This is a genomic window from Chryseobacterium sp. OV279 (genome assembly GCF_900128945.1).
Classification (GTDB): domain Bacteria; phylum Bacteroidota; class Bacteroidia; order Flavobacteriales; family Weeksellaceae; genus Chryseobacterium.
The window spans coordinates 1,584,136-1,641,806 of record NZ_FQUD01000001.1 but is presented as its reverse complement, the minus strand read 5'-3'; the positions used below and the strand labels follow the sequence as shown (position 1 = coordinate 1,641,806).

The 57,671-nt window shown below is 37.9% G+C and carries 52 protein-coding genes (2 of these 52 only partly in view); 14 read left to right on the top strand and 38 right to left on the bottom strand.

Annotated elements, in window-relative coordinates:
• The 5 genes from BUA72_RS07275 to BUA72_RS07255 form a co-directional block, all read right to left on the bottom strand.
• On the bottom strand, window positions 1–1,432 hold the 5' portion of the coding sequence (locus BUA72_RS07275; RefSeq protein WP_072922358.1) for a urocanate hydratase. 554 nt of this gene lie to the left of the window's left edge; only the first 1,432 of its 1,986 coding nucleotides appear in the window; its start codon is at window positions 1,430–1,432; its stop codon lies off the left edge, out of view.
• A gap of 182 nt (window positions 1,433–1,614) precedes the next feature.
• Window positions 1,615–5,814, bottom strand: a complete 4,200-nt coding sequence (locus BUA72_RS07270) for a T9SS type B sorting domain-containing protein (protein WP_083544135.1) — start codon at window positions 5,812–5,814, stop codon at window positions 1,615–1,617.
• A gap of 191 nt (window positions 5,815–6,005) precedes the next feature.
• A complete protein-coding gene (locus BUA72_RS07265) occupies window positions 6,006–6,296 on the bottom strand; it encodes a hypothetical protein (RefSeq protein WP_047451641.1) in 291 nt (96 codons plus the stop codon).
• An 86-nt stretch (window positions 6,297–6,382) separates the two neighbouring features.
• Window positions 6,383–8,746 carry an outer membrane beta-barrel protein gene (locus BUA72_RS07260; protein ID WP_072922356.1) on the bottom strand — a complete coding sequence of 788 codons (2,364 nt, stop codon included), beginning with the start codon at window positions 8,744–8,746 and terminating at the stop codon, window positions 6,383–6,385.
• Between the two features lie 94 nt (window positions 8,747–8,840).
• Entirely contained in the window at window positions 8,841–9,173 is a 333-nt protein-coding gene (locus tag BUA72_RS07255) for a DUF6249 domain-containing protein (protein WP_072922355.1), read from the bottom strand.
• Between the two features lie 107 nt (window positions 9,174–9,280).
• On the opposite strand from BUA72_RS07255, the gene BUA72_RS07250 reads away from it, so the two are divergent.
• Window positions 9,281–9,826, top strand: coding sequence for an RNA polymerase sigma factor (locus BUA72_RS07250; RefSeq protein ID WP_047451648.1), 546 nt, complete (start codon window positions 9,281–9,283; stop codon window positions 9,824–9,826).
• Complete coding sequence (locus BUA72_RS07245) at window positions 9,813–10,208, top strand: hypothetical protein (protein WP_072922354.1); 396 nt, start codon at window positions 9,813–9,815, stop codon at window positions 10,206–10,208. Before BUA72_RS07250 ends, BUA72_RS07245 begins: the two co-directional genes overlap by 14 nt.
• 72 nt (window positions 10,209–10,280) lie before the next feature.
• Here BUA72_RS07245 and BUA72_RS07240 read toward each other — a convergent pair whose 3' ends face one another.
• The 3 genes from BUA72_RS07240 to BUA72_RS07230 form a co-directional block, all read right to left on the bottom strand.
• The gene (locus BUA72_RS07240; RefSeq protein WP_072922353.1) at window positions 10,281–11,258 is read right to left on the bottom strand and encodes a 2-hydroxyacid dehydrogenase; all 978 of its coding nucleotides are present in this window, start codon (window positions 11,256–11,258) and stop codon (window positions 10,281–10,283) included.
• 86 nt (window positions 11,259–11,344) lie between these two features.
• Window positions 11,345–11,599 (bottom strand): prevent-host-death protein, encoded by a 255-nt coding sequence (locus BUA72_RS07235; RefSeq protein ID WP_072922352.1) that lies wholly within the window; start codon window positions 11,597–11,599, stop codon window positions 11,345–11,347.
• 409 nt (window positions 11,600–12,008) lie between these two features.
• Window positions 12,009–12,659 (bottom strand): protein-L-isoaspartate(D-aspartate) O-methyltransferase, encoded by a 651-nt coding sequence (locus BUA72_RS07230; protein ID WP_034725013.1) that lies wholly within the window; start codon window positions 12,657–12,659, stop codon window positions 12,009–12,011.
• A 137-nt stretch (window positions 12,660–12,796) separates the two neighbouring features.
• Here BUA72_RS07230 and BUA72_RS07225 point away from each other — a divergent pair, with 137 nt between their 5' ends.
• The 6 genes from BUA72_RS07225 (at window position 12,797) to BUA72_RS07200 (ending at window position 18,327) form a co-directional block, all read left to right on the top strand.
• Window positions 12,797–13,759: a Gfo/Idh/MocA family protein gene (locus BUA72_RS07225; RefSeq protein ID WP_047451657.1), complete on the top strand. Its 963-nt coding sequence runs from the start codon at window positions 12,797–12,799 to the stop codon at window positions 13,757–13,759.
• A gap of 219 nt (window positions 13,760–13,978) precedes the next feature.
• Window positions 13,979–15,709 carry a cellulase family glycosylhydrolase gene (locus BUA72_RS07220; RefSeq protein WP_072922351.1) on the top strand — a complete coding sequence of 577 codons (1,731 nt, stop codon included), beginning with the start codon at window positions 13,979–13,981 and terminating at the stop codon, window positions 15,707–15,709.
• A 64-nt stretch (window positions 15,710–15,773) separates the two neighbouring features.
• Window positions 15,774–16,652, top strand: coding sequence for a CGA/CIA family class A beta-lactamase (gene bla-A / locus BUA72_RS07215; protein WP_072922350.1), 879 nt, complete (start codon window positions 15,774–15,776; stop codon window positions 16,650–16,652).
• Window positions 16,653–16,722: 70 nt separating this feature from the next.
• Window positions 16,723–17,133, top strand: a complete 411-nt coding sequence (locus BUA72_RS07210) for a hypothetical protein (RefSeq protein ID WP_072922349.1) — start codon at window positions 16,723–16,725, stop codon at window positions 17,131–17,133.
• An 11-nt stretch (window positions 17,134–17,144) separates the two neighbouring features.
• Complete coding sequence (locus tag BUA72_RS07205; RefSeq protein WP_175548866.1) at window positions 17,145–18,035, top strand: 3-hydroxybutyryl-CoA dehydrogenase; 891 nt, start codon at window positions 17,145–17,147, stop codon at window positions 18,033–18,035.
• 52 nt (window positions 18,036–18,087) lie between these two features.
• On the top strand, window positions 18,088–18,327 hold the full coding sequence (locus tag BUA72_RS07200) for a hypothetical protein (RefSeq protein WP_007845674.1): 240 nt from the start codon (window positions 18,088–18,090) through the stop codon (window positions 18,325–18,327).
• Window positions 18,328–18,377: 50 nt separating this feature from the next.
• Here the strand turns inward: BUA72_RS07200 and BUA72_RS07195 are convergent, their stop codons facing one another.
• The 4 genes from BUA72_RS07195 to dnaN form a co-directional block, all read right to left on the bottom strand.
• Complete coding sequence (locus tag BUA72_RS07195; protein WP_047451672.1) at window positions 18,378–18,788, bottom strand: META domain-containing protein; 411 nt, start codon at window positions 18,786–18,788, stop codon at window positions 18,378–18,380.
• Between the two features lie 758 nt (window positions 18,789–19,546).
• The gene (gene pheT, locus BUA72_RS07190) at window positions 19,547–21,949 is read right to left on the bottom strand and encodes a phenylalanine--tRNA ligase subunit beta (RefSeq protein ID WP_072922347.1); all 2,403 of its coding nucleotides are present in this window, start codon (window positions 21,947–21,949) and stop codon (window positions 19,547–19,549) included.
• 312 nt (window positions 21,950–22,261) lie between these two features.
• Complete coding sequence (locus BUA72_RS07185; protein ID WP_072922518.1) at window positions 22,262–23,095, bottom strand: M23 family metallopeptidase; 834 nt, start codon at window positions 23,093–23,095, stop codon at window positions 22,262–22,264.
• Between the two features lie 67 nt (window positions 23,096–23,162).
• The gene (gene dnaN, locus BUA72_RS07180; protein ID WP_034725003.1) at window positions 23,163–24,293 is read right to left on the bottom strand and encodes a DNA polymerase III subunit beta; all 1,131 of its coding nucleotides are present in this window, start codon (window positions 24,291–24,293) and stop codon (window positions 23,163–23,165) included.
• A 246-nt stretch (window positions 24,294–24,539) separates the two neighbouring features.
• Here dnaN and BUA72_RS07175 point away from each other — a divergent pair, with 246 nt between their 5' ends.
• From BUA72_RS07175 to BUA72_RS07165, 3 genes are all read left to right on the top strand, one after another.
• Complete coding sequence (locus BUA72_RS07175) at window positions 24,540–24,890, top strand: diacylglycerol kinase (protein ID WP_072922346.1); 351 nt, start codon at window positions 24,540–24,542, stop codon at window positions 24,888–24,890.
• Between the two features lie 481 nt (window positions 24,891–25,371).
• Entirely contained in the window at window positions 25,372–25,749 is a 378-nt protein-coding gene (locus BUA72_RS07170) for a hypothetical protein (RefSeq protein WP_047451678.1), read from the top strand.
• Window positions 25,750–25,751: 2 nt separating this feature from the next.
• A complete protein-coding gene (locus BUA72_RS07165) occupies window positions 25,752–26,297 on the top strand; it encodes a hypothetical protein (protein WP_047451680.1) in 546 nt (181 codons plus the stop codon).
• A 68-nt stretch (window positions 26,298–26,365) separates the two neighbouring features.
• On the opposite strand, the gene BUA72_RS07160 is transcribed toward BUA72_RS07165, so the two are convergent.
• From BUA72_RS07160 to purB, 9 genes are all read right to left on the bottom strand, one after another.
• Window positions 26,366–26,698: a gamma-glutamylcyclotransferase family protein gene (locus tag BUA72_RS07160; RefSeq protein WP_072922345.1), complete on the bottom strand. Its 333-nt coding sequence runs from the start codon at window positions 26,696–26,698 to the stop codon at window positions 26,366–26,368.
• Window positions 26,698–27,324, bottom strand: a complete 627-nt coding sequence (locus BUA72_RS07155; protein WP_083544132.1) for an SGNH/GDSL hydrolase family protein — start codon at window positions 27,322–27,324, stop codon at window positions 26,698–26,700. The genes BUA72_RS07160 and BUA72_RS07155 overlap by 1 nt, the downstream gene beginning before the upstream one ends.
• A gap of 120 nt (window positions 27,325–27,444) precedes the next feature.
• Window positions 27,445–27,849: a barstar family protein gene (locus BUA72_RS07150; protein ID WP_072922344.1), complete on the bottom strand. Its 405-nt coding sequence runs from the start codon at window positions 27,847–27,849 to the stop codon at window positions 27,445–27,447.
• 583 nt (window positions 27,850–28,432) lie between these two features.
• Entirely contained in the window at window positions 28,433–32,128 is a 3,696-nt protein-coding gene (locus BUA72_RS07145; protein WP_072922343.1) for a phosphoribosylformylglycinamidine synthase, read from the bottom strand.
• 76 nt (window positions 32,129–32,204) lie between these two features.
• A complete protein-coding gene (locus BUA72_RS07140; RefSeq protein WP_072922342.1) occupies window positions 32,205–33,629 on the bottom strand; it encodes a serine hydrolase in 1,425 nt (474 codons plus the stop codon).
• A 9-nt stretch (window positions 33,630–33,638) separates the two neighbouring features.
• Complete coding sequence (locus BUA72_RS07135) at window positions 33,639–34,598, bottom strand: WG repeat-containing protein (protein ID WP_072922341.1); 960 nt, start codon at window positions 34,596–34,598, stop codon at window positions 33,639–33,641.
• A 29-nt stretch (window positions 34,599–34,627) separates the two neighbouring features.
• Entirely contained in the window at window positions 34,628–35,221 is a 594-nt protein-coding gene (locus tag BUA72_RS07130) for a hypothetical protein (RefSeq protein ID WP_072922340.1), read from the bottom strand.
• On the bottom strand, window positions 35,172–35,654 hold the full coding sequence (locus BUA72_RS07125; protein WP_139259565.1) for a hypothetical protein: 483 nt from the start codon (window positions 35,652–35,654) through the stop codon (window positions 35,172–35,174). Before BUA72_RS07125 ends, BUA72_RS07130 begins: the two co-directional genes overlap by 50 nt.
• Window positions 35,655–35,696: 42 nt before the next feature.
• The gene (purB, locus tag BUA72_RS07120) at window positions 35,697–37,124 is read right to left on the bottom strand and encodes an adenylosuccinate lyase (protein ID WP_072922338.1); all 1,428 of its coding nucleotides are present in this window, start codon (window positions 37,122–37,124) and stop codon (window positions 35,697–35,699) included.
• Between the two features lie 359 nt (window positions 37,125–37,483).
• On the opposite strand from purB, the gene BUA72_RS24405 reads away from it, so the two are divergent.
• Window positions 37,484–37,633: a hypothetical protein gene (locus BUA72_RS24405; protein WP_156122729.1), complete on the top strand. Its 150-nt coding sequence runs from the start codon at window positions 37,484–37,486 to the stop codon at window positions 37,631–37,633.
• Between the two features lie 105 nt (window positions 37,634–37,738).
• Here BUA72_RS24405 and BUA72_RS07115 read toward each other — a convergent pair whose 3' ends face one another.
• The 7 genes from BUA72_RS07115 to BUA72_RS07085 form a co-directional block, all read right to left on the bottom strand.
• Window positions 37,739–38,152: a hypothetical protein gene (locus BUA72_RS07115; RefSeq protein WP_034724987.1), complete on the bottom strand. Its 414-nt coding sequence runs from the start codon at window positions 38,150–38,152 to the stop codon at window positions 37,739–37,741.
• A gap of 377 nt (window positions 38,153–38,529) precedes the next feature.
• Window positions 38,530–38,916, bottom strand: coding sequence for a hypothetical protein (locus BUA72_RS07110; protein ID WP_047451694.1), 387 nt, complete (start codon window positions 38,914–38,916; stop codon window positions 38,530–38,532).
• An 85-nt stretch (window positions 38,917–39,001) separates the two neighbouring features.
• Complete coding sequence (bglX, locus tag BUA72_RS07105) at window positions 39,002–41,329, bottom strand: beta-glucosidase BglX (protein WP_072922337.1); 2,328 nt, start codon at window positions 41,327–41,329, stop codon at window positions 39,002–39,004.
• A gap of 347 nt (window positions 41,330–41,676) precedes the next feature.
• Window positions 41,677–42,384 carry a carboxylesterase family protein gene (locus BUA72_RS07100; RefSeq protein WP_083544131.1) on the bottom strand — a complete coding sequence of 236 codons (708 nt, stop codon included), beginning with the start codon at window positions 42,382–42,384 and terminating at the stop codon, window positions 41,677–41,679.
• A gap of 159 nt (window positions 42,385–42,543) precedes the next feature.
• On the bottom strand, window positions 42,544–43,929 hold the full coding sequence (locus tag BUA72_RS07095; protein ID WP_072922336.1) for a glucoamylase family protein: 1,386 nt from the start codon (window positions 43,927–43,929) through the stop codon (window positions 42,544–42,546).
• Between the two features lie 72 nt (window positions 43,930–44,001).
• On the bottom strand, window positions 44,002–45,420 hold the full coding sequence (locus BUA72_RS07090; RefSeq protein ID WP_072922335.1) for a RagB/SusD family nutrient uptake outer membrane protein: 1,419 nt from the start codon (window positions 45,418–45,420) through the stop codon (window positions 44,002–44,004).
• Between the two features lie 13 nt (window positions 45,421–45,433).
• Window positions 45,434–48,256 (bottom strand): SusC/RagA family TonB-linked outer membrane protein, encoded by a 2,823-nt coding sequence (locus BUA72_RS07085; RefSeq protein ID WP_072922334.1) that lies wholly within the window; start codon window positions 48,254–48,256, stop codon window positions 45,434–45,436.
• A gap of 349 nt (window positions 48,257–48,605) precedes the next feature.
• On the opposite strand from BUA72_RS07085, the gene BUA72_RS07080 reads away from it, so the two are divergent.
• Together BUA72_RS07080 and BUA72_RS07075 are read left to right on the top strand one after the other, a co-directional pair.
• Window positions 48,606–49,277: a DUF4197 family protein gene (locus BUA72_RS07080; RefSeq protein ID WP_047451703.1), complete on the top strand. Its 672-nt coding sequence runs from the start codon at window positions 48,606–48,608 to the stop codon at window positions 49,275–49,277.
• Between the two features lie 40 nt (window positions 49,278–49,317).
• Entirely contained in the window at window positions 49,318–49,623 is a 306-nt protein-coding gene (locus BUA72_RS07075; RefSeq protein ID WP_047451706.1) for a DUF493 family protein, read from the top strand.
• A gap of 41 nt (window positions 49,624–49,664) precedes the next feature.
• Here the strand turns inward: BUA72_RS07075 and BUA72_RS07070 are convergent, their stop codons facing one another.
• The 10 genes from BUA72_RS07070 to BUA72_RS07025 all read right to left on the bottom strand — a co-directional run.
• The gene (locus tag BUA72_RS07070; protein ID WP_034724977.1) at window positions 49,665–50,015 is read right to left on the bottom strand and encodes an ArsC/Spx/MgsR family protein; all 351 of its coding nucleotides are present in this window, start codon (window positions 50,013–50,015) and stop codon (window positions 49,665–49,667) included.
• Window positions 50,016–50,101: 86 nt separating this feature from the next.
• Window positions 50,102–50,716 carry a deoxynucleoside kinase gene (locus tag BUA72_RS07065; RefSeq protein WP_034724975.1) on the bottom strand — a complete coding sequence of 205 codons (615 nt, stop codon included), beginning with the start codon at window positions 50,714–50,716 and terminating at the stop codon, window positions 50,102–50,104.
• 29 nt (window positions 50,717–50,745) lie between these two features.
• On the bottom strand, window positions 50,746–51,708 hold the full coding sequence (locus BUA72_RS07060; RefSeq protein ID WP_072922333.1) for a hypothetical protein: 963 nt from the start codon (window positions 51,706–51,708) through the stop codon (window positions 50,746–50,748).
• Window positions 51,709–51,787: 79 nt separating this feature from the next.
• On the bottom strand, window positions 51,788–52,813 hold the full coding sequence (locus BUA72_RS07055; protein ID WP_072922515.1) for a glutaminyl-peptide cyclotransferase: 1,026 nt from the start codon (window positions 52,811–52,813) through the stop codon (window positions 51,788–51,790).
• A 99-nt stretch (window positions 52,814–52,912) separates the two neighbouring features.
• On the bottom strand, window positions 52,913–53,935 hold the full coding sequence (locus tag BUA72_RS07050) for a glutaminyl-peptide cyclotransferase (RefSeq protein ID WP_072922332.1): 1,023 nt from the start codon (window positions 53,933–53,935) through the stop codon (window positions 52,913–52,915).
• 35 nt (window positions 53,936–53,970) lie between these two features.
• Entirely contained in the window at window positions 53,971–54,348 is a 378-nt protein-coding gene (locus BUA72_RS07045) for a bleomycin resistance protein (protein ID WP_072922331.1), read from the bottom strand.
• Entirely contained in the window at window positions 54,345–54,854 is a 510-nt protein-coding gene (locus tag BUA72_RS07040; RefSeq protein ID WP_072922330.1) for a GNAT family N-acetyltransferase, read from the bottom strand. Before BUA72_RS07040 ends, BUA72_RS07045 begins: the two co-directional genes overlap by 4 nt.
• 5 nt (window positions 54,855–54,859) lie before the next feature.
• Complete coding sequence (locus tag BUA72_RS07035) at window positions 54,860–55,285, bottom strand: SRPBCC family protein (RefSeq protein WP_072922329.1); 426 nt, start codon at window positions 55,283–55,285, stop codon at window positions 54,860–54,862.
• A gap of 21 nt (window positions 55,286–55,306) precedes the next feature.
• The gene (locus BUA72_RS07030) at window positions 55,307–56,920 is read right to left on the bottom strand and encodes a Na+/H+ antiporter (protein ID WP_047451715.1); all 1,614 of its coding nucleotides are present in this window, start codon (window positions 56,918–56,920) and stop codon (window positions 55,307–55,309) included.
• Between the two features lie 284 nt (window positions 56,921–57,204).
• Window positions 57,205–57,671: the end of a bestrophin family protein gene (locus BUA72_RS07025; RefSeq protein ID WP_072922328.1), read on the bottom strand. Its footprint extends 538 nt past the window's final position; 467 of the gene's 1,005 nt are visible here — the last part of the coding sequence; its start codon lies beyond the right edge, outside the window; its stop codon occupies window positions 57,205–57,207.

Genomic DNA, 57,671 nt, shown 5'->3' with positions numbered 1-57,671 from the left:
GGATCTCTTCCGGAGAGTTTTTCACCATCTCTTCTAATACAGCACATGCAATATCATCGGTTTTCTGCAGGTCTTCCGGTTTTCCGCTCGCACATACCCAACGGAATGGCCCGAAACCATAATCGAAACACATAGGTCCCATAATATCCTGAACATAACTTGGATATTTAAATTCTCTTCCTAAGGTTGGATTTTCGGCCATTACATCTGCTCCGGCTCTGGAAGCTTCCAGTAAAAAGGCATTTCCATAGTCGAAGAAATAGGTTCCTTTCTGCGTATGTTTATTGATGGCTGCTGCGTGTCTTCGTAAGGTTTCCTGAACTTTTTCTTTGAACAATTCAGGTTCCTCAGCCATCATTCTGTTTGATTCCTCAAAACTTTGTCCGGCAGGATAATATCCACCCGCCCACGGATTGTGAAGCGACGTCTGATCTGATCCGATATCTATTATTAAATTCTTTTCGTCAAATTTCTCCCAAACCTCAACAATATTTCCAAGGTAAGCCAGAGAAACGGTTTCTTTATTTTCCTGAGCTTTTCTTACTCTATCGATCAGCTCCTCTATATTCTCATAAATCTCATTCACCCATTTCTGATCATGACGGATCTTGGTGATCTTAGGATTCACTTCAGCACATACCGTGATGCAGCCTGCAATATTTCCGGCTTTTGGCTGTGCCCCGCTCATTCCTCCCAATCCTGAAGTTACGAAAAGTCCTCCCTTTGACTCTTTTTTAATTTTTCTGAAGGCATTCAGCACAGTGATGGTTGTACCGTGAACAATTCCCTGCGGACCAATATACATATAGCTTCCCGCAGTCATCTGTCCGTATTGCGTAACGCCTAAGGCATTGAATTTCTCCCAATCATCCGGCTTGGAATAATTAGGAATCATCATTCCGTTGGTTACCACTACCCTCGGCGCATCTTTATGAGAAGGAAACAATCCCATCGGGTGCCCTGAATACATCGTTAAAGTCTGCTCATCCGTCATTTCAGACAGATATTTCATCGTTAACAGATACTGGGCCCAGTTTGAGAATACGGCTCCGTTCCCTCCATACGTAATCAGTTCGTGAGGGTGCTGCGCTACGGCATAATCCAGGTTGTTCTGGATCATCAGCATAATGGCTTTTGCCTGCTCAGACTTTCCGGGATATTCTTCAATTCCTCTGGCCTTCATTTCATAATCCGGACGGAAACGGTACATATAAATTCTCCCGTATTTCTCCAGCTCTTCCCTGAATTCAGGAAGCAGTTCCGCATGAAACTGAGGTTCGAAATAGCGCAATGCATTTTTCAGGGCAAGCTTTTTCTCTTCTTCTCCTAAAATTTCTTTACGCTTCGGGGCATGGTTGATATTGGTTTCGTAGGGTTTAGGCTGTGGCAGCTGATTGGGAATTCCCTGCTGTATCTGTTCTTGAAATGTCATATTGCTATTTAAGTTCAATGTTTAGAATAAAATGTTTGAGGTTTTAAAGATATTCAAATTACGAAATATAGGCAAGGGAATTTGATGCGGTGATGTGGGGTAATGTTGACTTATTTGTAGAGATCAAAAAACACCCTCATCTTTTCAGATTGAGGATGTTCAAAGTGCTAATAAAAAATCATTTAATCGTTATTCTTAACGAGAAGCCAGCCGGAGTATGTTTTGCCATTTGGAAGAGTAATGACGTACCAGTAGCTGGCAGTAGGAATGGCCCGTCCCGCTAAAGTGCCGTCCCATACGATTTGGGTATTTGTATTTTGTTCAAACAATAAGGTCTGATAGCGGTCAAAGATCTTCGCATTGGTCATTTTGCTCCCGAATATCTGAAGATTTCTCACCACCCATTTATCATTGCGGCCATCTCCGTTGGGTGTAATGGTATTGCTAATCTGTAAAATCAATTCCTGATGGGTTACAATACATTCTTCGTTTTCAAATTTCACATAAAAAGTAATAATCTCTCCCGGTAAACTATTGAATACATTGCTCGTCTGCCACGTTATTCCGTCTATAGAATACAGTATCGGCTTTGATCCCGTGGCAAAGACCGTACAGACTCCTCCATTGATCCCAATAGTCTGAATGACCGGAACTTCAAAATATTTCACTTCCATAGTTCCTGTATAGGAACAGCCATTGTCGGAAGTTACCGTAAGGCTGTAGATACCGGGTATTTTAATTCCTGTAACCGTTGCCGAAGTGGAGATGGTATTTCCACCAGGGTCTTTCCAAAGGTAGCTGATAATCGTGTACCCCTGAATATTTGCCGTGTAGGTAAGTGAGCCTTCAGGACAGATGTATTGCGTAGGTATGGTGAAAAACGGAGGCTTTTTTAAAGACAGCCGGATTTCAGCTTTTTCGGAACAAAATCCGGGAGCACTTACTTTTACATAGATGGTATTGGACCCTGTATTCTGATTAAATAAATAGGCGGAAGGATTCGAAATGGCATTGGTTCCTGCATTAAGATCAGCCAGAGAAGAATAGTAAGTAAACGTTACATTCGCACCGGTATACATCTGCTGTTCAAACTGGGTTAAATTGACATTCTCAATTCCATCATTTCCTGTATCACACACATTGTTCAGCTGGAACGGTCCCGGATTCTGAAGCGTCAGTTTGGTTCCGAATACAAAATTGATCACCGCAATATCATCACAGCCCGGTATATTCTGAATTTTCACCCAAATCTGAGTAGGAAAAGGCTGCGCAGAATAATTGGAAGGATTCGGAATTGGGCTCACTCCGTTTTGGGCGTTCTGCTGGGTCAGATAAAAGCTAAAAGTATTCAGTGGATTAGGAATATTAACCATCGAGCCGGTAAAATTCAATAAATTCACTTCATAACTTCCATCTAAATTTTCATCACAAACACTGATGGTGGTACTGATCGCTTTAGGAGGAAAATAAGTATTGAGCTGGATAGAGGCCACGGAATAACACCCGGTAGTATTGGATTGGAATCTCGCCCAGACCGTTAATGTAGAAACATTTGTAGTGATACTGTTTCCGATCTGCGTGGCCGGATTTCCTGCACTGGCATCCGCAGCAGTCAGATAGTACGATATGGTCATTGCTGAAAGCGGCTGTGTGTTTTGAGCTGGAATGAACATCTGACTGACAGCATTACCAAGCTGAAAGGTTTCATTTAAATCAAAATTATTGTCACAGGTATTCAGTACGGCATTATTCAACACGATGGGCGGCAGAAATGTCATTTGTATATTGACTTTTGCTACTGAAAAACATTCGCTGTTATTCAGTTCAATTTTAACATAGACTGTAGCATTTCCTGTCACCAGAAACTGTCCCGGGGTATTGATCTGATTGGAAAATGTGTTGGTCGCAATATCATAATCCAGATAATACGTGAAGGTGGCATTCGATCCGCTGTAAATCTGTGGCTCAACCAGAAGTAAATTGTAGATCTCCGACCCGTCATTGTTATTATCACAGATATTGGTAAGGGAAATATTCAGATTTGAATTGACGCCTGCATTGGCGCTGAGACTGAAATTCACAGGATAAATTTCATGACAGTTGTAAGAGCTTATTTTAACAAAAATCTGCTGGTTTCCTGTAACTGTGAGCGTAGTTATTTCATTCACTCCATTTTGTGCATCAGCCTGAGTAAGGTAAAATGCTGTGGTGGCATTCTGACTCCCTACAATGGCTGCGGAGTACTGAGACAGCTGTATATTTTCGGTACCATCCTGATTTGGATCACAAACCGGGAAATTAGATTTAATGATAACAGGATGCACCAGATTAACGTTAATTGCTCTGATCGTATAACAAAGATCGGACTGTTCAAAGCGGACAAAGTAGGTTTTTATAACGAGGCTTCCGTCTGTCGTAATGATTTGATTCGGGCTGATGGGATTCACTCCTGCAGTAGCAGCGGTATAATCATCGTAAAATTCAATCACCGGAACGGTAGGCGGCGCAACAAGCATTCCTGCCGACAGCGCAGTAAGATTGATGCTGATATCATCCGTTCCGTTAAAGCAAATGTATTCATTCTTTTCATTGGCCTCAATTTCTGTAAAAGTGACATTCATATTAACGGTAACAACGGCAAAACAGCCATTCGGGATTTGAACTCTTATAAAAACCTGATATACTCCATCCCTTATCGTCGTCAAAGGCGTTCCGGTCCCTGTTACAGCCTGATCATAGGTCTCATATGCTGTAAAAACCGCGCCTGGCTGGGTGGTTATTAGAGGTCCGATATTCAGGACATAATCAAACGGTTCGCTATTGTCCGCATTGATATCACAAATGGTGTAAGGAAAATTTATTGGTGAATTAATATTAACCCCGGGCTTAAACTGAAAATGTACCGGTCCTAAAACATAGGTACAGTCAGAGTCCTGAAGCCTTATCCAAAGATTAAGAGCCGTCGTTATATTCGCCGTGGTCATTGCATTGGTATTATTTTGTGCATCGGCCTGTGTCGGATGATAGGAAGTACCTGTAGTTCCAGGCGGAAAAAGTTCGTTATTGAGCAGGGAAAGGTTATAATTGGGTTCTACATTATCATTATTGGTATCACAAATTTCTACAGTGGTTTTAAGTAAACTTTTGGTTAGAAAATTCAGGGTTAAAGCCGCGGTCCTGAAACATCCAGGAACATTAGGATTCTGAATTCTTACATATAAAACCGTATTGGCAGTAAGGGTGTAAGATGCCGGAAGGGCATTCGTGCCATTCTGAGCATTTTGCAGAGTTGAATGAAAGGTAAAATTAAAATTAGCAGGATTCTGCGAAGTGAGATTGGATTGAAAACTATTTAAATTAACAGTAACAGGTGTATTTCCACAAAAATTCCGGGTATAATCTTTGGCTGCGGGATAAGAAGGATCAAATGTAACGGCAAAATCATCGGTTAAAGTAAGGGTACTGCTTCCGCAAATAGCAAAATTGACATTGGCCGTGTAGGTTTCATTCTGTGTAGGGCAAAGCGTTGTCTGAATTCCTGTTCCTACGGTTTGGCCCTGAGAATCCGTCCATGTGACTTCAGGAACGATATTATTTCCCAGCGGACTGAACTTCCAGCCTTCCTGAGAAGCCTGCCATACGCCGGTATTTCTTGTAGCAGGAGAGTATCCTGCTGTTCCGTCTGCATTCATCACTCCAATGAGGGCATTTTCAAATTTTCTGGTCGGACACGGAGTCAGTTTTTTATCTACAAAAACTTCAATAACATTGGTGGTCTCGTGCAGGACGATCTGTGAAGAGGAGCGGTCTGTACAGCCTGCTACCCTGCCTTCATAAAAACTGACCACAAATTTTCTGTACGGTGCATTTCCAATCGTAGAATAGTAAATTTCGGAAGAATCTCCGGAAGAAAAAACAAGGTCGTGATAAACCCCGAAAATTGAATTTTTGGAAAGACCGGGATTAGGATTCTGCCACTGTACATTGGGATAATTGATATTCCCTAGTTGATCAACGTTAAAAGTAATCATCCCGTTGGAACCTATCACAAGAGCCTCAAAATGCTGATTAAAAAAACAAAATTTAAAAGGAAGATCCAGCTTCAATGCAAACAGATCATCATAATCTGCATTCACAGGCGTTCCCTGATTCAGAGCAACCGGTGGATTATAAGGTGTCGAACTTACTTCGTAGCTGGTTGTCTGCTTCAGCACAGGATATTCTACATGAAGAGCCAGACAGCCATTGGCATCGAGATTGTTATTGCAGGTTACATTAAAGCTTTCGTTTCCTGATTCATCTTTTACTTTTACATCTCCCGGGGTTTGAGAAAAAACCAAAACCACAATAAATAACATTAATAATTGTAGAAGTTTCACCATCTATTGAAAAATTTAAAATAATTAATCACAATACTATGGTAAAACTAATAATTTGTTAAATCATTTCAATCCGTTAAATTCTGTAACAAATCTAAAGTTAACATAAATAAAAAATTAACCAACTGATAAACAGTTGGTTATATGTGTAATTATTAACAAAAAAAATATTTTCAATACATACGACTTAAGTACTACCGCATGACATCTTCGTTCTCTTCTTCGTGATCATCCGCATTATCACTGCGGCTCCAGTAGTTATTCTCTTCATCTTCAGAGCCTATTTCTTCCATATCGTCATCATCTTCAGTGCCGGGTATATCGAGGCCCTTATCTATTTTATCATCGTCTTCTTCATTCAGAATAGGATTTCCGTCGCCATCGAGCGGAATATGCTTTTCCTTGTTAAATATATCTTCACTCGGACTGTAGTCCATTTCTTCGAGTTTTCTGTTCTGTTCGTTGGTATTGTCTTCTGGTGTCATAATATCAGTATTTAGTGTGAAAGGTATAGAACAAAAACGGTTCCAACCTTTCTTTTTGCGGTTAGTGATTTACAAAAATATGACAACTAATTAGCGAGATCGGTATTATTTATTTTGCGTTGGGGAGTTTTTATTTCATCTTTGAGCCTTCCGAATTTATACGTGATATTGAAACCGAAAGACCTGTAATAGTCTCTGATATAATTATTCTGCCCGAATGTGTCGCCAAAAGTTTCTGTAACTGCTTTTCTGTAAGTATTAAACGGATTATTTATAAAGGCCGAAAAGGAAAGTTTATGGGCAAGGACACTTTTACTGATACTGAAGAGCGAACCGGTAAAAGCATTGGTCGTACTTTGTAAACCTGCGGGCATTTTGCTGTTGATCTCCATATTTGAACTGACGGTCCAGCTATTTTCGAACTGATAACTGGCAGACAGATAGATGTAGTACGTAAACAGATTATTTTCAACACTTACATCATTCACCTTTCCATTGATAAAAAAGAAGGCAGAATTTCCGTTAATACTTATATTCAGCTTTTTGGTTACCGGATAATTGAAATAATAATCAAGTCCAAGTCTGGTTGCATTACCCGAATTTTCAAAGGTTGTTTTTGTAATATTCGTCATGGGATTATAGGTTGAAACTTTCAGATCAATTTTATTGGAAAAGGAATACGAAAGTCCAACATTCAGATTTACTTTTTTATTATAGGAATAACTGGTCATGATATCGTTGTTCACTACAGATTTTAAGTAGGGATTTCCACTTATTTCAAAATAGGGATTAGATTGATTAACAAATGGATTCAGACGGATAATTCCAGGTCTCTTGATCCTTTGGGAAAAGCCGACACTGATACTGTGATGCTCTTTCCAGGTTTTCCCTATTGAAATATTCGGGATAAAATTGAAATAATTCTGATCAACTCCGGTATTGGTGGCCGTGAAATTCACATCAGTTGCAGTACTTTCTGCTCTTACCCCTGTCTGGAAATTCCAGTTTAATAAAGAGAATTTCGCAGAAATATAAGCACCATAAATATTTTGTCTGTTGAAGAATTTATCCGAATTATTTACATTTTCCGGTACGGATGTATAATCGCTGCTGTTTTTCCTGAGTATAGCTTTCACTCCTGTTTCGAGCGCTATTTTCTCTATATTTTTCACAAAATCGATTTGAAGAGTATGTTCACTGTTCCGGTTAGCGTTATGCTGATCAATTCTGTCTGACACAAGATGGATCAGGTTCTGAATATCTGAAATAGCCATTATGTCATAGTCATAACTATTGAATTTGTAGGACAGCGTTAAAAGCTGGCTTTTATCATGCTTAAAACCAATCTGATAATTGGCAGACGTTTCAAAACCTTTCCCTTTGCTTTCAGAATGGTTATTGGAATTATTATTTTCCGAAAGGACATTCTGCTGATAAAAGTAAGAATCCAGAAGATCCTGAGACTTGCTGTTGGAGATGTTTGAACCCAACTGTACGTTCAGCAATTGTAAACTGTCTATTTCATAACTTATATTCGCATTAAAATATCCACCACTGCCTTTGTTTGAAGTTCTTCCATCCTGTTGTAGCCTGCTGGAAACCATATTCTGATGATTGTGATAGTCTATTTGAGGATTGTTTCTCAGAAAACCGCCACCATAAACAGAAATACCCAGTTTTTTATGTTTCGCATTTAAAGAGAATCCCAGATTCTGTTCCTGTTTGGGAAATCTCGTTCCAAAAGTAACGGCAGCATTATATCCGTCATTCATTTTTTTTGTGGTAATGATATTGATGACTCCTGAAGCTCCTTCTGCATCATATTTTGAGGAAGGATTGGTAATAATCTCAATATTCTGAATGGTGCTGGCAGCAATACTTTTCAATACTTCCTTTGCATTGGTATTGAGAAGCTGTGTTTCTTTACCGTTGATGAGTATTTTAAAATTGGGGTTTCCTTTGAAAAGTATATTTTCATTGGCATCTATGGACAGGTAAGGTAATTTTCTCATCATTTCGAACACATTTTTCGCCCGGCTTTCGGGATCAGACTGAATATCATAAACCAAACCGTCTATTTTACTTCTGATTAATGGTTTTTTGGCGTTGATCAGAACCTCTTTTATAGATGTTTCACGATTAAGAAACAAAGTTCCAACATTTGTTTGATCGGCTTTAAGGCTAACCGTTTTAGATCCGAATTCTGAGCTTACAATGAGAAGTTGCAGACTCGTGACATCTTCATTAACAGGGATTAAAAACGATCCGTCTTCGTTTGAAATTTCTGTCTGAATAATCTGTTGGTCCTGATCAATAATTTTTAAAGAAGCAAAAGGAACGGCCTTGCCTGAAACAGAATCCTTTATGTTCCCTGACCATAGTTTCTGGGCACACAAACTTTCTGCAAAAAGCAAAAAAAATAAAATTGAAAATGCATATATACGTTTCATAGTAGGTTGGATTAAGGGCATAAAAAACCCCGGAGCAAAGGTTTTTGCCCTTAAAATGGTTCAGGATTTTTATGGATTAGTTAAAGAGAGAAGATTATTTCTTCTGATTTTTCATCAGGAAATAATAAGTAAGAAAACCGAGTGCGACAAAGACGGTCAGCACTCCATAAGGAAGCGGTGTATTTTCATCATGGGGAAGAAATTCCAGAACAATAAGTCCTGCTCCACCGAACAACAGGATAATTCCCCATTTCAACATCTCAGAATTAAATCCGGTAAGATTGTTAAGGATGATATACATACGCTCATCGATATTTTCCTTATTCAGGATCTTCTTTTTCAAATTATAATTGGTGATCACAACAATAATTATAGCTATGGCAATTAACATAGCGATCATGACTATAAAGGGTGCCAAATGTTTCATAACAATTTAGATTTAATCAATAGACAAAATACTATAGCTAAAGGTTACAAAAATTGCAATACATTAGAAATTTGTAACCTGAACGCAAAAAGATTGTCTAATGTAATATGTTTGATGAAGAAAAAACCATTAATGAGATTCTGAAGGGAAACCTTGGCGCTTTTCAGCATATTGTCAAGCAGTATCAGAATTTGGTCTATTCTATTTTAAACAGGTTATTAAGTAATGATGAAGATATCGAGGATGTAGGCCAGGAAGTTTTTATAAAGGTTTATGATCATTTGAAAAACTTTAAGAGAGAATCTAAACTTTCCACGTGGATCGCTAAAATCACCTACAATATTGCAGTTAATTACCTGAAGAAAAATTCAAAATATCAGTTCAATATCATTGATGATGATTCAGATTTCAGGTTTTCTTCCGAAACTCCGGAAACAAAACTGATAGGGAAAGAATTCGAACTCTACATCAACAGACTGATCAGTGAACTGCCTTTACCTTACAGAACGGTCATTACATTGTATCACATGGATGATTTCAGTATTCAGGAAATCAAAAATATTACAAAATTTCCTGAAGGAACTATAAAAGGCTATTTATTCAGAGCAAGAAAATTATTAAAAGAAAAACTTGAAAAAGATGGATACCCATAAAGATAAAATAATTCAAAAGATCATTGATGATCAGCAAGATTTCCAGGAAATATCTGAGAATGACCTCAACATCTACGGGTTGCTTTACCACTCATTGGAGCAAAAGCCTGATGCAGGGTTTCCATTAGGATTTTCGGATACAGTCATCAGAAAAATTGAAATGAAAAAGCAACGTCAATTCAACCTGAAATTATATGCCCTGTTTTCAGTAGTGCTTGTCATGTGCCTTGGTTTCCTGCTTACTTTTTTTAGTGAAGATCAGTTTTCAATGATGATTTCTACCGCGATGGAACACAAATACATCATTCTGTTTTTCGTGTTCATAATCACGTTGCTGCAGCTAGCCAGTCATTTTTTTACCATAAAAAAATTGGAAAGATAATTTTCTCCCCAATTTTATTATTACTCATTACTATTGCTCATTACCTATTGCTCATTACTCATTATTTACTCTCTATCCTGTATAGACTTCCGGATTCGCACAATAAGGTATTTTTTCGCCTTTAGAAAACGCAACAATATTCTCGGCAGCTATTTTGGCCATTCCGGTTCTTGCTTCAATGGTGGCTGAACCGATATGTGGTAATACACAGACATTCGAAAGTTCTAAAAGCGGGCTTTCTTTAGACATCGGTTCAGGATTCGTGACATCTAAACCGGCTCCCCAGATTTGTTTTGAAATCAATGCTTCATAAAGATCCTTTTCGTTCTGAAAACCGCCTCTTGCTGTATTGATGAAAATCGCGTTGTCTTTCATTTTTGAGAAAACGGATGCATTGAAAAGGTCTTTCTGCTCAGGAGTGAAATTAGCATGAATACTCAGAACATCAGATTGTGCAATCAGTTCTTCGAAAGAAACATAAGAAGCATTTAGTTCTTTTTCAGCTTCTTCATTTTGATGACGGTTATGATAAATAATATTCATATCAAAAGCCGCTTTGGATTTTTTAGCCATTTCAAAACCGATTCGTCCTAACCCTAATATTCCCAAAGTCTTCCCATACAACTCCTGCCCTAAAGCATGTAACGGATCAAAGTCGCCCCAGTTGCCATCTTTTACTTTCTGAAAATTGTAACTTGCTCTCCTCGCCACCGACTGCATCAACAGGAAAGCAACATCAGAAGTGGCTTTACTGAGTACATCCGGCGTATTTCCCACGGGAATATTTCTACGGTTCGCTTCGTTAATATCTACGTGATCGAAACCAACGGAATATAATGCGATTGTTTTTATATTGGGACATTGACTAAAAAAATCTTTGTCATATTTAAATTCTCCGCCCACGCTTAAAACAGCATCGTGATTCTGACAATAGATCAGCCATTCTTCGTGAGATAAATTTTCATGTTCCGGAATAAAAACTTCCAGTCCGGCTTCTTTCAGCATATTAATTCCATTTTCAGGAATTCTTCTGTTTACAAATACTTTCATTATTTATTTCGATTTAGATTTCGTGTATTTCAACAAAAAACCTCACTCCTGTTACAAGTGAGGTTCTTTAACTTTTGTATTAAAAATTACTGATGTTTATCTTTATTTTTGTCCCAGGCTTCTGAAGCCATCTCCTGAATTTCTTCCCAAACATCTTTTGCAGATTTCTGTGCATGAGCCATAAAGCCCTGTTTGGTTGCTTCCTGATTCTTCGTTTTCATATCATTCATATAATCCTTCACCTGCTGTCCATAGCTTTCTACATGATATCCGGGATTATTATGCAGGTTTTTCTGAATATTACTAAAATCGTGTGAAGATTTAAATCTATTCGTGTCCATAATAATACAATTTAAGTGATTAGGTTCTTGTTTGAATCCAATTACTATTCCGAAGCCGTCTTAATGTTTATTAAAATGTGATTTTTTTTAACCACAAAAGACACAAAAGTTTTCTAAGACTTTAGTAAATTTTAAGTTTAATGCTTCATGTAAAAAAAGTTCACATAAGTTTCCAGAAAAAATCAAAGATTTTTATGCAGAATAATATTAATAAAAATCTGCGCCATCTGTGAAATCCGCGGGAGACAAAAAATTGAACCATTAAGAATGAATAAGTTTTTAAGAATATTAAGTTGAGATCCGCTTGAAGCAGACTAACTTAAAAAATCTTCAGATTTTTCTTCACTTTTCTTATCATCTTCATTGATCTTAATGGTTTAAAATAAACAGTCTTTTGAAGGAAAATATATTAATGATTGGTATCTCCCAACATAGGAACGAATTTATAAGCCCCAAATTCTTCTTTCTCGAACTGAGTGGGAGCTGTTTTTGTAAATCTGTACAGGATCTGTTCATCAGTAGGACCTAATGGAATAACCATTGTTCCACCAATGTTCAATTGTTTCAGTAATTCCGTAGGCAGCACCGATGCTCCACACGTAACGATGATCTTGTCAAAAGGAGCAAACGTGGGAAGTCCGGCAAAACCATCTCCGAAACTCTGAAATTTCGGATTTAAATGCAGCTCGCGGAACTTCTTTTTTGAAAAATCAAAAAGATCTTTCTGCCTTTCCACCGTATATACCAAAGCTTTCATAGCAATCAGAACGGCAGTCTGATATCCACAACCTGTTCCGATTTCCAGCACTTTTTCTCCCGGCTTCACCTGCAACAGCTCAGACTGTTCCGCAACGGTTGAAGGGTGTGAAATCGTCTGGTGTGATAAAATGGGAAATGCCCGGTCTTCATAGGCAAAATCCTCAAAAATACTCTCGATAAAAAGGTGTCTCGGAACTTCACTCATTGCCGAAAGTACATTCTCATCCGATATCCCGATCTTATGTCTTAAATATTCGACTAAGATTTTTCTTTTTCCTTTATGTACAAACGAATCATGCATCATTAGTAAGATAGTAGTTATTAGGTTGCGTGTAGTAGTTTCTACAAAAGTAAAAAAACTATCAATACTTATCAACCTAAATGCAACAAGGTATTTCCTAATACCTAAAATTCTTATCTTTACCAAAATAAAAATCTATGTTAAAAGCAGGTTTGGTAGGTGCCGGACATCTGGGAAAGATCCATTTAAAACTTCTTAACCAGTCAGATAAGTACGAGCTGGTAGGTTTCCACGATAAAGACATTGAAAACGGAAAAAAAATAGAAGCTGAATTCGGATATAAATACTTTGAAAATTTCGATGAACTTCTTGAGCAGATCGATATGCTGGATATTGTGACGCCTACAGTCTATCATTACGATTATGCTTTAAAAGCGATCGAGAAAAAGCTTCATTTTTTCATTGAAAAACCAGTAACCCAAACGCTTGAGCAGGCAGAAGAAATCCTTCACAAATGTCAGGAAAACGGCATCAAAGCACAGGTAGGACATGTTGAAAGATATAATCCTGCTTTTATCGCCACAAAGGAATATATCAATAATCCGATGTTTATTGAAATCCACAGGCTGGCAGAATTCAACCCGAGAGGAACGGATGTTTCTGTAGTTTTGGATTTAATGATCCACGATCTGGATATTCTATTAAGCATGGCGAAATCAAAGGTTAAAAACATTCATGCAAGCGGTGTATGTGTAGTAAGCAAAACTCCTGATATTGCCAATGCCAGAATAGAATTTGAAAACGGCTGCGTCGCCAATCTTACCACATCCAGAATTTCAATGAAAGCCATGAGAAAAAGCCGTTTCTTCCAGAAAGACGCGTACATCTCTGTAGATTTCCTTGAGAAAAAAGCGGAAGTGATCAGAATGAAAGATGCCCCTGAAAACCCTACTCCGTTTGATATGATCATTGAGAATGCAGACGGAGAAAAAAATCAAATACTTTTTGAATATCCGGACATTCAGCCTAATAATGCCATTCTTGATGAATTAAATTCTTTTGCAGATGCGATCACTGATGGTAAAAATGTAGAAGTTTCTCTGGAAGACGGAACTGAAGCTTTAAAAGTTGCCCTTGAAATTGTAAAACTGATTTCTTAAAAAAGATCTCACTATCATATTTTAACAGGCTGTTGTGGTATCCATGACAGCCTGTTTTATTTTAACGATAATTTTACATGAATTAATTTTTATTTTTCTAATTCACTGAAAATAATCTGTTTTCGTTACATAATTTTAATCTTTGTTCTGGATTTTTTAAATATATTTGTCTTTCTGAAAACAATTATTCTATAATCCTCTCCAATAATTTAAAGATATATGAAAAGAGTTATCTTATTATCCGCTTTATTATTGTCTCAATTTGGGACATCGCAATTATTAAAAACCGCCGGACAGAAAATCATTAATGACAAAGGTGAAAACATTCAGCTGCGGGGTCTGGGTCTCGGCGGATGGATGCTTCAGGAAGGATATATGCTGAAAACCGCAGATTTTGCAGGTCCTCAGTATAAGATTAAAGAAAAAATCTCTGAACTGATCGGTGAAAACGGAATGAAGGATTTCTATAAAGCCTATCTTAAAAACGGTATTACCAAACAGGATATAGATTTTCTTGCTAAAGCAGGATTCAACTCTATAAGGCTGCCTATGCATTATGATCTGTACACGCTTCCTATTGAAAAAGAGCCGGTAAAAGGACAAAATACCTGGCTGGAAGAGGGTTTTAAAATGACGGATGATTTGCTGAAATGGTGTGCTGCCAATAAAATATATTTAATTCTTGATCTTCATGCAGCTCCGGGAGGACAGGGAAATGACGTCAATATCTCAGACAACGATAAAACAAAACCTTCACTTTGGGAAAATACTGAAAATCAACAAAAAACAATTGCTCTTTGGAAAAAGCTTGCGGAACGGTATAAAGATGAGCCCTGGATCGGCGGTTACGACCTGATCAATGAACCGAATATTAATTTTACCGGAAAAAATCCGAATGGTACCGATGAAATGTCCAATGCCCCACTCTGGAAACTTCAGAAAGAAATTACAGCGGCCATTCGCGAGACGGATAAAAAACACCTGATATTTATTGAAGGAAACGGCTGGGGAAATAACTACAACGGACTGATCCCACTGTGGGACAACAATATGGCATTCAGTTTTCATAAATACTGGAATTATAATAATGATGAGACCATCCAGTCTATCCTTGAACTCAGAAAAAAACACAATATTCCGATCTGGCTTGGGGAAACCGGCGAGAATTCCAATGTGTGGTTTACGGAACTTATTCAGCTTCTTGACAAACACAATATCGGCTATGCGTTCTGGCCTATGAAGAAGATTGATAATATTGCGGGAATCACCAATGTAAAAACCACTCCTGAATATGAAATACTCCTCAATTATTGGAAAAACAGCGGTGAAAAACCATCTAAAGATTTCGCAACGAAAGCATTGATGCAGATAGCGGAGAATTATAAGTTCAGTAATGTTGAAATCAAAAATGATGTTATTGATGCTATGTTCAGGCAGGTAACGGACGATACGACCAAACCGTTTAAAAACCATCCGGTTCCGGGAAGAATATTTGCATCAGAGTACGATTTGGGAAGAATGGGTTCAGCTTATGTTGATCATGATTTTGTCAACCTTTGGGTAAGTGATCCCAAGAAAAGATCTGAGTGGAATTCCGGACAGCAGATGAGAAATGACGGTGTGGATATTTATCGCTGTCATGACGGCATTACCAATCAATACTATGTAGGAAAAACAGAAAAGGGAGAATGGCTTCAGTATACCGTTACTGTAAAATCCGAGAAAAATTACACGTTCAATATCCGATATTCAGGCAGCAATGATACCAATATTAAGCTTGAAGATGCTTCAGGAAAACAATTGGCCAATGTTTCATTACCTTCTACCGGTGGAGAACGAAACTGGAAAACAGTATCCGTTAAAAATGTCCCGCTCAAGAAGGGTACAAATAAAATCAGGTTCCGCTTTGAAGGCAACGGTTCGAATCTGAATTATTTTGAAATACAGTAATAAATATCTTAAATTGCAGATCCCTTTTAGTGTCTAAAAGGGATCTTCTTTTAACCTGTATATTATGAAAAAAATAGGACTTTTCTTTCTTCTGATTTCATCATTGGCAATGGCTCAAAAATCTGTTTTGGAACAAAAAATAAATTCAATTACAGAAGGTAAAAATGCAACGGTTGGAGTTTCGGTTCTCGGTTTTGAAAATAATTTTAAATACAGTAAAAAAGGAGGTCACCCTCTTCCGACTTTAAGTGTATTCAAATTTCATATTGCCTGTGCAGTACTGGATCTTGTAGATCAGGGAAAGCTGTCTCTGGATCAGAAACTTTTCATCAAAAAGGAAGATATGCTGGAAAATACGTGGTCGCCGATCCGTGAAAAGTATCCTGATGCTAATGTTTCATTGACATTAAGTGAAGTTCTGGACTATACCGTTGCATTAAGTGACAATAACGGCTGTGATGTTTTATTAAGGCTTATCGGAGGACCGCAGACCGTTCAGAAGTTTATGGACTCAAAGGGAGTAAAAGGCTTCCAGATCAAACACAACGAAGCCGAGATGCATAAAAGCTGGAAGGCTCTTTATGAAAATTACAGCACACCCAATTCTGCAATTCAGGTTCTGAAAAAATTCTATGATGGAAAACTGCTTTCCAAAAAATCTACTGATTATCTGATGCAGATCATGCTCGGAACCAAAACCGGCACCAATAAAATTGTTGAACAGCTTCCTAAAAATACACCCGTAGCCCATAAAACCGGTTCTTCCGGAAAGAATGACAACGGTCTGACTGTTGCTGAAAATGATATGGGAATCATCACCCTTCCGAACGGAAAACATTACGCAATTGCCGTATTTGTAAACGATTCCATGGAAACGGATGCTGTGAACTGTAAAATGGTTTCGGATATTTCAAAGGCGGTCTGGGACGATTTTAATAAGTAAAATATTAAGCTTATTTTTAAAGCTGAAAAACCGGTAGAATGTCATTTCTCCAACCCGGAAAACTATTGATATGAAAAAAATAGTATTAACAACATTCCTGTTCTGTTCAGCGTTTCTTTTTTCGCAAAAGAGCATGAGCTATGTCCGTATAAGCTATGGCAGTATCTGTTGTGGAACACCTTCCACCAAGCCTGTGACAGATTATCTGAAAAAGTTTGAGAAAAGCAATCAATTGAGGGCTTTTGAAGTCTTACATCAGGGCGGCATGGGAAGAGAAGGTGAATTTAATTTATACATCGGAATTGATAAACTGGGTAAAAAGCAGAAAACAGCTTTCGCAAAAGGCCTTCAGTCTGTCATCACATCACAAAACAAAACCAGAAAACAGGACCGTGACGGTAATGTGAATTTCGATCCGGCGGTGACTGTTTATAAATCCGATTTAACGGACATTAAAAATTTAACTATCTATAAAAAATAAAAGAAAAAATGATCAAAAACATTGTAGTTATTGGAGCTGGAACCATGGGGAATGGTATTGCGCACACTTTTGCACAAAGCGGATTCAAAGTAAATCTGGTAGATGTATCTCAGGATGCACTGGACAGAGGACTGAAGACAATTACAACGAACCTTGACAGAATCATTGCAAAGGGAAACCTTACTGAAGAGCAAAAAGCTGAAACATTAGGAAACATTACCACTTTTACAACCCTTCAGGATGCTGCCGGAAATGCAGACCTTATTGTAGAAGCAGCTACTGAAAATCAGGATCTGAAACTGAAGATCTTCGGACAAATGGATGAACTGGCACCTGCCAACTGTATTCTTGCAACCAATACCTCTTCTATTTCCATCACGAAAATCGCAGCAGCTACCAAAAGAGCTGACAAAGTGATCGGAATGCACTTTATGAACCCTGTTCCTATCATGAAACTGGTAGAAATCATCAAAGGATATTCTACATCTAAAGAGACTTTCGATGCGATTTATGATATGAGTAAGACCTTAGGAAAAGTTCCTGTAGAAGTGAACGATTACCCTGGTTTCGTAGCGAACAGAATTCTTATGCCGATGATCAACGAATCTATTGAAACGCTTTACAACGGAGTAGCTGGCGTAGAGGAAATCGATACGGTAATGAAGCTTGGAATGGCACATCCGATGGGACCTCTTCAGCTGGCAGATTTTATCGGTCTTGATATCTGTCTTGCGATTCTTAACGTGATGTATGACGGTTTCAAGAATCCTAAATACGCTCCAAACCCACTTCTTGTAAACATGGTGATGGCAGGAAAACTGGGGGTAAAGTCCGGTGAAGGTTTCTATGATTATTCAGAAAGTAAAAAAGCTGAAAAAGTTTCAAAAATGTTTTTGAAATAATTTTAAGTCAATAATTTTATTTATCTTTGATTAAAGTTAAAATATTTAAAAAATGAAATTACCAAAGTTTTTATTAGCAGACAATTCGGAATTTCCTGAAGATTTATTCGTAGTTCACACAGAATATCCAAGATTCATCTTAAACGTTGAGGAAGAAGAAGTTGAGTGGCTAGATGATTTGGAAGGTGACGATGAAGAAACTATGGCAGACGAGGCTACAAAAGTAGTAGAGGCTGCATTCAAATGGTGTGATGAAGAGTTGGCTAAGTACGACGAAGAAGAGGAAGAATAATAACGACCTAAACATAAAAAAAGGAACTCAAATTGAGTTCCTTTTTTATTTTATTCCGATTTGTTGAATTTCAACAGCAGAAGATTATCTTTATACAGTTCCAGTGTAGTTCCGGAAATCACATATTTATTAGCCTTCCCTACCATATCCATAAAGTTTTGTTCAACGCTCATATTGTTGCACATCATTTTGGTAGATCCCATCTGTCCTGCAGAGAAATCACCGGTAGAAGGATCTATTTTAGCGGTTCCGAAATAGTTGTTGCACCCTCCGTTTCCATTGATCTTTTCCCCTTCAATATTCAGGGTAGGAACCTTACCTTTCACGTTTTCTGCCAATGTCCATTTTGTATTCGCCAATGAAGGCTGAGCCTTCCCTACTTTAGAAGCAGAAGCGCTGGACATGGTACCGCACGACGCCAGAATAGCAGCCGCACCTATACTTAAAAAAAGATTTTTCATTTTTTTCTTTTTGAATTACTCAAATTTAAGGAAATTATATTATTTAAACGGGACGCGGGGGATTTTATTACTTTTTAAGAGTTCTATTTTGGAATTAATTTTACTCGTATTTTCCTAATAGCATAGATCATATTTTATGTTTTGGCTAAAGCCGATTGATTGGGCTGATTATTTTAAAACGGGCTAAAGCCCGCTCCTATTGAATATTATTATCGGATTTTTAGTCTCTCGCCGATTTGGCTGATGAAGCAGATTTTTTTCGTATTGAAATCATGGATTATTAGCCGGAACTATGATCTGTGGAATCTGTGAGATCTGCGAGAAATAAAAACGGTCTTCTATTTTGGCTAAAGCATTTTGAATTTCGGGAATTTGAAAGCGGGCTAAAGCCCGCGCCTATTGAATATTTATCATCGGATTTTTAGTCTCTCGCAGATTTGGCTGCTGAAGCAGTTTTTTTCGTATTGAAGTCATGGATTATTACCAGGAACTATGATCTGTGGAATCTGTGAGATCTGCGAGAAATAAAAACTGTCTTCTATTTTGGCTAAAGCCTTTTGAATTTCGGGAATTTGAAAGCGGGCTAAAGCCCGCTTCTATTGAATGATTATGGGAAATGGCTTTTATTCTCCCGCAGAGCCAGCAAATTGAACAGATTTCTATTACTATTCTAAATCTGCCTAATCTGTTTAATCTGCGTGAAAAAGAAAACAAAAAAACGGGCTAAAGCCCGTTTCTATAATGTATTTTTATCTGAATTAAGATCTTAATTCTGCGTTGTATTCTTTCTGGAAAGCTTTGATCAGAGACTCCATCACTTCGGAGATTTCTTTCTCTTCCAGTGTTTTCTCCTCGTTTAGAAGCTCAAAACTCATAGCATAAGACTTTTTCCCTTCAGGAAGGTTTTTCCCTTCATATACGTCGAATAAGTTAATTCCCTTAATGAAAGGAGATTTGTTCTTTTTCGCCGTTTCATAAAGATCCTGATAGTTTACGTTTTTGTCGATCAACAGGGCAAGGTCTCTTCTGATTTTGTTGAATTTAGGAATATCCTTAAATTTAAGTTCGTTTTTAGAACGTAATTCCTGTGCCAGTTCAAGTTCGATTTCTGCGTAGAAACATTCCTGATCGATGTCAAAATCTTTCAACATTGCAGGAGATACTTTTCCGATTCTTACTAACGTTTTTCCATCTGCTTCATAAGCTAATGAATCAGAGAATCTATCGTCGGTTAAAGCCACTTCTTTATAACTAACAGCCAGTCTTTCCAATAAAACTTTTACATAAGCTTTAAGATTGTAGAAACTTACTGCAGATTTAGGCTGTAACCAGTTTTCCGCGACATCTCTTCCTGTCACAAGGATCGCTAATTGCTTTCTTTCCTCGTATTTATCTTTTTTATGGTAAATTTTTCCGAATTCGAAAAACTTGATATCCTGATTCTTTCTGTTGATATTGTATACTGCATTTAGAAGAAGACCTTCCAATAAAGATTTTCTCATGAACGCAAGATCACCACTTAAAGGATTCAGTAATTTTACAGCATCAGTTTCATCTTTTACAGAAGTCAGTGAGTTATTCATCACCTCATTGAATCCAATGCTCTGTAAAGTTCTTGCCCAGTTGTTTTCCAGCTCGTCCTGATCGTTGGCACTCAGCTTAACCGGTGTAAACGAAATTTTCTGTGGAGCATCAATCTTGTTGTATCCGTAGATTCTTAAGATTTCTTCAATCACATCAATTTCTCTCGTTACATCAGCTCTGTAAGCCGGTACTGAAATTTCAAGTCCGTTCTGGATCTCGTTTAAAACCTGAATTTCCAAAGCTTTTAAGATCTCCTTTACTTTCTCTCTGTGAATTTTTGTTCCTAAAATCTGTTCAATTTTTGAGAATCTGATGATCACATAATTGTCCTCGATTTTCTTTGGATATTCTTCCAAAAGATCTCCCACTAATTTTCCATCAGCAATTTCCTGGATCATTTTAATCGCGTGAGTGATGGCTGTTCTGGTAATATTCGGGTCTACTCCTCTTTCGAATCTGAAAGAAGCGTCTGTATTTAAGCCATGAAATTTAGCTCCTTTTCTTACGGCAACCGGATTGAAGTACGCACTTTCAAGGAAAATGGTTTTCGTTTCATCAGAAACCCCTGAATGGGCACCCCCGAAAACTCCGGCAATACACATAGGATTGTCTTTTCCGTCTTTGATCATTACTTCAGAACCGTTCAAAGTTCTTTCAACACCGTCTAAGGTCGTGAATTTTGTTCCTTCTTTTACCGTTCCCACTTTCACTTTACTTCCTGTGATCTTGTCTGCATCAAATGCATGAAGAGGCTGTCCGTATCCGTGAAGGATATAATTGGTAATATCTACAATATTGTTGATCGGGTTTAAACCAATCGCTTTTAATCTGTCTTTTAACCAGGCTGGAGATTCTGCTACTTTTACGTCTTCAATCACTGCTCCGATGTATCTTGGACACAGTTCAGCGTTTTCAACTTCTAAAGTAAAATTATGTGAACCTTCGTTATTCAAAGCTTCAGAAGACACTTTTTCAAACGTTGATTTCTGCTGGTTGGTGGAAAGGAACGCGTGAAGATCTCTAGCAACACCATAATGTGACATCGCATCTGTTCTGTTCGGTGTCAAACCGATTTCGATCACTTCATCATTGGCCAGTTCAAAATAATCTGCAAAGTTCTTCCCTACTTCATATTTGGTTTCATCCAGCACCATGATTCCTCCGTGGTCTTCACTAAGGCCAAGTTCGTCTTCCGCACAAATCATTCCCTGAGAAACCTCACTTCTGATCTTTGCTTCTTTGATCTCAAAAAAGTTTCCGGTTTTGTCATAGATTTTAGTTCCTACAACAGCTACAGGTACAGTCTGCCCTGCTTCTACGTTTGGAGCACCGCAAACAATATTCAATATTTTTCCGTTTCCTACGTCAACTGTTGTTTTCTTTAACTTATCTGCATTCGGATGTTTTTCGCAGGTCAATACTTTTCCTACGACAATACCTTCCAGGCTTCCTCTTACACTTTCAAATTTTTCTATCCCCTCTACTTCAAGACCTATATCTGTAAGGAATTCTCCAATTCTTTCAGTTTTCAGTTCCGTTTTGATAAAGTCTTTCAGCCAGTTGTTTGATATTTTCATTTGCTCAATCTATTATTTAATTGGTCAGCTATCGGTTTTCAGCCTTCTACCTGATCATTTTTATATGTTCCCAAGGTTAAAAAAACCTTTTCTTATTTTGAAAATTCATTAAAATTTTCCGCGCTACAAATGTCGTGTTTTTTTGAGAAACAGCGAAATTTAGAGCCCACTTTAAGAGAATAACTTTTAATTTTTTTCAACCTCTGTTTTAGTAAATTTAGCTTACTTTTTTAACAAAATTTGAAACTATTTGTTACGATTATATCATGATTGATCTTCAAAATCATGGAGATAACTTACAAAGTATGCCATTTAATATTCTTTTGAATACGTTCTTTTCTCAACCAGATATTCTATTTTACTTCCATCTCCAATTCTGAAAAGAGTTTTTAGTGGTTTTCTAAATTTCTGTCCTTCCAATCTGGGAAGATAGCATATAAAGTGAAGGTGTGGTCCTTTGCTCCATCCGGTATTTCCACTTAATCCGATGACATCTCCTTTATTTACCCTATCTCCGACATTGACCTTAACTCCATTTTGTTTTAAATGATAATATTGAGCAAAGCTTCCGTCCGAGTGTAAAATAGTAATATAATTAGCCTGATCTGCGCAGCTTTTTTTCGCGCATCCTGTATTATTATGTTTCACCACATCCGTTACCAATCCTTCTCTTGCCGCAACAATTTCCGTCCCTTCAGGCATGGTAAAGTCCAAAGAATTTTCATTTTGATGAGAAAACAGTCCATTATACCCTTGATTGACTGTAAAAGATTTTCCTTTTGCAAATGGAAGAACATATTGATAATCCGAGTCATACTTTTCTAAAGTAACATCTCCCACATACATTTCATAACCCGGCATCTTTTTCACGGCCCACCTTTTTGTTTTATCGTTGATCATAAAATAAGTCACTTTATTTTTCACTGATTTAGCAGGCATGACCTGTATCTGTTTAAAGGCTTCAGGGGCTTTCATATTCTCTAATTCCGGCATCCCGGAAAATACAAAAGACATTGGGTAAATCTCCAGATTGTCTGCATAAAGCACCAAAGTATCACCTTTCTTTTCATGGTATACTTTGATGTTTTTTTGAGAAAATAAATTGATAAATGATAGCAGTAAGGTGAATATAAGTATTCTTTTCATTAAATTCAGGTCCATTAAAAAAGAGACTGGATGCCCCAGTCTCTTTTAGTTGTATGTATAATTGATCTTACAATCCGATTACCGGCATTGATAACATCAGGATGTTTTCGCTTTCTTCAAGACCGTCAAGAGGTTCAATGATCCCCGGTCTGTTCGGTTGAGACATTTTCATAGTGATATCGTCAGAACCTAAAATGGTAAGCATTTCCGTTAAGAACTTAGAGCTGAAACCGATATTGATATCTTCTCCGTTGTAGTCGCAAGGGATCTGCATATCTGCTTTGTTTGCATATTCTGTATCTTCTGCGTGAAGGTGAAGAATATTGGCAGACAGTTTAAATCTCACCTGGTTGGTAGATTTGTTAGACATGATCGATGCTCTTTTGATCGCTCCTAAAAGAAGGTTTCTGTTGATCGTCAGTACGTTTGGATTTTCTTTCGGGATTACAGCTGTATAGTTAGGATATTTCCCGTCTATCAGTCTGCAGATCCAGATATGCTTTCCAAAAGTAAATTTAGCCATATTCTCGTTGAAGTCGATCTTAACGTCTTCGTTTGAGCTGGCCAGGATATTTTTGAAAATGTTCAAAGGCTTTTTAGGCATGATGAATTCCATAGGTTCGGCGTTCATCAGGTCTGTTCTTTTATAAACAACCAATCTGTGAGAATCGGTAGAAACAAAATTCGTTTCGTTCTCACCAAACTGGAACAATACGCCTGTCATTACAGGACGGAGAGAGTCATTACTGGTTGCAAAAAGAGTGTTCGTCAGTGCTTCAGATAAAACTCCGGCAGGCATCGCTACACTTTGAGAGGCATCAAATTCCGGAAGTTCAGGATAATCATCTGCATTATCCAATGCTACCGCGAAATTGTCTTTTTCATCTAAAATCTCAAGCTGGCTCCCGGTTCCTTCTGCATTATCTTTTACAACAAACGTCAAAGGCTGTTCACCATAAGTCTTGATAAAATCCTGAAAAATCTTAGCAGGAACGGCAAATTTACCCGAATCATCAGACTTTACCTCCAAAGAAGTAACAAGAGTAGTCTCGCCATCAGAAGCTGTAATGGTAACGTTATTTCCGTCTAATTCAAAAAGATAGTTTTCTAAAATCGGTCTCGATTGAGAGCTTGATATTACGCCACTTACAGTTTGCAATGCTTTCTGCAGTTCACCACTTGAAATAATAAATTTCATAGATTTAAAAATAAGTTTCTACAAATATAATAAATAGAAACTATAATGAAAAAAATAATCATAGGGAGTTTTTCACAAATATCACTAATTGGTTTTCAGACTTGACATTAAGCCCGGATTTAATTTTTAAACAGAAGATTTCAAAAACTACGTCTTTTTTGTGGAAAGAGTCTGCTAATTTTGAAAACAGCCATTCATCCTCCATTTTCATCGAAATACAAATACTATATTTGTGAAAAAGAATCCATGAATAAACCGCCTGTTCACAGAAGTTTCATCAACGCTTTCCGCGGTATTTTTCTGATGATCAAAACGGAAAGGAATTTCCAGATTGAACTTGCAGCCTTTTTCATTAATCTTTTCCTGATTTTCTATTTTAAACTTTCGGCCATAGATACCGTGCTCATTCTTATAGCTTCCCTGGCAGTTTTAAGTGCCGAAATTTTCAATACCGCCATAGAAAGGATATGTGACATCATCCAGCCTGATTTTGATAAGAGAATTGGGTTTATTAAAGATATTGCGGCGGGAGCTGTTGTATTGATGGCTGCTGCGGCGGTTATTGTTGGGATTTTTGTGTACTGGAAGTATGTTTAGGGATTAGGGATTAGGGATTAGGGATTAGGGATTAGGGATTAGGGATTAGGGATTAGGGATTAGGGATTAGGGATTAGGGATTAAAATTAAACGTTGAGGATTGAATTGAATGTTTTTTATGTTAAATATTTTAATACAAGCCGCGCTAAAGTCTAATCCTATTGAGTATTGATTTCGTCATATTAAAGATATCCTTCTTCTGAGCTATTGCCTATTCTATTGTTGATATTTTCCAGACTATTTTTATTCACATCTCGTCCTGCGGAGAGGTCATCTGCTTGCTTTTTTTCTGATTTTTCAAATTCCAGCAAATTTTATTGCTAGTACATAATGTGTTTTATAGTATAAATTTCAATAAATTTTGAATATCGATAAAATAATTACCAAATAAATACAGATTTAAAATAAATTATACTTTTCACCGTTACATGATATATGTAAAATCAATACATTTATAAAAACCTAATAATAATTTATACCTATGAAAAGCAAACTATTCTATGCGATCATGATGGCAGCATTTATCTCGTGCAGCACAGAATCGACCGCAGTTGTTACTCCGGTTGATGCTAAAAAGAGCAAGGAGATTACTAATTTTGAAAAATCAATTAAGAGCCTGAGTCTTCCTCAAAATCTTCCGACTGAGGAGGAAAAAAGAAATCAGCAATCACTGGAACTGAGTGACCGTCGTAAAGACATCCTGATTCCATCCGCCTTAGAGTTAATAAAATCTACCGGTACCTCTGACCAGGAGATCAAAAAAATCACCCAGGGAGACCGTGATAAAATCCTTACCTGGGCTGTAAAAATTTACAACGAAAAAAATAACAAAACTCCTCAAAAAACTCTAAACGATTAATTATGAAAAAGATATTCACCATTCTTCTCGGTCTAAGTATCGGATCTGCGGCTTTTGCACAAAACGGTTCAGGAACTTTACATGTATTTAATGACGATTCTTACCATAGCTTAAATTTACACTATACCCTATTTACCGTAAACCTTTCCCAGTGTGGTGATGGTTATCAGGCTTTAGGACCCAGTATACCGCTGCCTCCGGGCGTGATTACCGATTATACCACCTTTTTAAAATCATCATCTTTTGCATCATCGCCACATCCTTATCCTATTGACAGTTATTGGCATAACAGTACAGTGGTTCCAGCTACGTCCATCAGTCCTGCGGTAGCTGATGCTCAGCGATGGAGTTATATGAAATTTGAGCTCAAAGACCCTAGTAATCCGGGACAAATGAATCCAACCCTGGGAGGATCTGTAGGTTTTTATCCGACTTGTACAGGTATTCCCAATTACATATCAGGAACCAGTACACTGAATGGAATCAACTATGCATTTAAAGCAGAAGCTGTAACCTTCGGAGGAGATTTATGGATTAATGTCTGGTAATCCAAATACGGACTATCTACAAAAAAACGGGCTAACGCCCGTTTTTTCTTTATTAGTTAGGTTTAAAATCATTTTCCTACATAAATAAAACCTTTCTTTCCCGATTTAAAAGAGGTTTCAATTCTTTTGTAATCCTCCACTTCATATTCATCAGCCTGAAGAATTTCCTCTTCCGTCACTTCGAAAAGCATTCCTTCCACTTCATTACTACTGTTTCCGGAAAGTTCCAGGATCGGATGGTATTTCTGATTGCTTTTGCGCAATACTTCGGGATCGGTAATTTCTACCATTTTCATTGTATAGCCTGTCAGAATATCTTTTTCACCTTCCAGAATTCTTCCAAATGTTTCAATTTGCACCTGCTCTTTCTGCAGGGTTCCGTAAGAAAATAAATGTACCATTATAAATATTTTTCAATGATTGGTATTGCCGTTTCAGCCATGATGCCATAGCCTTTTTCATTAGGATGAACGCCGTCTGCAGAAAGCAGGATTTCTTTATCTTCTACCAATGCAGCATAGAAATCAATATAATGTAAAGCATTTTCAGCCGCTGTATCTTTAAGAATTTGGTTGTATAGTAAAACATCTCCGTTGATTCGCAGTTTTCCTGTTGCAGATTCTACCCCATCTACTTTTTCTGAAAACGGAAGAATGCTGACAAGATAAATATCCCCGGAATACTGTTTCGCATGTTGAACTGCTGTTTTGATATTATCCCTGAACTGATCAGGACTTACCATCTGACTTCCATTCTTTACGGCAAGGTCATTCGCTCCGTAACCGATAAAAACAATATTTCCTTCTGCAGAATTTCTGGCAGCCAGTTCGTGAGGCATTCTTTTCAGTAAGCCTTCTGTGGTTTCACCGCCTATTCCAAGATTAAAAAGAATCAGTTCGTTGCTTCCTTCATGAAACTGCTGCAGGGCATATCTTTTCAGAATATCTACCCATCCGCCGAATACGCCGTCGTATTCTCCATAAGTAATGCTGTCGCCGAAGAACAGCCCGTAAATCATTTTTTTCATTCTTAAATAAGATGTTAGATATTAGATGTTAGAAATTAGTACTGTTGGGATATAAGTAATACAGTTGACCATCACTCATAACTCATAACTCATAACTTATAACTCATCATTCTTCTAATATCAATCCAAAATTAGGGTAATATTTTTGTGTGATTCTATAATTTTTATTAAAATTTCAAACAATGTCTGTCCTTTTCCTGAAAGCAATTCATCCAGTTTTTGCCGGATCAGTTCTATGTTGTAAGGTTTTCCCTGTCTGATTTTGTTTTCGTAAAAAATACGTGTTGCTTCCAAGCCGAGATCTTCTCTTGATTTCTGGGATGCTTTCCATGTGATCTCAACTTGATCTTTGTTTTCAAATACTCCGAAACCGCCGTACAGAATATCATCGAAGCCATCAAGTGTTCCTACTTTCCAGTCTGTATCTTTCATGAATACCAAAGAAGCTTCATCATAGAATCCGGCCAGATCCGAGAAACGGCTGCCATCGATGATAATTTTTTTATTTTGATCTGAATTCAACATCGTTCTTGTAAGATTTTATTCCGTAAATATAAAAAAAGACTTTTTTTCGACTTAGTTATCCAATAAAAATTGATCTTAATTTTCTTAATTTCAATGAACTTTAGTTTATTTCTAAATCTTAAACATTAAGAATTTAAGCAATATGCTTATTGTTATGAATGAAGCAATCAATAAATTGATTTTTTTAAGTTCTTTAAGCACCCCCATCTTTTAAGATCTTAATGTTTTAAAAAAATATGTTTCCATGTTTTGAAATTGATCCAATAAAAATTCACATTTTTATCAATCATACATTAAGGATTTAACGCAAAGTTTTCATTCCAATACTGCATATTTTGAGGAGGCAAAGAAGGAATCAATTAACATTGATTCGATTAAGCCGCCTATTATCCACTCGCTTCATCGGCGACGTAGTCGAGCTCCTTGCATTCCTTTAAACTTAACATCGTCTAAAGTAAAAACTTTGCGTCAAAAAAATATAAGATTCAACACAAAACTTCCATGAATACATACATGGTTTAAGAAAAGCAAAGAATTCTGATATAAAAAAATGACCGCCATTCATTGGCGGTCATTTTTATTTTTATTTGAAGTATTCTACTCCGTTTTTGAATATGTTGTGGTAATTCGCGGTCGGTATGTTTTTCATGAGGCCTTCTGCAAAACGCTCCGGATGTCCCATTCTTCCATAAATCTTTCCGCAAGGACTGGTAACCCCTTCAATTCCGAATAATGAATTATTTGGGTTGAATGGCATTCCGTGGGCAATGTTTCCATCAAGATCAATATACTGAGTCGCAATTTGTCCGTTTTCGTATAGTTTCTTGATTTCGTCTTCTGAAGCCATGAAACGTCCTTCACCGTGAGAGATTGGAATGGTAAATACCTGATCTTTCATTCCTTTTAACCAAGGGCTTTCGTCATTGATCACTTTTACATTCACCATCTGTGAGATATGTCTTCTGATAGCATTGTGAGCCAATGTCGGAGAATTTTCATCCAGATCTTTAATTCTTCCGTAAGGTAACAGACCGGATTTAACCAAAGCCTGGAAGCCGTTACAGATTCCGATGATCATTCCATCTCTGTCCAATAGTTCGTGGACAGCATTTCTCATCTTTTCGTTTTTAAGAACGTTAACGATGAATTTCGCTGAACCGTCCGGCTCATCACCTGCTGAGAAACCTCCTGAGAAGGCAAGAATCTGAGAGGTTCTGATCTCTTCCACCCAAGCATCAATGCTTTCATCCAATAACTGGTGACTGATGTTTTTCAACGGAAGACTGCTGATGACCGCTCCTTCTTTATGGAATGCATTCAGGGTTTCGTACTCGCAGTTTGTTCCCGGGAATACAGGAGCAAATACTTTCGGCTGAGCAATTCCATGTTTTTTAATAATGATATTCCTTGGGTTGACTGAGTTTGATTTCTCATCGATTTCAACCGTTAATTTTTCTTTTTCCTGCGTTGGGAAAAGGTTTTCAAATGTTCCTGTGTATGCAGATTCAAGCTCTGAGATTTGAGATTCAAGATTGTTGATTTTTAAAATACCTGAATCTTTTACTTCACCGATCTGCTGAAGAGAAGTATTGCTCAACTCTTCTGTTGATTCGATGATCAAGCTACCGATATTTTTAGCCAATAAAGCGTTCTCCTCAATGGTGATATCTGCTCCCAATCTGTTTCCAAAGCTCATTTTCGCTAAAGCTACTGCAGCACCGCCTTCTTTAACAGTTTTCACAGAAACAATTTTCCCGTCTTTGATGTTTTCAAAAATAAATCCGAAGATTTCTTTTAAGCTTTCATAGTTAGGAAGTCCGTTTTCCTGAGGAGTATGACTGAAGAAATACAACTTATTTCCGGCATTTTTGAATTCCGGTGAAATAACGTTTTTCTTCTCACCATTAGCACAGGCAAATGAAATCAATGTCGGCGGAACATTCAGATCCTGATACGTACCGCTCATTGAGTCTTTTCCTCCGATTGCTGCAAGACCAAGGTTGATCTGAGCATCGTAAGCTCCCAGAAGTGAAGCTAAAGGTTTCCCCCATTTCTCCGGATTCTGACCCAGTTTTTCGAAATATTCCTGGAACGTTAATCTGATATTTTTATAATCACCTCCCATGGCAGCGATCTTAGCAACGCTTTCCACGACTGCATAAGAAGCTCCCAAGAGTGAATTCTGCTTTGAAATTGCCGTATCAAATCCCCAGCTTGCAAAAGAAACGGTTTCGATATCTTTTGCTCCTAAAATAGGCAGTGTCTGAGCACTTCCTTCCATTAGTGTCTGCTGGTATTTTCCTCCAAGCGGCATCGCAACCGTAGTTCCGCCTACAGAAGAGTCGAACATTTCCAACAATCCTTTTTGGGAAGCTACATTTTTGTCGCTTAATATGGTCATGAAGTTCTCTTTTGTAAAAGCAGGCGTTTCTTCTTTTACTTCCTCAAGGTGGGTAATTTTCACTTCCTGAGTTTTGGAACATCCGTTGGTATCTAAGAATTCTCTTGAAAGGTCAACGATTTTATCGCCTTTCCAGAACATCTGCATTCTTCCTGAATCGGTCACTTTTGCCACTTCTACAGCAACAATATTTTCGTCCTCACAGAATTTGATGAACTTTTCTTTATCCTGCGGATCAACAACAACGGCCATTCTTTCCTGAGATTCAGAAATAGCAAGCTCAGTTCCGTTCAGTCCTTCATATTTTAAAGGTAAAACATCAAGATTCACTTCTAATGAATCCGCAATTTCACCGATAGCTACAGAAACACCTCCCGCTCCGAAGTCGTTTGATTTTTTGATCAGCTTCGTTACTTCAGGATTTCTGAACAGTCTCTGGATTTTACGTTCTTCAACGGCGTTTCCTTTCTGAACTTCAGTAGACATGGTGTGGATACTGTTTTCATCCTGCACCTTTGAACTTCCGCTCGCTCCACCTACTCCGTCACGGCCTGTTGCCCCTCCTAAAATAATGATAGAATCACCATTTTCAGGTTTATCACGTCTAACCCAATCTACAGGAACAGCTCCGGTAACGAATCCTACTTCCATTCTCTTGGCTTTGTAGCCTTCGTCATAGATTTCAGAAACCATGGTAGTCGCCAGACCGATCTGGTTTCCGTAAGATGAATATCCGTTGGCAGCCTGTTTCGTGATGGTTTTCTGAGGCAGTTTTCCCGGTAACGTTTTATCAACCGGTTCTAAAACATCAGCAGCGCCTGTTAATCTCATTGCCTGGAATACAAATGATCTTCCGGACAAAGGATCTCTGATCGCTCCTCCCAAACAGGTTGAAGCGCCTCCGAAAGGTTCAATTTCAGTCGGGTGATTGTGGGTTTCATTTTTGAATAATAAATACCACGGCTCTTTTTTACCATCGTATTCAGCTTCTATCTGGATGGTGCATGCATTGATCTCGTCTGAGATAACAAGGTTCTCCAGATTCCCTGTTTTATGGAAATATTTACCACAAACTGTCGCAAGATCCATTAAAGAGATCGGCTTCAGTTCGCGGCCTAAGAATTTTCTTTTTTCGATATAGTCACTGAAAATAGTATCCAGTGTCTGTTTGAATGCTCCTTCAAACTGGATGTCTGACAATTCTGTTTCAAAAGTGGTATGACGGCAGTGGTCACTCCAGTAGGTGTCTAAAACTTTCAGTTCCGTTTCTGTAGGATTTCTTTTTTCCGTTTTAAAGTATTCCTGAATAAATTTCAGGTCATCCAATCCTAATGCGAAACCGTGATTGTTGTAAAAATTCTCAAGTTCAGCATCATCGAAACTGATGAAATTTTCGTGGATCAAAACTTTTGACGGTACTTCATCTGCAGGAATGTTCAGTATCGAAAGATCTTTTTCCTGAGATTCCACTTTATTAATCAGAAGGTCTTTGATTTTTACTAAATCTGCTTCAGAAACGCCTTCAAACTGGATCAGTTTTCCGCTTCTTACTTTAGATTTTTCATTCTCCGTGAGTAGAGCGATACACTGCTGCGCAGAATCTGCACGCTGATCGTACTGGCCGGGAAGAAACTCCATGGCAAACCCGATCTCTGCGGCAGGGTTTTCTGTATGTAAAATATCGGTCACCGGATCTACGAAAGTGCTGTTGACCACCTTTTCGAATTCTCCGTCGTTCAGTCCGAAAATATCATACACATTAAACACTTTCACATTTTTGACCGCCGGAACGACTGCTTTTACTTCATCAAAAATTTTTGGACTTTCAACATCGAAAATTCCTCTTTTTTCTACGAAAATTCTTTTGTTATTAGACATTAGATGTCAGATTTTAAATATTAGATTTATTACTTTCTTTTTACTTTTTTCAGAACCAATTATGATTCTTTATATTTTACAGCTTCAACGTCAGATTATTATCATCTGTTCCGTCTGTATTGGAAGCATTTTTTGATGCATTAATCCAGTCGTCTCCGTTCAGAACCAGTTTAAAGGTATAGGTCTTTCCTTTTTCAAAACCGGATTTCGGAACTTCCAACTCGAAGCGGTTGTTTTCTTTCTTCGTTAACTGATAGTTTTTATTGTCTGTCTTCCAATCATTGAAAGATCCAGCAACAGAAGCGCTATTAATCAGTTTTGAGTTTAAATTCTTTGGATGCGTATAGGTGAATACAACGTTATTTCCTTTCAGAAAATATCCTTCTGTTTCCTTTTTGCCCGGTACTATTGTCAGATCATTCATTAGCTCAGCAGCAGAATTATAAAGCACCGGAAATGTATCCGGACCGCTGACGTTTACAATAAAGCAGATTCCCGTATTCATTTCGGGATAGATGGCAAACCACACCTGATCTCCGAATGCTCCCCCATGCTTGTGTCCTCTTCTCCCATGCTCACTAAGACCGAAGCAGTCCCAGAAATATCCATACCAGTCACCTTTGCTGTTGCTGATGTTTCTTTGAGATTCCTGAGCAATTGCGTTTTTCGAATCCAGTTCATACTTTAAAAACTTCACCAGATCTCCCATCGTGGATTTGGTTCTTACTCCACTGGCACCCCATAAATGGCTTATGAATTTTGGCATCAGGCGTCCGCTTGAATGATATCCATTGGCTAAGACTTCCCCTTTACCCAATTCCAGTTTGGTGTGATCCATTCCTGCTTTTGACAAGATGTTTTCTTTAAGCAGCGTTTCATAGCTTTTCCCGTAGATATTTTCCAGCATCAGACCTGTCAGTTCAAGACTTAGATTGCTGTAATTGTATTTGACTCCGGGTATGGTATCCAGTTTTACTTTTTGAAGATCCTGCTTAAAATTATCTTTTGTATAATTTTCTCCTAATGTATTGTATTGAAAAGGCGTTTCGTCTGACATTGTTTTCCGGATTTCAGAGTCATCAGGCAAACTGCGCGGCAATGCAGTTCTGTAGGAAATCAGATCTTTAATTTTAATCGGAGTTCCATTGTATTCTAAATTGGGATAAGATCCTTTCAGATACTTACGGATATCGTCTTCAAGATTAATTTTATTTTCCAAAACGGCCTGAGCCAGCAATTGTCCGGTAAAAAGCTTGGTCACAGATGCTATTTCAAAATAGGTATTGTCATCTGCTTTGTTTCCCTTTCCTTTATCTATTTCCCCAAAGTGTTTTGTATACACTTTTCCGTTTTTCACGATGCCAACTGATACGGAATAAGCCCCTGATTTTTCTTTTAATTTCTTCGCATTGGTCTCCATGATGGAATACATCTCTTTCTGGCTTTGTGAAAAGCCCTTTGCAGAGATAAGAATTAATAAAAAAATCGACAGGTTTTTCATGGGCTATTGTTATTTTACGAATTTATTGGGATTATCGGGACGTTCTTTCTGAAACTGCTCCGCTTCTTTTATTTCATTGGCCAGCCATTTTTCATAAGGAATTTTTTCATTATAATCCATGGTATATTTTTCTTTGCCATCTTCTGAAACCACGAATGTAAAACGGTCAGCAATCAAAAGATCCATACCTAAAGCATAGGTATTGATCTGATAATAAGGAAAATTTTCTTTTGGTCTATCCACTATTTCAAAAGTTAATTTCTTTTCAGCATCAGACATTTTAGGATACACATTGATATAATACAATCCTGAAAGTGTTTTATTCTGCTTTTCAAAAAACTGAAGAATATTCTTCTCTTTTTCATCGTAGTGAAACGGATTCGGATAATATTTCCCCTGGATTTCTTTGTCTTTATCAGATGATTTTGCAACGGGCTTAACCGTTTCTCCTTTGGTGTTCATCACGCCCCAGGTTCCCCCGACAATTCCTTTATGTTCATTTTCTGTTTTCTCCCAGTCACAACCGTCACAAAATAATGCGTAACCGTACTCAAAATAGGAAACAAAATCATGTGTGGCTTCTATGGCTATTTTTCCGTTTTGGTCAGCAAAACCTACCTTTCCATTCTTAACGAATCTTCTGACTCCTTCTTTGAAATAATCTGCTCCATTGTCATAAAAGAAAGGTCTGTACAGAAAGTTACCTTTTTTATCATATACATATCCCCAGGCATTTTTCTCTACGGCTTCTCCTTTTTTGGAACCGTCGAAATAAACGGTTTCCTCTTTTACAACATCTCCATCTTCAAGATCCGAATATATTTTAAACTGCGCAGGAATGATGATTTTTCCGTCCTGATCTTTTACTCCTGCTAATGTATCTTTTGAGATAAAATACTTTAAAACCTCTTTCTTCTGTGAAAAAGAAAGGATGGGTATGAATAAAATGGTTAAAAATATTTTTCTCATTTAACTTGGAAGTGATATCAAAGCTTAATTTACTCGTCTTTACTGAGATCTGTTTTCTTACGCGAATTTACAATAATATAATATTTTTTAGCAACATTATAATCTATAGAATTGCTTAGTTTCCACTTCTTATAACCTTCGTAATCAAATTGATGATTTTCCGGCGGACTTAATAAATAATCATACTGCTCCATTAAATATTCATCTGTGAAACCGTCATTTCGAAGTTTTGTGAAGAACGAAATCAATTGGTCCACTGTGAAATTGCCTTCTTTAATTGATCTGGGATTTTTTTCTGTCTTATAATCTATAAATCCGTTGATTCCAGCCATCTGAAAATCCAAAAGGGTTCCGGGAATTCCTGATGCTCTCTCATATTTATCCATATTCTTGTAGATCCATTTCAACTTATTCGTAGCACTGGCCATGGTAATTCTCAACAGTACAGTATCACGGGCAGCAGCAGGTGCATAATGAATATTCGAATATCTTGTCAGAGGGTTATTTTCTACAATTTTTTCCGGCTGTAAATCTTTTAAAAATTTATCGTGAATTTTATCCAGCGCTAAAGTATCATTCCCTTTTTGGCTTATTTCTGAAATAAAAAACCCAAAACCCGGCATCGTAAACTCTTACATTAACCAATCTGTTAAAACGACTAAAATAAGTACTTATTCCATGAAGCCTGAATTTCCCTTCCTTAAAAGTTACCGCTTTATTTACTTTTTCATTTTCTTTAAGGATGTACTTTCTTTCAAACAACTCTTTAAAATAATGATTTAAAAGTCGTTCCTCATCAAGAAAAGCTGGAATAATTTTAAATTTAAGCTCTGCATCATTACTCTTACTTTCATATTCAGCAGCAAAAACACTATCATTTTTAGAGTTTGTCCACAATGCAGTTCTGGAAAAGTCACCAAGACTAACAGGAGCAGTCATCCCTGAAACGGTATGACTGAAATCTGTATCGGATTTAATTTTCTTATTCGGTTTTAAATCCTGAGACAGAATAATCACAGGAAGCAGAAACACAATAAAAAGCGAGTACATCTTCATACGGACCAAATAAAAAATGCAGCCCAAAAGACTGCATCTGTTTTATACTTTAAGATCAGCCTCCAATCCTATCAGGTCTTTATTCTGATCCAGAATCGGCTGAACTTCATTCGCGATGAATTCTTCCGTTTGGATAGGTGCAAAACCGATAAAGTTTTTAGGATCTAAAACTTCTTTTAATTTTGATTTATCTAATTTTAATGAATCGTCATTTAAGATTCTTTCAATCAGGTCATTTTCTTTTCCTTCTTCTTTCACTTTCTTGGAAGCTTCCATAGAGTGAACTCTGATCACTTCGTGAATTTCCTGACGGTCACCACCAGCTTTCACTTCTTCCATGATGATATATTCCGTTGCCATGAAAGGAAGTTCTTCCATGATATGTTTGTTGATTCTGTTCGGATATACAACGATACCGTTCATGATGTTGTTCCAGATCAATAGAATCGCATCAACAGCAAGGAAAGCCTGAGGAATCGTCAGTCTCTTGTTTGCAGAATCATCCAGTGTTCTTTCAAACCACTGAGTAGAAGCCACCATAGCAGAACTTGTCGTCAGAGACATCACGTATTTCGCCAAAGCCCCGATTCTTTCACTTCTCATTGGATTACGTTTGTAAGCCATCGCAGATGAACCGATCTGGTTTTTCTCGAACGGCTCCTCAATTTCTTTAAGATTTTGAAGAAGACGTAAATCGTTGGTGAATTTATGAGCAGACTGAGCAATATTTCCTAATAAAGCCACTACTTTAGCATCAATTTTTCTGTCATAAGTCTGACCTGAAACTCCGAATACTTTCTCAAAACCGAATCTTTTTGAAAGTTCTTTATCTAAGTGTTTTACTTTGGAATAGTCACCGTTGAAAAGCTCTAAGAAACTTGCAGCAGTACCGGTCGTTCCTTTTACGCCTCTGAAACGAAGTGTTTCCAGGAAGAAATCCAATTCTTCGATGTCAAGCACCAAACTCTGTAACCAAAGGGTTGCTCTTTTTCCAACGGTCGTCAACTGAGCCGGCTGGAAATGGGTGAATCCTAAAGTAGGAAGATCTTTATACTGAATAGAGAAATCAGCTAAGTTTTTCATTACGTTAACCAGCTTTTTCTTTAAGATTAAAAGCCCGTCACGGATCTGAATAAGGTCTGTATTATCTCCTACAAAAGCTGAAGTAGCTCCCAAATGGATGATTCCTTTTGCTGAAGGCGCCACATCACCATACGTGTGAACGTGAGCCATTACATCATGACGGAATTTTTTTTCATACTCAGCCGCTTTATCGTAATCGATGTTTTCGGCGTTCGCTTTAAGCTCGGCAATTTGTCCGTCTGTAATATCAAGACCTAAGTCTTTTTCTATTTCAGCCAAAGCTATCCAAAGCTTTCTCCAGGTACGGAATTTGTTATTATGTGAGAAATTAAACAACATTTCTTCACTGGAATAGCGCTCTTCCAATGGATTTTTGTAGGAATTCATTCTTTCTTTTACTTTTAGATGCACAAAAATAAGGATTTTCGGTGAGAGATGAAAATTAGAATGCTGCTTTTGGATGGATTAAAATTAAATGAAAGCCGTTTATTTTTCCGGATTAAGTTGTTTTCTTTAATGAGTGTCAGCTTATCCGACTTTAAACTATCATTCTGTTAATGTATTCATGTGACTTGAAGCTGAAAGTAGTATTGGACAAATTGGTATTGAAGTAGAAAATCATAAAATTCACCCTTCTTATCATAATTTTTCAACGGATGGTGATTTTATCTCAATTTATTTTTTAATTTAGTCATGATTAAAACTCGAAAAATTTACAGAGTAACTTAACTAAAACCAAACTTATTATGAAAAATCTAAAAAAACTATCGAAGAGTACTTTAAAAATGATTTCAGGAGGATGGGTTCCTCAACCGGGACAAAGCTGTCCGTCCGGAACATGCCAATACAGAGAAAATGGCCCATGCAGAAGATATGATGAAGCATTGTGCATCTAAAAAATAAAGCCTGATTCATTCAGGTTTCTTCTTTGTGGTAATTCACCATTAAAAAAACAAAAAAGCCATTCATATGAATGGCTTTTATATTTTTTAAATTCTGATTTACTGATAAATCACAACATCATCTTTTTTAATCTGGTAACCTGCTTTTTTGTAAGGAACTAAAACATACGTTTCTTTTATATAGCTTCCACTTTTCCACATTTTGCTTTTCCCTTCCCTGTCAAGAATAATGCTTTTTGCATTTCCCTCCGGAATGAAAACTTCAGCCCTCTTCATATCTTTACTGAAAATAACAGCAGTCATTGAAGTGGAGCTATTATCTGATCCTACTTCCTTTAATTTGATTTTTTGTGCAAAAACCTTTATACATACATTTTTGATTTGTGAATATGTATAACCTGCCGAGCCTATACAGCCGTGAACATCTCTATCACCTCCTAAAACAGGAGTTTTTTGTTGGGCAAAGGCTAAAGAACTGAGGAACATAGCGCCCAATAAAATAGTTTTTCTCATATTTAAATATTAATAGTTTGAGTTTTAAAAAAAATAACAACAGTAACAAGGTATTAGTCAACCCAAGATACAAAAAATCTCTCATTCAGGAGACTTATACATCTATTTTTTAGTTCTGGTGATTTTCAAGGATGTTATATTCCCGAAGTTGGGGTCAATTTCAAAATCTGGAGAGTAAAAGAGTGTGTGCTCTCGCAGATGATACGGATAAAGCATAGTAGCAATAATAAAAATCTGCATCATCTGATTAATCTGCGTGAAATTTCATTTACCTGCTCAAGTTTTGAGACTGAGCCGAAATTGATTCTGCTTAAGCTGTTAAAACAAAGAGACTGCCTTAACAGACAGTCTCCTACTATATTTTATAAAATCAGGATTTACTGATAAATCACCACGTTATCTTTTTTAAGCTGGTATCCGTTTTTCTTAAAAGGAACCAATATATATCCGTCTTTCTTCCATGCTTTACCTTTCCCCAATCTTGTCAGGATAAGGCTTTCCCCATCTGTATCCGGAACGAAAACTTCAGCTTTTTTCATGTCTTTGCTGAAAATTACAGCAGCCATTGAAGTAGAGCTTCCTTTTGGAGCAACTTCCGTTAATTTAATCTTCTGCTCAAAAACTCTTACACAGTCTTTTTTAATCTGAGAATACGTATACCCTGCAGAACCGATGCATCCGTGAGCGTCTCTGTCAGCACCAACAGTTTGTGCAAATGTAAAAGCTCCCAGAAACATAGCACCAAGTAAAATCGTTTTTTTCATAATATTATTTTAAGATTACAAATGTGCGATTAAAAATCATGCCAAAACAATAAAAAGCCGCTTTTTTAAGCGGCTTTAGTGATTATTATTTAGTCCAGTTGATTTTTGAATGTTTTACCTCATCAGAATTGGTTCCGATCATGATATCAAATTCTCCCGGTTCCCAGTCAAATTTCAATTCTCCATTGTAGAATTTCAGACTTTCCGGTGTAATATCGAAGGTTACTTTCTTAGATTCTCCTTTTTTCAGGAATACTTTCTGGAACCCTTTCAGCTCTTTTACCGGTCTGGTAATACTTCCTACCATATCTCTGATGTAAAGCTGCACCACTTCAGCACCGTCATAGTTTCCAGAGTTCGTTACCGTTACCGTAGCCTGAATTGTCTGATTTCCTTTTGGATTTGAATTGGAAACAGAAAGATCAGAATAGCTGAATTTAGAGTAGCTCAAGCCATATCCAAATGGGTACAATGGTGTATTACACTCATCCATATAGTTGGAACGGAATCTTTCGTAAACACATTTGTCTACTTTATCCTGACTCAAAGGACGGCCTGTATTTTTTGCGTTATAATAGATAGGTACCTGGCCTAAGCTTCTCGGGAACGTCATCGGAAGTTTTCCTGAAGGATTTACTTTACCGAATAAAACATCCGAAATAGCATTTCCAGCTTCTGAACCTGCAAACCATGCATTAACGATTGCATCCGGTGTATCTTTTACATTGGTCAAAGCTAACGGGCGACCTGTGTAAAGAACCATCGCGATTGGTTTTCCTGTCTTTTTCAATTCATTTAATAAATCAACCTGAGACTGAGGAATGGTAATTTCTGTTCTTGAAGAAGATTCTCCACTCATTTCTGCAGATTCTCCGATGGCAAGAACGATCACATCTGCCTTGTTGGCTATGTCCACCGCTTCTTTTAATAATTCTTCTTTAGAGCGATTGTCGCGGTCTGTCTTTTTACCGTGAGCTGCGTAAATATCTTCTAATTTAGCATCATAATCAATGTTGGCCCCTTTTGCAGAAAGGAATTTCACTTCTTTCCCATAATTAGCCTGAAGTCCCTGCATCAATGAAACTGAAGCTGCATGTTTTGTAGCTACACTCCAAGTTCCGGCCATGTTTAGTGAGTTGTTCACCAATGGTCCGATTACCGCTACTGTACCGGATTTTTTCAATGGAAGGACCTGGTTTTCGTTTTTCAACAGAACCATAGACTGAGCTGCTGCGCTTCTTGCTATGTTACGGTTCTCCATATTGTAAACCTCTTTTGCAGCCAGTTTTGCATCGCCGTAACGGTAAGGATCATCGAATAATCCCAGATCATACTTCGCTTCCAGAATTCTTCTGGCTGCCATATCGATTTCTGCCTGCGTTACTTTTCCTTCATCAAGCGATTTTTTAAGAGTGGTCAGAAATCCTTCTCCTACCATATCCATATCTACTCCGGCTTTCAGAGCCAAAGCAGATACCTGCTGAAGATCTCCCATTCCGTGTTCGATCATTTCATTGATTCCGGTATAATCAGTCACAACAAAACCTTTGAAGTTCCACATTTTTCTTAGAACATCGGTCTGAAGCCACTTGCTTCCGGTTGCCGGAACTCCGTCCACTTCATTGAAAGAAGCCATTACAGAAGCTACTCCGGCATCTACAGCGGCTTTATAAGGTGGAAAATATTCGTTGAACATTCTTACGTGGCTCATGTCTACCGTGTTATAATCACGGCCGGCTTCTCCTGCTCCGTACAATGCAAAGTGCTTTACACAGGCCAGGATTGTATTGCCAACGGAAAGGTCTTTCCCCTGATATCCATACACCATATTTTTAGAAATTTCACTTCCTAAGTAAGGATCTTCTCCTGAACCTTCAGATACTCGTCCCCATCTTGGTTCACGGGAAATATCCACCATTGGAGAAAATGTCCAGTTGATTCCGTCTGAAGAAGCTTCTTTGGCTGCTACTCTCGCAGACTGCTGTACCAGATTCATGTCCCATGAAGCCGCTAATCCTAATGGAATAGGAAAAGTGGTTTCGTAACCATGGATCACGTCCATTCCGAAGATCAAAGGAATTTTTAGACGGCTTTTTTCCATCGCCACTTTCTGAACGGCTTTGATCTTTTCAGCTCCTTTTATATTGAATAATCCTCCTACTAATCCCTGCTCTACTTTTTTTCCGATATCTGAACTTTGAGCCTGTCCAGTGGTGAAATCTCCGGAGGTCGGCAGATTGAGCTGGCCAATCTTTTCATCTAAAGTCATTTTAGACAAAAAATTTTCTACGAAAGCTTTTCTTTTCGCCTGATACTGGGCCGTCTGGTAAGACTGCACCGGTTTGGTTACCATTTCCTGTGCGGAAAACACGGGCGAAAGTGCTAAAGCTGCGAGTACAATTAACTTTTTCATAAATCTATCTTCTTAAATTATAGTTCTAATTTTATTTTATTGTTTAATCGTTGAGTTATTTTTGTTGGATAACGCAAGGACGCAAGTTTTTTTCCAATATTATGTTTTAAGGCGCAAAGATTTTATCAGAGATAAAATTGATGGTGTTATAGCTCACGTCTTTATTCTCCCTTCTTACTCAATTATAGTTCTTGTTTTATTCTTTAATCATCGAGTCATTTTGGTTGGAAAACGCAAGGACGCAAGTTTTTTTCCAATATTATGTTTTGCGCAAAGATTTTATCAGAGATAAAATTGATGGTGTTATAGCTCACCTCTTTATTCTTTATTCTTTATTCTCATTAAACTTATTCTCCTTTCTTCTTAGAAAACATCCACTCATAAAGTTTTGGGTCTGAATAGGTGGAGTCCCATGAGTTATGATTGTCATTAGGAAAAATCACTAATTCTGCGGAAGGATTTACCGGATGTAATCTCTGGTAAAAATTTAAAGCATTCTCCGGCAAGACAATATCATCCATTCCTCCATGAAAAATTTTCATATTCAGGTCTTTGTATTGATTGATATTGGAGTACATAATCAAATCTGTAGGTGCACAAACCGGCACTACTGCTGCAAACATTTCCGGATGCTCCATAGCCAGTTTCAAAGTTCCCCACCCTCCCAGTGAAAGCCCCGTGAGATAAATTCTGGAGGCATCAATTTTATATTTTTCCTGGATTTCCTTAATCAGATTATAAACCGTTACAGTATCCCACCATGAATCTGCAGGACATTGCGGCGCTAAAATCGCTACAGGTTCCTTCATCAGGTTTTTATACGTAAATGGACTGTGAGCCTTAACCGCCTCAAGGTTATTTCCTCTTTCTCCTGAGCCGTGAAGAAACACGATCAACGGAACATTTCCTTTTGCCTTCTGAGGGTAATCCAGAATGTAGGATATTTTCTCTGTCCTTTTAATTTCTTTATTTAATTCTCCTTTTATTTCCTGGGCATTAATCTGTAGTGACAATGGCAGAAGTAAAAGGGAAAGGTGTTTCAGTTTTAATTTCATATTAATATATAGGTTTTGGCTAAAGCCGTTTGGTGTGTTGTTTTTATTTAAACGGGCTAAAGCCCGTTTCTATTGAATATTAGTTTTTATAATTTCATAGACAGGTTCAAGCTCGTTTCTATTGAATGAAAATCCTGTTGAAGATTATATAAATTCATATTATTTTATCCCGTATTTCTCAGACTGAAAACTCAATTTCTTAAGTCCCTGCTGAATCTCGGGGGCATTCATAAATAGTTTCCACAGAAATCCTGTTCTGTAGTTTTCGATCATCGGAGCGATTGTGCCCTGGTCGATGGCTAAATATCTTGGTGTAAACCAGTTGTTGTAATTCACGGAAGTGGCATCATAAGGTCCTGCTGATCCTATGAATTCTGGTTTTTGTGTGTACAGGAATCTCAGGAAATCCATAGATTCTTTTGGAGTGTACGGAAAACTGCTCAATGCAGCGGTTGGTGTGATTACGCCATTGTCATTGGTTGGCATATGCGCCGTATAGCCTGTGCTTCCGTCTTCATTTCTTGTGTATCCGGCTGTCAGTCCCCAGTAGTTCGGGCCGTAGCCTTTCCACTGTTTTGGATTTTCAACGCAGTATTTATAGTCGATGAGGACTTGATTTTTGTTTAAGTTAAAATAGTTTTTCACCAGTTTATCAGAAAGTCCGGTAGGATCCAGACCGATGTAGGAATATTGTGACCAGAAAAGCGGTCCGCCGTATTCTTCGGCATAATTGTGTTTTACGTACAGAGGAAGTCCGTATTTTGTTTTGTCTGAAAGGTAATTTCCGTTTCTCGCCCAGCCTTTGTAATAGGTTTCAGCATCGATGGAATGGGTTGGTGATGAAGCGGCTAAGATGTAAGTGATCAGGCATTCATTGTAACCTTCCAAAGGAAAATTCATCTCCCATTGGTATTCCGGTGACCAGTGCCAGTAGAGTACTTTTTCACCGCCTTTTGTATACCAGTTCCATTGAATTCCTTTCCAAAGTTCGTTGCATTTTGCAGCAAGGGCTTTTTCTTCGGCATTTCCATTTTTAAAGTATTCGCGTACCATCAGAATTCCTGACGTAAGAAATGCAGTCTCCACAAGGTCTCCGCCGTTATCTTTTTTTCCGAAAGGAACTGTTTTGCCGGTTTCTCCATTGATCCAGTGAGACCAGGCACCTTTATGACGGTCTGCTTTTGCCAGAAAATCCATCATGTGAGTCAGTCTTTTTACGGCTTCTTTTCTTGGAACAAATCCTCTTTCCACCCCTACCAGAAGGGTTGCCAATCCGAATCCGGAACCTCCTGTTGTGATGACATGTTTGTCATTGTCAGGATAGATATTGTCTTCGTGGTAGCGCTCTCTTCCCAGCATTGATTTAGGTTCGGCATAATCCCAGAAATATTTCAGGGCATCTTTCTGCACCCTGTCCATGAGCTGCTCATCGGTAATATTGCTTTTTACAGCTTTATTTTGAGCTGTTTCATTGCTTTTGATCTGAGCATTTTTGCAGGAAAGCAGTAAGGATACTGTAAGAATAGAAATAAGACCTAACTTCATAAGATTTACATTTTCATATGGATAATAAAAAAACAGCCAAAGTAAACTTTGGCCATTTTATAATATATTAGATTAATAACCAGGATTTTGCGTGAAAGCTCCGTGGCTTTGGTCCATTGCATCTAAAGGAATAGGGAATACTTCATTCTTCCCTGCTTTAAATCCGTAAGGAGCAAGTACAGTGGCTGCCTGACCTGTTCTTACTAAATCAACAAATCTATCCCCTTCAAGAGCTAGTTCTACTCTTCTTTCGTGCCATATTGCTGTACGCAATGCAATCTGAGTAGTAGCGGTTGTTGGTAAAAGATTAGCTCTGTTTCTAACTTTATCAAGATTTAATTTTGCGGTAGAGGTATTACCCAATTCATTAGCTGCTTCTGCATTAATCAAAAGGATTTCGGCAAAACGCAATATTCTGATGTTCTGGATAGATCCATAACCACAAGCGCTGTTATTCAACGCTTTCGGAACATATACTTTCTGGTTGTAGGTCGTTACAGAGTTGGCATCTCCCATAGCAATCAGGTCTCCTTCCGGTGTCGTTTCTCCGTTTCTAAGGATCGTCAGTTCTTTTCTGATATCGCCTGTTTCAAATGCATTTTCAAGTGCATTGGAAGGTGTGAAAAAGCCCCATCCAAACTGATCTCTTACTCCCTGAACTTCGGCATACTGGCTTCCTTTATATGGTGGTTCGCATCCGCAGTTCACTTCAAAAACAGATTCTCTGCCGAATTCACCTGCCGGTCTGAACAAGTGGTTAAAATCAGGATCCAAATCGTATCCCATTCCAATCAACTGGTTAGAGGTATCATATGCCTTCTGCCAGTCTTTTTTATAAAGATATACCTTAGAAAGCAGTCCTAATGCAGCTCCTTTCGTTACTCTCCCAAGATCTGAAGCAGGATATGTCTGCGGCAGAACTTCTGCTGCTGCCGTAAGATCAGCAATGATGAAATTATATACTTCTTCCACTGAGTTTCTTGGTTTATCATAAACAGCCTCTACTTTATCGTAAATGGGAACGCCTCCGTAAATTCTTACTAAATTGAAATAAAAGTACGCTCTTAACATTCTGGATTCAGCGATCAGTCTGGTCTTTAGAGTAGTATCCATGTCTATAGCCGGAACATTGGTGATCACCTGATTCGTTCTGTTCACAGCCTGCCACTGCCCGATCCAGTATCCTCTTACTCCTTCGTCACTCACTGTATAGGTGAAATTATCATATACATTAATGAAAGAGGAATCTCCTGGGTTAGAACCTTTTACCACATCGTCTGCCGGAACCCCGAAAACAAACTGGTAAGGAAAAGCCGAGTTCTCCCAGCTTCTCAGAAAACTATAGATAGCGCTTGTAGCCTGTAAAGCATCTTCCTGGGTCTTGAAAAATGATGCAGCCTCTGTCTGACCTTCTTGCTTTATGTCTAAATAATCGTCTTTACAGCTTAGTACAAGCGAAAATAAAGCGACTGATAAAAATATCTTTTTCATAACTCTTTCTTAATTAAAATGTTAAGTTCATACCGATAGTGTAGATCGCTGAAATAGGATAAATGTTATTATCCACACCCATCTGCACTCTGTCTGTATTCAAAATTTCAGGTGAGAATCCATTATATTTGAAACTTGTCCAAGGATTCTGAGCACTTACATACAATCTTAATTTGGTAATAGACATCGCATTGGCAAATGATTTAGGTAAATTATAACCTACTTGGATATTTCTGATTCTGATGTAGCTTCCATCTTCTACGTAGAAACTGTTAGGTAAGATAATCGACTGGTCATTGGTAGCCATCGGATAAGCATTTGAGGTACCTGCACCATGCCATCTGTTATTATAGAAATCCAAATCCCAGCTTTCATTTCCGTAGCGTTGCTCTCTGTTGAAATTGTAGATCTTATTCCCAAATACGCCTTGGAAATCGATTGCAAAATCAAAATCATACACATTCAGGTTAATACCAAATCCATAAGTCCCTTTAGGAATAGGACTTCCTAAGAAAGTTTTATCTCTCGCATCAATTACTCCGTTTCCGTCGATATCTGCAAATCTAAATCCTCCCGGTGTCGCTCCATTCTGTGTAGGTGCCCCTGCTACTTCCGAAGCACTCTGGAAAACACCTTCCACCTGATATCCGTAGTAAGAACCTACAGCCTGTCCTTCCTGTAATCTGATGATTGAATTACCATATAAGCTCGCTCCTGTCTGCAAATAAGATCCATTAAAAACGGATGTAATTTTATTTTTCAGGGTGGTCATGTTTCCATAAACACCAAGCTTTACATTCTCACTAAGATTAGCATCATAGTTGATTGAAAATTCAAATCCTTTGTTGTTGAAAGAATAGGCATTAGTAATGTAATTGTTCCAGTTACCCGCACCAGAAACAGTTCCCTGTACAATACCATAAACAACATCCTTCGTATCTTTATCAAAATACGTAGCGTCAACTTTCAGCTTATTATTAAATAAAGCCATTTCCAACCCAAAATCTCTACCGGTTGTCGTTTCCCAACCAATATTAGGATCTATAATTTTATCAATGGTTTGTGCCGGTGCACCATTTCCCCCATAGTATGCCCCTTCAATAATTTTTGTTGTATTAAGCGTATACGCTCTCTGTACATCCGGGTTTCCTAATTTACCCCAGCTTGCTCTCAGTTTTAAAAGGCTGAAAACATTCTGCTCGCTCATGAAATTTTCTTTTGAAATCACCCATCCCGCGCTTACAGCTGGAAATACACGGTATCTGTCATTCGATGAATACTTTGAGGTTCCGTCTCTACGAATAGAGGCATTCACTAGATATTTCCCTCCATAATCATAATTCAACCTTCCGAAAAATGATTCAATTCTGTCCTGATATGGAATAACATTTCTCTCTCCTTCTTCAAAACTGGTTATATAAATATCTGTTCCATTAGATATGCCCAATGAAGAATTACTTCCATCATACTTCACATTTAATGCTTCTGCATAAGTCTGAGCATAAGAACTTCTTGTTCTGGAGAAACCGGCTAACAATTCAATGTTATGTTTCCCTAAACTTTTCTTCCAGCTCAATGTATTGTCCCAGATGTAATTTCTGGTTCTGGAGTCTCTTGTGATTAACTTAGTCGGCTTTTGGTCTGCTGAAGGAAAATAACCAAACGTCGGAGTAAATTCATACTTACTCGAATTAATATTATCAGAGCTATAGCTTACTCTTAAGGTAAAATCTTTCAGAAATTTATATTCTCCCCAGATATTATTCAACAGTCTTTCTTCTCTCGTCTGAGATCTGAATAAGTCTAATTTCGCTCTTGAATTGGGCACTTTAGCCAATGTGAAATACTGGTAATCTCCCGTGGCCGGATTCATAGTAGAATAAAGCGGTGGTGATGAATAGGCATCCAGTAAAGTATTCTGCGCATGATCTGTACGCATTTTTGAAAACGTGAAATTGTTTCCGATGGTAATATTATCGGTCACTTTGTAACTAAGATTCACCTTAGTCGTAAATCTATTAAAGCCGCTTCCTGAATTGATTCCCCGACCTGCAGCTAAGTTTCCTTCGTCCTGAAGATTTCCTGCGCTTAAGTAATAGTTTAGCTTTCCAAGATTTCCGGATGCAGAAATATCATTGGAATTAATGATACTCGTTCTGAAAATTTCTTTAAACCAGTCTGTATCTGCCGGATAAGCAGATCTGTTTAGGAATGTAGGATTGTTTACTTTGTCATTGATTAATTTCTCATTATACAAATCGATATATTGATCTGAATTAACCATTTTAGGAATATTGGTCACTGTTTTTATCCCTAAGTACGAGTTAAAGTTAAAAACAGGTTTCTTTCCCTTCCCGGTTTTCGTTTTAATAATCACAGCTCCGTTAGATGCTCTTGCTCCGTAGATCGCTAAACTTGAAGGATCTTTCAGAACACTCATGGATTCTATATCCTGAGGGCTTAAGAAAGAGATATCGTCAGTGATCATTCCGTCTACGATAAAAACCGTTTTACCTGTCAGCGAGCTTACCCCTCTGATATCCACTCTTGGCGAACCTCCCGGCGCACCTGAATTTAAAACCTGTACTCCGGATAACCTTCCCTGTATAGAACTGATTGGGTTAGCATTGGGTCTGTTGGCCAGGTCTTTGGCAGAAACTACCCCGATACTTCCGGTCACATTTTCTTTTTTCTGAGATCCATATCCTATCAGAACTACCTCCTCGATCTTCTGCTCTTTGGCAGTAGTATCTTTGGGAGCAGTCTGCGCATTGACATTCATACCGAAGTATAAAACAGCAATGAGACATGAATACTTTAAATCACGTTGTTTCATATAGTTCAATTTTATTCGTACAATCAAATTTTAATTAATGTCCTTCCTGGTGGAGTTATTTAAATTCTCAAAAAAAGACATTAGTCAAAAATAGAAAAAAAAACGAACATTGTTAACATATCTTAAAAATTTAAAAAAACCAAACAAATATTAAACGGAAGGCCACATAATACCTATTTAAACAGATTAAATTACATTATAAGTTTGAATTTATGATAAAATACCCAATTAAAATTATTGCATTTTTAGCAGAAAATTCACCAAATACGCAACAGGAATTTAATATTTTGTTAATACGGGAATAGTATTTACCTTTGGCGCAATATTTGAGAAAATAAGAAAAAGATCAATGAAAAAATACATCATAACGGCAGCTCTGTTAATCGGAACCGGAACATTGGTTCTGACAACGGTACAATCATGCCAAACCATGGCTACCACGGACCTGGGTCTATCGATCATTAAAAAAGTTTTACTTAACGGTATTGATAAAGGAATGGGGATCTACAGCAATAAAGAAGCCTTCCTTCAGAACAATATGGTGGACAAAGCGCTTCCAAAAGAGCTTAGAGACATTAATTCCACGCTTGAAAAGATTGCTCCGTCCTTAGTAGCCAAAGAGAGAGATTTTATCGCTCAGGCAGCTGCGTATACGGTTAATCTTTCAAAACCTATTCTGCAGGATGCAGTTAACAGTCTAAATGCTCAGGATGTTACAAGAATCATCCAAGGAACTACGGCAACGCAAATCTTAAAGGAAAAAACCTCTCAGCAGCTTATAGCAGCCATCGCTCCTAAAGTGGATGAGAAACTGAACGAATATGGCATTGCAAAAACCATCAATACCGCACTTTCCGGGAACAATCTTTTGGGAAGCCTTCTTGGAGGAAGCAGCAGCAATGTAAATACCGGAGGATTAAGCAAACTGGCCTCAGAACAATTGGTCAACGGGCTGTTCAATATCATTGAAGATTACGAACACCAGAATTCAAAAGCCCTGCTTGGGCCTCTTGGAAAATAGAAAAATTTTCGCTATATTTATATATAATTTAACAAGGCAGATGGACATATTACAAGGAAACCAACACGCAAACCAGGAGGATTTTTACAGTTCTCTGAAGGAAAAACTGGAAGGTCACCATGACTTTCCGGAAGATTATTTATTTAAATTTATCATTCCTACAGACGAGGCGAAACTTACAGAAATTTACAAAGTTTTCGATGGCATTAAATTTACATTAGGAAACCGCGAAAGCAAAAATGGAAAGTACACAGCCTGCAATATCAACGCGTTCGTTCTGGATGCAGATCAGGTAGTGAATATTTATAAAGACGTGGCTAAAATAGAAGGCGTTATTCTATTGTAGAAAATAAAAAAGTCAGCTTTCGCTGACTTTTTTTATGCTTATTATTTTTCAATAAAGAATTTCACGTTTTCAATAGGTCTTCCCAGCATGGCTACAGATCCTTTGATCAGGATAGGCCTTTGGATCAGGGAAGGATTTTCAGACAGGATTTTAATCCACTCTTCTTCAGAATAATTTTTGTCGGCATATTGTTCCGTATACAGCTTATCTGTTTTTCGGATCATATGAAATACGCTCTGATTCAGCTTTTTCAGGACTGTTTTAATCTCCAGGACGCTTAATGGATCTTCTACGATGTTGATGATCTCAAAAGGCACCCCATTCTCGTCCAGATACTCCAGAACAGCATTGGATTTCGAGCAACTTCCGTTATGTAAAACCTTAACCATCATATTATAATCATTTAAAAAATTAAACTCTCTTCTCAAATTTAGGAAGAAATGAATTGAAAGCCGTCTTAAATTCTGATAAAAATTTGTTAAAACAGACCATTCAGCTCTGCTTCGATCTTTTCAAGGATAAATCCGAAATCTTCAGGCTTTTCTACAAAGTCAAGGTCATCTACTTCAATCACAAGAAGCTTGCCTTCTGTGTAATCTGAGATCCATTTTTCATATTTCTGGTTCAGTTTGGAAAGGTATTCGATACTGATGGATGCTTCGTATTCTCTTCCCCTTTTGTAAATCTTTTTCACAAGGTTCGGAACATCAGATTTTAAATAAATTAAAAGATCCGGTGCAGAAACAAATGATTTCATCAGGCCGAAAACAGAAATATAGTTCTTGAAATCCCTGTCCGAAAGAAGCTTCATATCGTTCAGGTTTTCTGCGAAAATATGGGCATCTTCATAGATGGTACGGTCCTGAATAATATTTTTGCCACTTTCTCTGATCTCCTTTACCTGGCGGAATCTGCTTCCTAAAAAGTAGATCTGCAGCGCAAAGCTCCATTTGCTCATGTCCGCATAAAAATCTTCCAGATAAGGGTTATGGTCTACATCTTCAAACTGTGCATCCCATCCGTAATGCTTGGCAAGCATCGTGGTCAAAGTGGTTTTTCCTGCTCCAATATTTCCTGTAACTGCAATATGCATTCTTCTAAGTATTTTTTTAATTAATTTGACTAAACTCCAGTGGCCTGAACTTCGGAAGTATCTTCTATCAGCTTCTGCAAAGTAGGGTCTGCAGCTTTTTCTTCAGATTCCTTCTTCTCGTCAGTTTTTGTCCCTTCTTCCCCCGCCGGTTTTTCAGATGATGGTTCTGTGACCGGTGTCGGAGTCGGCTTGGTTTCTGGCTCTGTCTGCAGTTTAGTTTCCTTTATTTTTTCTAAGTTGTAAAGATAGAGTTTGTTCGCTTTGATTTCAAAATAAGAAAGGATGTTTTTATCCACAATTTGTGCGTCCTTATCTTCAAAAATCTTCACCATCCCTTTTTCGGGATCGTATTTCAGAATCGAGTTGTCTGCAACGACCAAAACAACATCATTTTCCCTTCTGAAACGTTTTCCGTTTTCCAGTGGCGCTTCAAAAAGTTTTTCGAATTTCAGCGAAAAGACTCTGATATGTTTTCTGGTTAAAATATAGACTTTCGTTTCAAAGACCAGCAGATCCATCATATCATCAAAACTGACGTCAAAAGGATAAGAATTGATGGTGGTGTCGTTCCTGAAATTGTACTGGATAAGGCGTTTTGTGCTGTCATCCAGAAGCCAGAGCTGCTGAAGATCTTCCGCATACGCCATTTTGATAAATCCGAATTTCTGTTTGAAATCAATCTTTTGAATCTCGTTCATATTCTGATCCACAAATTTCATTTCCTGGGCATTTTCTGAGAATAAGGCCAGACTCAGAGGATTCTGTACCGACTGTACTTTGTAAGGAACTGTCAGCATCATTTTCCCGAGCTGTTTCCCCAGGGAATCATATTTCGTAAAGCTGAAATCTTTGTTTTTGTAGATGTACAGGTTTCCGTAATCGTCTGCCAGCATATCTTTGGCTTCCTTCAGTTTCAGGGTGTCTAAAGGAAGGGCTTTCTGCGCATTTACTGTGCAGAAAAGGAAGATGAATATGATATAAAGTAGTCTCAAAATCTATTTTGGTAAAGATAACTTTCCTGTGCGGAACGTCAGCAATTTACATCCTTTTATTTGAATTTTAAACATTGAATTATTTAACGGAAATTTCATAAATTTTTGCCCAGTTTTTTCCTGTTACCAGCATATTATTTCCTTTAAAAGCAATTCCGTTTAAAACATGTTCACTGTTCCCCTGATCATTCTCAGCAGTCAGTTTTTTAAAATCAAACTTACCCACGGCTTCTCCAGTCGCAGGATTGATCTTTAAAATAATAGGGTTATGCCATACATTGGAATATATAAAACCGTCATGGTATTCCAGTTCATTAAGCTTATCATAGGTTTCAGTATGTCCCGCAACGGCAAGTGTTCTGACGACTTTTGAAGGGTAGTTGACATCCAGAAAGTAAAGATTTTTCGAGCCATCGGTAGCGACAAGATTTTTACCGTCATAAGTCAATCCCCAGCCTTCACCAATACTATTGGGTAAAGGAAACTGAGAGATTTTTTTCAATGAGTTTTTATCGTAAATAAACCCTATTTTATTTTTATAGGTCAGCTGATATATTTTATCCCCGACAATCGCACAGCCTTCGGAAAAAACGTCTGCCGGCTGTTTTTCAGTAATCGAGGGAGTCGCTGAACCTAGAGTATATTTTATTAGTTGGGAAGAACCGTCCAGCCCGTCGCTTTCGTAAACGGTATTGCCTTCCATAAGAAATCCTTCCACAAAATTATTCGGATCGTGAGGATAGTCTGCAATGATATTATAGGAAATATTCTGCTCAGGGTTTTTCGCGAAAACATTGATGGTTGCATCCTGGTTTAAAGTTTCTCCACTTTTGGTCTTAATGATCAGCGTCACTTCATTATCTCCTAATGTGAAAAATTTAGGATCTACCTTCAGATTGGAAGTTTCATTATCGCCAAAACTGATGGTAATGGTTTCTGCATTGTCCGTCACTTCTTTCGGAAAACTAAGCTGATCTCCGAAATGATAGCCTTTTGCCTCTTTTGAATTATTGTAGTCAGCCAGAGAGTCAAGCATTTTCTCATTGTTATTGCATGATGACAGCAGGAAAATGACCGCTAAACCAGCTATGATATTTCTTTTCAGTGAATTCTTAATCATCCGTCAAAAATAGTAAATTTTTAGTCCATACATGAAAATAGCGCTCCTAAGGAACGCTATATTTTTATAAAATCTTTATTCAGATTATTTGATCTGAACTTCATAGATTTTCGGCCAGTTTTTACCGGTTACGAGCATATTGTCGCCTTTGAAAGTAATTCCGTTCAGTACATCATCACTTCCTTTGGTATTCTGTTTTGCGATATCTGTAAAGTCAAATGTACCTACTACTTCTCCCGTTGCCGGATTGATCTTTAACACGACAGGTTTCTGCCATACGTTCGCATAGATAAATCCATTGTGGTATTCCAGTTCGTTCAGCTGGTCGTAGATCTGAGAACTTCCCGCTACAGCTACGTATTTGATTAGTTTTGAAGGATCATTAGCATCCAGGAAATATAAAAGCTTGCTTCCGTCTGATGCGATCAGGTTTTCCCCGTCATATGTCAATCCCCAACCTTCACCTAAAACATTCGGATAAGCGAATTCTGAAAGCAGTTTCAAAGTGCTTTTGTCATAGATATACCCTTTTTTGCTCTGCCATGTCAGCTGATACACTTTATCGCCAACGATGGTACTTCCTTCAGAGAAATCTTCCTGAGCCTGCTTGGTAGAAGCGAGAGGAGTCGTAGTTCCCAATGTATATTTCAGGATCTGGGAAGAACCGTTCTGTCCGTCACTTTCATAAATGGTATTGCCTTCGATCTGGAAACCCTGTACGAAATTTTTTGGATCGTGAGGATATTCTGCAATAATCTGGTAGGCGATATTTTTCTCAGGATTTTTCGCAAATACGTTGATGGTTGCATCCTGATTAAGGACTTTCCCGCCTTTTGTTTTGATGTTAAAAGTAACGGCATTGTCACCTAATGTAAAGAATTTGGGATCAACTGTCAAACTTGAAGTTTCCTTGTCTCCAAAACTGATGCTGATGCTTTCTGCATTCTCCGTTACCTCTTTCGGAAGTTCAAGTTTATCACCGAAGTGATAGCCTTTTTCTACCATTGTATTATTATATTCATTCAGCGTGTTCAGGATCTTTTCATCTTTGTTACAAGACGCCAACATCAAAACCACCGCTAAACCAACTATTATATTCTTTTTCATTGAATTTCTAAATATTTCCCCAAAAATAGCAAAATTTATTCCGTATTGCCAATATTATCCACAGGTTGGCCAAATTGTAACAGATAGCCGTTGTTATCATAGATAGCAAACTCCCTCATTTCCCATTCAAAAGTCTCGATTTCGTAGCAGACTTTCGCCTTTGTTTTAAGATCTTCCCAAAGGTCATCTACATCATCTACGTTAAAATAAAATGAGCCTGTAAAGCCTATTCCATTAGGTTTCTCATAATCATTCTGAGAAAGCATGATCTGTACATCATCTTTTTTAAGGGAAGCCCACTGCCATTCATCATTTCTTCCCATCAAAGTAAAACCAAGGATCTGGGTATAAAATCCTATTGTTTCATCCATATTATCAGTCCAGAGTATGGGACGGAGTGCTGAGTAGGTCATATGTTACCAGATTTAAAAGTGTTTTTACTGATTTTCATATTAATGGAAAGCCACAACTCGTTATCGATACTGACTTCGCTCATCACGTCCGGATCAATTTCAAAACCTACTTTTTTATAGCATTCAATGGCTCCCTTGTTCCAGTCGTATACATTAAGTTCGGCAGTTTCTTTATCAAAATGATGGAAGCCGTATTGCAGAAGTTCCTGTACAATTTTCTTTCCGTAGCCCTTTCCTCTGGTGTTCTCATCCCATAACAGAATTCTTCCGAGAAGAAAAGTTTCTTCTTTTAAAAAGATCTGGGCGTGGCCAATTGCTTTCTGTTCTGCTGTATCAACAACCCTGAACAAAAACCGGTTTTCATTCTCCAGGTCACTTTCCAGCTGTTCTTTCGTAAATGGAAAATGATAGGCAGGGCCGGCAAACTGTAGAAGTTCTCTTTTGTCTTTTATGGTAGCGATCAGTTCAGAAGCATCTTCTGCTTTAAAAATATGCAGCTCGATCATATCTTTTATTTTTCTAAATATTCTTTCAAACTCTGCCCGATAATAGACTTCCACCCTTCTGTAAAACTTGCTCTGGAAAAAGTTTCTCCCAGACCATCAAAACCTTCAATATTCTCATGAGTCAGTGTTACAAGTGTTCCATCATCATCCGGCTGAAGTTCCCAGGTCACTATAGTCACAGCATCTGAAAATTCAGGATAGGCCCAACTGTGTTTTAGCTTTTTGTTGGGAATGATTTCTAAAATACGGCCGCGGTGAAGGTATTTTCCTCCATCACAGGATTCATAGAAGTCAAACTCTTTTCCCAATTCCAAGTCGAAATCCCGGATCGTAAAGTACCAGGATTTCATTTCGTTTTTATCCGTCAATGCTTTCCATATTTTGTCTGTCGGTGCATTGAATTTGTACTGAACAGTGATCGGTGTATTCATAGTTTCAGGTTTAATTAAGACTTAACTGTGCGAAAATCCAGTGATCTTTGCTTCATCAAAATCCAGCTGCATTTCTATAGATCTCATGACATGATCATCAAATATCTTCTCCCTTTTCATCCGGTGCAGTTCATTTCGCTGAGCCTGGATGATCTGGCGGAGGACATCTTTATTTTCATTGATCGCATTCACATAATCTCCTGTGGAAGCCATACACTGGGCCTTATCTGCCATAAGCATCATTTCTGTTTCCAGTTTGTGTTTCTGATGGCGTACCAACGTATTCGTAACGGCAAGCTCGGAAAAATCATTTTCCATTTTGTGTAATGCTGTTTCTTTAAGTTTACGCATCAGGATTACTTCCTGTTTTTCTTCAGGCAATTCGCTTCCGGCATCATCTATTTTCAGCCATTTTAAGATCGGAGTCAGAAGAAGTCCCTGTCCTACCAGCGTGATTAAAATGATAACGAAAGTTACGAATAAAATGATATTTCGATGCGGAAAAGCATCTCCATTCGGTAAAAATGCAGGAATGGAAAGTGCAGCAGCCAGTGAAACCACTCCTCTCATCGCGGCAAAACTGATGATAAAAGGTTCCCGCCAGTCCGGTTTCGGAATTTTTAATCTTAATTCTTTCGAGCAGAGTCTTGGGAAATACATCACGGCATAACTGTACAGTAATCTGGTGAGAATAATCGCACCCCCGATCACTACACTGTAAAAAATCCCTTCTGAAATGGTATAATCTTTCATCGCAGCAACCACTACCGGAAGCTCAAGACCAATAAGAATAAAGATGATAGTATTCATCAGGAATATGAGCACGCTCCACACATTTCCGGACTGTATCCTCGAGGTATGACTCAAATAGCAATGCGAATTATAAGACATCAAAAGTCCTCCCGCAACGACCGCCAGTACTCCCGAAAAATGGAAATGCTCAGCACCCACATACATGATGTAAGGAACGATCAGCGTAATCACGGTGTCAATATTCGAGTTGGACGGAATAATTCTTAGCAAAGCTCCAAATAAAAGCCCTGTAGCAACACCGATCACTACTCCACCCACAGCCATCATAAAGAAATCCTGAATAGCATCTCTCCAGATAAACTGCCCTGAAATTACAGCCGCCAAAGCAAATTTAAATACAATTAAACTAGAAGCATCATTAATCAAACTTTCACCTTCAAGGATGCTGGTGATCTTTTTAGGAATCTTCATATGTTTCAACACTGAAGTAGCCGCTACTGCATCCGGTGGTGAATTGACGCCACCCAGCAGGAATCCCATTGCAATGGTAAGTCCCGGAATAATGGAAGATGAAAGGTAGGCTACGACAATCGAAGTCAGAAAGACCAGCCCGAAAGCCATGGAAAAGATCTGCTTTCTCCATTTATGAAAATCCTGCCACGACGTAAACCATGCCGCTTCAAATAAAATCGGAGGAAGAAAGATAAGAAATACGAGATCAGGCTCTATTTCAATATGCGGCATTCCCGGAATAAGGCTGATCGCGAGACCGGCAATCACCAGGAAGATGGGATAAGCTACTTTCAGCTTTTGCCCTATCATCACCAATATCATCACAGACAACAGGACTGCAATGGATATTATAACATAACTGTGAATCATTTTGAGTTGTTTTTTTAAGTTGTTTTTTTGAGTTTGAAATTGGCTAAATGCAGAGTAATAAAGTTCTACTACGTTCTAGCTGTTTTCTTTTGTTGGTTTATCGCAAAGGCGCAAGGTTTTTAAACTTTATGAATATTTAAGGCGCAAGAAAATCGAAGATTTTCAGCTATGATTTTTTTCTTTTTTATCCTTTTATCTTTTCTAAACCTTATAGGTTTTAGAAACCTATAAGGTTGGATTTTTATCTAAAGAACACAGCCTTTACCTTTACCTTTACCTTTACCTTAAAGCACAATATTATTCTTTGGAGTAATGGCTGGCGGAAGATCGGATTCATCCAGCATATCTCTCATATCAATCTCTATAGTACGGCTGATCTGGGTGATCGGTACGTCATTCGGACTGCCTTCAAAAGGGTTTACAGATGCTTCCCCTACACTGTCGAGTGTATGGAAACACCACGTTACCATTAGTGAAAACGGAATATTGAACCATAATGTCCAGCCTTCCAGAACGGTTCCTTCTCCTAGTTTATCCAGCTCTTTCAATAATCCAAAAGGGACAAAAAGAATGAACAGCAATAATAAATAGGTGGTGATCGATGAAAAGTTTCTTGGATATGGAAAATTCTTGATCCTTTCCGCTTTCCCCTGATCATCTGTAAATTTGACCAGCTGCTGATTGATCTGTGTCCATTGAAAATCGTTGATATCTCCTCTGGCATAGGCTTCAGCCAATTCTTTGCTCTGGC

Bases quoted from the DNA above. Each gene is read 5' to 3' on its own strand.
- BUA72_RS07270 (WP_083544135.1), bottom strand. From the start codon at position 5,814: ATGGTGAAACTTCTACAATTATTAATGTTATTTATTGTGGTTTTGGTT.
- BUA72_RS07265 (WP_047451641.1), bottom strand. From the start codon at position 6,296: ATGACACCAGAAGACAATACCAACGAACAGAACAGAAAACTCGAAGAA.
- BUA72_RS07260 (WP_072922356.1), bottom strand. From the start codon at position 8,746: ATGAAACGTATATATGCATTTTCAATTTTATTTTTTTTGCTTTTTGCA.
- BUA72_RS07255 (WP_072922355.1), bottom strand. From the start codon at position 9,173: ATGAAACATTTGGCACCCTTTATAGTCATGATCGCTATGTTAATTGCC.
- BUA72_RS07250 (WP_047451648.1), top strand. From the start codon at position 9,281: ATGTTTGATGAAGAAAAAACCATTAATGAGATTCTGAAGGGAAACCTT.
- BUA72_RS07245 (WP_072922354.1), top strand. From the start codon at position 9,813: ATGGATACCCATAAAGATAAAATAATTCAAAAGATCATTGATGATCAG.
- BUA72_RS07240 (WP_072922353.1), bottom strand. From the start codon at position 11,258: ATGAAAGTATTTGTAAACAGAAGAATTCCTGAAAATGGAATTAATATG.
- BUA72_RS07235 (WP_072922352.1), bottom strand. From the start codon at position 11,599: ATGGACACGAATAGATTTAAATCTTCACACGATTTTAGTAATATTCAG.
- BUA72_RS07230 (WP_034725013.1), bottom strand. From the start codon at position 12,659: ATGCATGATTCGTTTGTACATAAAGGAAAAAGAAAAATCTTAGTCGAA.
- BUA72_RS07225 (WP_047451657.1), top strand. From the start codon at position 12,797: ATGTTAAAAGCAGGTTTGGTAGGTGCCGGACATCTGGGAAAGATCCAT.
- BUA72_RS07220 (WP_072922351.1), top strand. From the start codon at position 13,979: ATGAAAAGAGTTATCTTATTATCCGCTTTATTATTGTCTCAATTTGGG.
- bla-A (WP_072922350.1), top strand. From the start codon at position 15,774: ATGAAAAAAATAGGACTTTTCTTTCTTCTGATTTCATCATTGGCAATG.
- BUA72_RS07210 (WP_072922349.1), top strand. From the start codon at position 16,723: ATGAAAAAAATAGTATTAACAACATTCCTGTTCTGTTCAGCGTTTCTT.
- BUA72_RS07200 (WP_007845674.1), top strand. From the start codon at position 18,088: ATGAAATTACCAAAGTTTTTATTAGCAGACAATTCGGAATTTCCTGAA.
- BUA72_RS07195 (WP_047451672.1), bottom strand. From the start codon at position 18,788: ATGAAAAATCTTTTTTTAAGTATAGGTGCGGCTGCTATTCTGGCGTCG.
- pheT (WP_072922347.1), bottom strand. From the start codon at position 21,949: ATGAAAATATCAAACAACTGGCTGAAAGACTTTATCAAAACGGAACTG.
- BUA72_RS07185 (WP_072922518.1), bottom strand. From the start codon at position 23,095: ATGAAAAGAATACTTATATTCACCTTACTGCTATCATTTATCAATTTA.
- dnaN (WP_034725003.1), bottom strand. From the start codon at position 24,293: ATGAAATTTATTATTTCAAGTGGTGAACTGCAGAAAGCATTGCAAACT.
- BUA72_RS07175 (WP_072922346.1), top strand. From the start codon at position 24,540: ATGAATAAACCGCCTGTTCACAGAAGTTTCATCAACGCTTTCCGCGGT.
- BUA72_RS07170 (WP_047451678.1), top strand. From the start codon at position 25,372: ATGAAAAGCAAACTATTCTATGCGATCATGATGGCAGCATTTATCTCG.
- BUA72_RS07165 (WP_047451680.1), top strand. From the start codon at position 25,752: ATGAAAAAGATATTCACCATTCTTCTCGGTCTAAGTATCGGATCTGCG.
- BUA72_RS07160 (WP_072922345.1), bottom strand. From the start codon at position 26,698: ATGGTACATTTATTTTCTTACGGAACCCTGCAGAAAGAGCAGGTGCAA.
- BUA72_RS07155 (WP_083544132.1), bottom strand. From the start codon at position 27,324: ATGAAAAAAATGATTTACGGGCTGTTCTTCGGCGACAGCATTACTTAT.
- BUA72_RS07150 (WP_072922344.1), bottom strand. From the start codon at position 27,849: ATGTTGAATTCAGATCAAAATAAAAAAATTATCATCGATGGCAGCCGT.
- BUA72_RS07145 (WP_072922343.1), bottom strand. From the start codon at position 32,128: ATGTCTAATAACAAAAGAATTTTCGTAGAAAAAAGAGGAATTTTCGAT.
- BUA72_RS07140 (WP_072922342.1), bottom strand. From the start codon at position 33,629: ATGAAAAACCTGTCGATTTTTTTATTAATTCTTATCTCTGCAAAGGGC.
- BUA72_RS07135 (WP_072922341.1), bottom strand. From the start codon at position 34,598: ATGAGAAAAATATTTTTAACCATTTTATTCATACCCATCCTTTCTTTT.
- BUA72_RS07130 (WP_072922340.1), bottom strand. From the start codon at position 35,221: ATGCCGGGTTTTGGGTTTTTTATTTCAGAAATAAGCCAAAAAGGGAAT.
- BUA72_RS07125 (WP_139259565.1), bottom strand. From the start codon at position 35,654: ATGAAGATGTACTCGCTTTTTATTGTGTTTCTGCTTCCTGTGATTATT.
- purB (WP_072922338.1), bottom strand. From the start codon at position 37,124: ATGAATTCCTACAAAAATCCATTGGAAGAGCGCTATTCCAGTGAAGAA.
- BUA72_RS24405 (WP_156122729.1), top strand. From the start codon at position 37,484: ATGAAAAATCTAAAAAAACTATCGAAGAGTACTTTAAAAATGATTTCA.
- BUA72_RS07115 (WP_034724987.1), bottom strand. From the start codon at position 38,152: ATGAGAAAAACTATTTTATTGGGCGCTATGTTCCTCAGTTCTTTAGCC.
- BUA72_RS07110 (WP_047451694.1), bottom strand. From the start codon at position 38,916: ATGAAAAAAACGATTTTACTTGGTGCTATGTTTCTGGGAGCTTTTACA.
- bglX (WP_072922337.1), bottom strand. From the start codon at position 41,329: ATGAAAAAGTTAATTGTACTCGCAGCTTTAGCACTTTCGCCCGTGTTT.
- BUA72_RS07100 (WP_083544131.1), bottom strand. From the start codon at position 42,384: ATGAAATTAAAACTGAAACACCTTTCCCTTTTACTTCTGCCATTGTCA.
- BUA72_RS07095 (WP_072922336.1), bottom strand. From the start codon at position 43,929: ATGAAGTTAGGTCTTATTTCTATTCTTACAGTATCCTTACTGCTTTCC.
- BUA72_RS07090 (WP_072922335.1), bottom strand. From the start codon at position 45,420: ATGAAAAAGATATTTTTATCAGTCGCTTTATTTTCGCTTGTACTAAGC.
- BUA72_RS07085 (WP_072922334.1), bottom strand. From the start codon at position 48,256: ATGAAACAACGTGATTTAAAGTATTCATGTCTCATTGCTGTTTTATAC.
- BUA72_RS07080 (WP_047451703.1), top strand. From the start codon at position 48,606: ATGAAAAAATACATCATAACGGCAGCTCTGTTAATCGGAACCGGAACA.
- BUA72_RS07075 (WP_047451706.1), top strand. From the start codon at position 49,318: ATGGACATATTACAAGGAAACCAACACGCAAACCAGGAGGATTTTTAC.
- BUA72_RS07070 (WP_034724977.1), bottom strand. From the start codon at position 50,015: ATGATGGTTAAGGTTTTACATAACGGAAGTTGCTCGAAATCCAATGCT.
- BUA72_RS07065 (WP_034724975.1), bottom strand. From the start codon at position 50,716: ATGCATATTGCAGTTACAGGAAATATTGGAGCAGGAAAAACCACTTTG.
- BUA72_RS07050 (WP_072922332.1), bottom strand. From the start codon at position 53,935: ATGAAAAAGAATATAATAGTTGGTTTAGCGGTGGTTTTGATGTTGGCG.
- BUA72_RS07045 (WP_072922331.1), bottom strand. From the start codon at position 54,348: ATGACCTACTCAGCACTCCGTCCCATACTCTGGACTGATAATATGGAT.
- BUA72_RS07040 (WP_072922330.1), bottom strand. From the start codon at position 54,854: ATGATCGAGCTGCATATTTTTAAAGCAGAAGATGCTTCTGAACTGATC.
- BUA72_RS07035 (WP_072922329.1), bottom strand. From the start codon at position 55,285: ATGAATACACCGATCACTGTTCAGTACAAATTCAATGCACCGACAGAC.
- BUA72_RS07030 (WP_047451715.1), bottom strand. From the start codon at position 56,920: ATGATTCACAGTTATGTTATAATATCCATTGCAGTCCTGTTGTCTGTG.